We start from the raw sequence: 55,000 nt of genomic DNA, 5'->3' as shown, positions 1-55,000 counted from the left end.
AAAGATTAAAAAATTTACTGTCTTTGAGTGCTACTGTGGATAAGTGGGTATCGGCGGAAGTTATCTCTCGCAACCCATATCAATGGTACGATTCGTTACAGATTAAAACCGCTAAAAAAGTGTTGCAACCAAATTCCTTAGTGCTATCTGGGGAAGGAATTATCGGTAAAGTGACTTCTGCCAACCGACAGGCAGCTCGTGTTGAGTTATTAACATGTGGAAAAGAGGTCAATATACCTATTAAGATTGTGGATAAGAATAAGATTATCTATGGCAATTTGAAATATTTTCAGATTGAGGAGAAACGAATGCTGGCTAGTGAGTTTAATAGTAATGAGGCTATTGATCTAGGTGCTAAAGTTTATACGAGTGGTTTAGATGGGGAAACTCAAGCCAATCTTCCCGTTGGTAAAGTAATTGGATTTAAGAATTCATCAGATAAATTGAAACGGCAGCTATTGATTAAATTGTTTGCTGATTTTGATCATCTAGATAATGTTCTGGTTGTTGGGATTGAAAAGTAATGAAGAGATCACTATTTATCAGTTTTTTTATATTTTTAACTTTTTTTCTGGATACTCAATTATCTGAGATTATTACCCTTTATTTTAGTGGACCTTATGGTGTTACTTCGCATTTATTTTTGTTGGTCTTATTGCTTTTTATCTTGTCTTCGAGGTCTTTATTTTTACCGCTAATTTTAACTTTCTTTTTTGGTTTGCTATTTGATTTTTATTACTTTGATTTTTTGGGTCTTTATTTACTCGCTTTGCCAATAACTACTGTTTTTGTTTTTTGGTTAGGAAAGCAACTGTCAGGTAAGATGACTTTTGGGCAATTCATCCTACTTTTTTTGATTGCTATTTTTCTTGTGGATTTCCTGAGTTTTTTCTTGGCACAATTATTCCATTTAACCTATTTAGAACTTTCTTATGTGATGACCTTTCAAATGGTGCCAACTCTTATTTTTAATGTTTTTCTTGCCTTTTGCTTTCGCAAAAAAATAATAAATCAATTTTATTGATTATTACATATAACTGTAACAATCACGTAACATTAAAAGCTTGATTTTCTGGTAAAATATAAGGTGTCTTATCGAAAAGGAGTAGTTTTTTAATTATGAAAAAAGGAATTTTATCAGCAGTTCTTGTAAGTGGTGTGACCCTTGGAGCAGCTACGACAGTAGGAGCGGAAGATTTTAGTACGAAGATTGCAGCGCAAAATTCTATTATCTCAACTCTAACTGCAGAGCAACAAGCTGCACAAAACCAAGTTTCAGCATTACAGGCTCAAGTAAGTTCTTTGCAATCTCAACAAGACGAGTTGGCAGCAAAAAACGCTGAACTTGAGGCACAGTCTTCACAATTTGAACAAGAAATTCAAGCACTTGCAAATAAAATTATTGTTCGCAATGAAAAATTAAAAAATCAAGCGCGTAGCGCTCAAAAAGGTCATGTAACATCAAGTTATATTAACACTCTTTTGAATTCTAAATCAATTTCAGATGTTATCAACCGTTTGGTTGCTATTCGTGAAGTTGTTTCAGCTAATGAAAAAATGTTAGAACAACAAAAGGCAGACCAAGCAGCTATTCAAGAAAAACAAGATGCAAACCAAGCAGCTATTAATACAATTGCTGCCAATATGGCAACGATTAGAGAAAATCAAAATGCTTTACGTACGCAACAAGCAGATTTAGAAGTTGCTAAAGTTAACTTAGCAATTCAACTCGCTTCTGCTGAGGATGAAAAAGCAAGCTTACTTAACCGACAAGCAGCAGCACAACAAGCAGCGGCTGAAGCGTTGGCAGCACAACAAGCAGCACAAGCTAAAGCACAAGAGGAAGCAGCACAACAAGCAGCTTCTGTTGAAGCAGCGAAATCTGCTATTATTCCAGTAGCAGAAGTGCCTTCAGCTTCACAAACCAGCAGTGCTAGTGAACCAGCTCCTATGACTCCTGCTCCTTCAGCAGTTGTAGCGCCTACTGTAACTCCAGTAGCGCCTGTTGTGAGACCACAAGTTTCTTATGATTCTTCTAACACTTATCCAGTTGGACAATGTACTTGGGGAGTTAAATCGCTTGCACCTTGGGCTGGTAATAACTGGGGTAACGGTGGACAATGGGCTGCCAGTGCTCAAGCACAAGGCTTTACTGTAAGTAGTACACCAGTTCCTGGTGCAATTGCTGTTTGGAATGATGGTGGTTATGGTCACGTTGCTTATGTGTCACAAGTCCAAAGTGCATCTAATATCCGAGTTATGGAATCAAACTATGCAGGCAACATGTATATTAACGATTACCGAGGTTGGTTTAACCCAACTGGTGCCGTTTACATTTTGCCACGCTAATTCATTATGATAAATGATTAAGGTTGGAATTTTTATGTCCAGCCTTTTTATATGATTGTATTTTTTACTTAACTTTGGTGTTAAAAAGTTATTGTGTTTCTAGCTAAGTTGTGGAAAAAGTTTGAATTAAGAAATGAGCAATTTTGTCTACCTTAAGTCAATTTTTTAATTTTATTTGATAATTCGCCTGAAAAACGTTAAAATGGTATAGGATTAAAACTTTGGAGGAAAAAATGTCTTATTCTGATTTAAAATTGTTTGCCTTATCGTCAAACAAGGAATTAGCAGAAAAAGTTGCGTCTGCAATGGGGATTCAACTTGGGAAGTCTACTGTTCGCCAATTTTCAGATGGTGAAATTCAAGTAAACATTGAAGAATCGATTCGTGGTCATCACGTCTTTATTTTGCAATCAACTAGTTCACCGGTCAATGATAACTTGATGGAAATCCTGATTATGGTTGATGCCTTAAAACGTGCTAGTGCAGAAAAGATTTCAGTTGTAATGCCTTACTATGGTTATGCACGTCAAGACCGTAAAGCACGTTCTCGTGAACCGATTACTTCTAAATTAGTTGCTAATATGTTAGAAGTTGCTGGTGTTGATCGCTTATTAACGGTTGATTTGCATGCTGCTCAAATTCAAGGGTTCTTTGATATTCCTGTTGATCACTTAATGGGTGCTCCGTTAATTGCAGATTATTTTGATCGTCATGGTCTGGTGGGTGAAGATGTTGTTGTTGTTAGTCCTGACCATGGCGGTGTGACGCGTGCTCGTAAATTGGCACAATTCCTCCAAACACCAATTGCAATTATTGACAAACGCCGTAGTGTGGATAAGATGAATACTAGTGAGGTCATGAATATTATCGGTAATGTTGAAGGTAAGAAATGTATCTTGATTGATGATATGATCGATACAGCAGGGACTATTTGTCATGCGGCAGATGCTCTTGCTGAGGCTGGTGCAACAGCTGTTTATGCCTCATGTACGCACCCAGTGCTTTCTGGACCAGCGCTTGATAATATCCAACGATCAGCTATTGAAAAATTAATTGTTCTTGATACTATTTACCTTCCAGAAGAACGTTTAATTGACAAGATTGAACAAATTTCGATTGCAGATTTGGTTGCAGAAGCCATTATTCGTATTCATGAAAAACGTCCATTGTCCCCCTTATTTGAGATGGGGAATTAAGCTTAATGAAGCCTGAGATGATAGCTCTTAGGCTTTTTTTGTTTTTTAACTGACTGAGATTTTGTCAAGGAGCTCTGCTATTCTTTCAGTTGAAGTTTAATAAGGTCGAGGAATTCTGGATGAGTCATGCAATTTTTCGAGATTTTGGGTATAATAAGAGCTATATCGACTGCTCTTGTAGAGAGGGCTAAAGGCAAAAAAAGAGTTGGCGGGGAAAATGCAGTTAAACGAGTCTTTGGGGATTGTCCTTTTTAATAGGAATTATCGGGAAGATGATAAATTGGTCAAGATTTTTACGGAGACGGCTGGGAAACGCATGTTTTTCGTAAAACATATTAGTCGTTCTAAACTTGCTTCGGTGGTTCAGCCCTTGACTGTTGCTGACTTTATCTTTAAGTTAAATGAGTCAGGTCTTTCCTACATTAATGATTATAATCAGGTGGATACTTATCGGTACATTAATGAAGATCTCTTTCGACTATCTTATGCAAGCTATGTGGTGGCTTTGGCAGATGCTGCTATTTCGGACAATGAACCTGATCCTCATTTATTTGCTTTTTTGAAAAAGACCCTTGATTTGATGGAAGAGGGGTTAGATTATGAGATTTTAACCAATATTTTTGAAGTTCAAGTGTTAGAACGGTTTGGAATTAGCATTAATTTTCATGACTGTGCTTTTTGTCATCGTGTGGGTCTGCCATTTGATTTTTCACATCAGTATTCAGGAGTGCTTTGTCCAGAACATTATCATAAAGATGAACGTCGTAATCATCTAGATCCCAATGTGATTTATTTGTTAGATCGTTTTCAAACCATTCAGTTTGAGGAGTTAAGGACCATTTCTTTGAAGGATGATATGAAAAGAAAGCTTCGTCATTTTATTGATGAATTGTATCACGATTATGTAGGGCTTCAGTTGAAAAGCAAGATCTTTATTGACGATTTGAGTAAATGGGGTAACATTATGAAACAAAAGGATTAACGAAGGGATATTGACTTGGCCTTCGATGGGAATTATGCCTAGAATGTGCTATAATAATGACATTATTAATAGGCTATTAAGGTTAAGAGTTAGAACCAAAGGAGCAAAAATGAAGAAAATTGCAATAGATGCTATGGGCGGTGATAACGCTCCCAAAGCCATCGTTGAAGGTGTTAATCAGGCGATAGAAACTTTTTCAGATATTGAAATTCAACTTTACGGTGATCAATCCAAGATTGATGCTTATCTTGTTCAGTCGGACCGTGTTTCTGTTATTCATACAGACGAGAAAATTCATTCAGATGATGAGCCTGCAAAAGCTATTCGTCGGAAAAAACAGGCTTCAATGGTTTTAGCTGCTAAGGCTGTAAAAGAAGGTCAGGCAGAAGCTATTCTCTCAGCAGGGAACACTGGTGCGCTGTTAGCAGCAGGCTTATTTGTTGTGGGTCGTATCAAGGGTGTTGATCGCCCAGGATTGTTGTCAACGATTCCAACAACAAGTGGTAAAGGATTTGATATGCTAGATTTGGGTGCCAATGCTGAAAATACGGCAGCTCATTTGCATCAATATGCTATTTTAGGTTCTTTCTATGCTAAGAATGTACGTGGGATTGCTAAGCCTCGTGTTGGTCTATTAAACAATGGAACTGAGGCTACAAAAGGAGATTCACTTCGTAAGGAAACTTATGACCTTTTGGCTGCAGATGATAGTTTAACCTTTGTTGGTAATGTCGAGGCGCGTGATTTGATGTCAGGTGTTGCGGATGTTGTAGTGGCAGATGGTTTCACAGGAAACGCTGTGTTGAAATCCATGGAGGGGACTGCGATGAGTATTATGGGACAACTCAAGCAGGCTATTAAGTCAGGTGGTCTGAAAGCAAAAATAGGTGCCCTTCTCTTGAAAGATAGTCTTTATGAGATGAAGAATTCTTTAGATTATTCTAGCGCTGGTGGTGCTGTCTTATTTGGTTTGAGAGCACCTGTTGTGAAATCACATGGCTCTAGTGATGCCAAGGCTATTTTTTCAACAATTAAACAAGTGCGCACCATGCTAGAGACAAATGTTGTGGGACAATTGGTAGATGAATTTGCTAAGGAGGTTGAAAATAATGACTAGAGAAGCTATTTTAGAAAAATTAGTTGCACTAATCCAAAAGCAAAGAAGTCATTTAGACATAGCTATTACGGAAGAGACTAGTTTAAAAGATGATTTAGCCGTTGACTCTATTGAATTGGTTGAATTTGTGATTAATATCGAGGACGAATTTCATATTGCTATTCCAGATGAAGATGTTGATAATATGGTCTCTATGGGGGATATGCTAGATTATTTGGTTAAGCGTTTGGCTTAACAATCAGATTAAAAAGAGCGAAAGCTCTTTTTATTATGCCTGCAATTTCAACAAAAAACGAACTTTCAAAGCGTTATATCTTTGCAACGTAAATAAAAACTTGAACAATTAGTTTTATTATGTTATTCTTAAATAAAAATAGCGTGAAAGGCGAACAATATGAAGGCTAACCAACTTATTTATTCAGGTAAAGCAAAGGACCTTTATACCACAGAAGATGAGCATGTGATTTTGTCGGTTTACAAAGATCAAGCAACGATGCTCAATGGTGCTCGTAAGGAGATGATTGAAGGGAAGGGGCGGTTAAATAATGCCATCTCTTCTTTGATTTTTGAAAAACTAAATACTGTTGGTGTGGCCACACATTTTTTAAAGCGTTTGTCAGAAACCGAACAATTAATGAAAAAAGTTGATATTATTCCCTTAGAGGTTGTGTTGCGTAATGTGGCAGCCGGGTCATTTTCAAAACGGTTTGGCATTGAAGAGGGACTTGTTTTAGAGACACCTATTATTGAATTCTATTATAAAAAGGATGAGTTGGACGACCCATTCATTAATGATGAACACATTAGCTTTTTAAAGATTGCTAGTAAAGAGGATATTGCTTATATCAAGACAGAAACCCGTCGTATCAATGATTACCTCACTTCCTGGTTTAAACAAGTTGGCCTTCAATTGATAGATTTTAAATTGGAATTTGGGTTTGCCAAGAATGGCAAGATTATTTTAGCTGATGAATTTTCACCAGATAACTGTCGTCTTTGGGATGCTGATGGTCATCACATGGATAAGGATGTTTTTCGTAGAAATCTAGGTAGTTTGACAGCTGTTTATGAGACTGTCTTAGAAAAATTGCAAACATTAGATTAGGCTATTTAAGTCTAGTCATCAAAGACTGTTCCCCCTTTTTATTGTGATTAAAATAATTGGTTCGAGGTTTCAAGCTATGCCGACCTTGGTAATTTTGGAATGAGCAAGAATTAAAAATGGAGCAAGTAGTGGGGACTTGCATTTTTGCATATTAAGTCGGTTGTGTTTGCATTATGTTAAAAAAGGATTCAATACACTAGTTAAAGGAACTAAAATGGACAAACGTATTTTCGTTGAGAAAAAAGCCAATTTTGGCATTAAATCAGAGTCGCTTGTTAAAGAATTGACTCACAATCTTCAATTAACCAGTTTGACAAAACTTCGTATGATTCAAGTTTATGATGTTTTTGATTTGGCGGAGGACTTGTATGATCGAGCAGAGAAACATCTTTTTTCTGAACAGGTGACAGATTGTGTTTTGACTGAGGATGCTATCAATACAGAACTGGTTAATAATACTTTCTTTGCTATTGAAAGTTTACCTGGACAATTTGACCAACGAGCAGTATCTGCTCAGGAAGCTCTGCTATTGCTTGGAAGTAACAGTAAAGTGACCGTTCATACGGCTCAATTGTATTTGGTTAATAAGGATATTCTGGCAACAGAGTTGGAAGCAGTCAAAAATTATCTGCTCAATCCGGTTGATTCACGTTTTAAAGATATTACAAAAAGTATTGTTCGACATGACTTTTCTGAGTCAGATAAAACGATTCCAACTTTGGATTTTTTTGAGACCTATACGGTGGAAGAGTTGGCAGGCTATAAGGCTGAGCAGGGCTTGGCCATGGAAGTTGATGATATTGTCTTTATTCAGAAGTATTTTAAATCCATTGGCCGTGTACCAACGGAAACAGAATTGAGGGTTTTAGATACTTATTGGTCTGATCATTGTCGTCACACGACTTTTGAAACTGAGTTGAGAAACATTGATTTCTCAGCTTCTAAGTTTCAAAAGCAATTGCAAGCAAGCTATGACAAATACATTGCCATGCGAGATGAATTAGGGCGTTCTGACAAGCCGCAGACGCTTATGGATATGGCAACGATCTTTGGTCGTTACGAGCGTGCCAATGGCCGTCTGGACGATATGGAAGTGTCTGACGAGATCAATGCTTGTTCGGTTGAAATAGATGTGGACGTTGATGGTATGAAAGAGCCGTGGCTTCTCATGTTTAAAAACGAAACCCATAATCACCCAACGGAAATTGAGCCATTTGGTGGGGCGGCGACTTGTATTGGTGGCGCTATTCGTGACCCATTGTCAGGACGTTCCTATGTTTATCAGGCCATGCGTATTTCAGGTGCAGGTGATATTACAACACCAATCGCAGAGACGCGCGCTGGGAAATTGCCCCAACAAGTGATTTCAAAAATAGCAGCTCATGGTTATTCTTCATACGGGAACCAAATCGGACTTGCGACAATCTATGTCAAAGAATATTTCCACCCAGGTTTTGTGGCTAAGCGCATGGAACTAGGAGCTGTGGTCGGTGCTGTACCGAAGGAAAATGTGGTCCGTGAAAAACCTGTGGCTGGTGATGTGGTCATTCTCCTTGGTGGGAAAACGGGACGTGATGGTATCGGTGGGGCAACAGGTTCTTCAAAAGTCCAAACGGTGGCATCAGTGGAAACGGCTGGTGCAGAAGTTCAAAAAGGGAATGCCATTGAAGAGCGTAAGATTCAACGCCTTTTCCGAAATGGGAAGGTGACACGTCTTATCAAGAAATCAAATGACTTTGGTGCGGGTGGTGTCTGTGTAGCCATCGGTGAACTGGCTGATGGTCTAGAAATTGATTTGGACAAGGTGCCGCTCAAGTACCAAGGGCTTAATGGAACTGAAATTGCTATTTCAGAATCACAGGAGCGCATGGCAGTGGTTGTCCGTCTAGAAGATGCTGATGTTTTTATTGCAGAATGTGCTAAAGAAAATATTGCTGCTGTCGTTGTAGCAACGGTTACTGATAAACCAAGTCTTGTGATGACTTGGAATGGGCAAACGATTGTTGATCTTGAGCGGAGCTTTCTAGATACTAATGGTGTCCGTGTCGTTGTTGATGCTAAAGTCATTGACAAGGCCGTCAACTTGCCAGAAAAACGGACGACATCAATAGCAACACTTGAAACAGATACGCTTGCTGTGCTTTCAGACCTCAATCACGCTTCTCAGAAAGGTCTCCAAACTATTTTTGATTCTTCTGTCGGGCGTTCAACGATTAATCACCCTATTGGTGGACGTTATCAAATAACACCGACAGAAGCTTCTGTTCAAAAGTTACCTGTTCAACATGGTGTGACGACAACAGCCTCAGCCATTGCTCAAGGATACAATCCTTATATTGCAGAGTGGTCACCATATCACGGAGCAGCCTATGCTGTCATTGAAGCGACAGCTCGTTTGGTAGCGACTGGTGCAAACTGGTCTCAAGCTCGCTTTTCATACCAAGAATATTTTGAGCGTATGGACAAGCAGGCGGAGCGTTTTGGGCAACCTGTTTCAGCTCTGCTTGGTTCTATTGAAGCACAATTTCAACTGGGCTTGCCATCCATTGGTGGGAAAGACTCCATGTCTGGAACCTTTGAAGAATTAACAGTCCCGCCGACACTAGTTGCCTTCGGGGTGACGACTGCAGATTCACGACGGGTGCTTTCGCCTGAATTCAAAGTGGCTGGTCAATATATTTACTACATTCCTGGTCAAGCCATCTCTGAAGACATTGATTTTGACCTCATTAAGTCTAATTTTGAAACATTTGCAGCTATTCAAGACAGCTATACCATCACCTCCGCATCAGCAGTTAAATATGGTGGTGTTATTGAAAGCTTAGCGCTTGCTATTTTTGGAAATCGTATTGGTGCTACTGTGGAATTGGCAGAGCTTGACAGTAGCTTGACAGCTCAGCTAGGTGGTTTTATCTTTACATCTACTCAAGAGATTGCTGATGCGATTAAAATTGGGGAGACAACTGTTGACTTTACATTAACTGTTAATGGGCAAGTCCTTGGTGGAGAAGTTCTCCTTGCTGCTTTTGAAGATAGATTAGAAGATGTTTACCCAACAACATTTCATCAAAGTCAAGCACTTGAAGAAGTGCCTGTTGTGGTTTCAGATGTAGCGGTTAGGACAAAAGAAATCGTTGAAAAACCACTGGTTTACATCCCAGTATTCCCAGGAACTAATTCAGAATATGATTCAGCTAAAGCCTTTGAACAAGCAGGAGCTGATGTCAATTTAGTACCTTTTGTAACCTTAAATCAAGCAGCTATTGAACAGTCGGTTGATATTATGGTTGATAACATTAAGGAGGCAAATATCATTTTCTTTGCTGGTGGTTTTTCTGCCGCAGATGAGCCAGATGGTTCGGCTAAATTTATCGTCAATATCTTACTTAATGAAAAAGTTCGCTCTGCTATTGACAGCTTTATCGAAAAAGGTGGACTGCTTATTGGTATCTGTAATGGCTTCCAAGCGCTTGTCAAATCGGGTCTTCTCCCTTACGGCAATTTTGCCGAGGCAGGTGACACATCACCAACTCTCTTTTATAATGACGCTAATCAACACGTGGCTAAGATGGTGGAAACACGAATTGCCAATACCAATTCGCCTTGGCTTGCTGGTGTTCATGTCGGAGATGTGCATGCTATTGCGGTATCACATGGTGAGGGTAAATTTATTGTAACACCGGAAGAATTTGCAGTGCTCCGTGACAATGGCCAAATTTTTAGTCAGTATGTGGATGGGAATGGTCAGCCAAGTATGGATTCTAAATACAATCCTAATGGTTCGATGAATGCTATCGAAGGAATTACAAGTAGAAATGGCCAGATCATTGGGAAGATGGGACATTCCGAACGCTGGGAAGATGGTCTTTTTCAAAATATTCCAGGAAATAAAGACCAAAAACTTTTTGAGTCAGCGGTTCGTTATTTTACAGGAAAGTGAACCTTTTGATCTATTGCGTTAAGCTAGATTGAACCGTCGAAACCATAAGAGGGAAGATTATCCTAAGTTGAGTTAATCTTCATGAAATAACTGAGGCTTTGAATTTAATAATAACGAAAAGAACTCCGTAGGGAGGTTGCTGATTTCCCAATCCTCAAGGGGAACTGGCAAAAAAGAATTCTAGAATGTCTAAGATTCTTTAAAAATTAACAGAAAGTGTGACATTTAGTGACATACGAAATAAAATCTCTTAACGAAGAATGTGGTGTCTTTGGAATATGGGGGCACCCTCAAGCGGCTCAAGTAACCTATTTTGGACTTCACAGTCTTCAACACCGTGGCCAAGAAGGTGCGGGTATCATTTCTAATGATAAAGGACAGCTGCATCAACATCGTGATACGGGACTGCTATCAGATGTTTTTAAAAATCAGGCTGATTTAGAACAGTTAACTGGTCAGGCAGCCATTGGGCATGTCCGTTATGCCACAGCTGGTACTGCTTCTATTGATAATATTCAGCCTTTTCTCTATCAGTTTACAAATGCCCAATTTGGGCTTTGTCATAATGGTAATTTGACGAATGCGCTCTCCTTGAAAAAAGAATTAGAGCGAGAAGGTGCTATTTTTAATGCCTCATCAGATACTGAAATTTTGATGCATTTGATACGTCGAAGCCATCATCCAGCATTTCTTGGGAAGGTCAAAGAAGCCCTCAACACTGTTAAAGGGGGCTTTGCTTACCTCCTTATGACAGAGGATAAATTGATCGCTGCCCTTGATCCAAATGGTTTCAGGCCTTTATCTATTGGTCAAATGAAAAATGGTGCTTGGGTTGTTTCTTCAGAAACCTGTGCGTTTGAAGTGATTGGAGCCCAGTGGGTCCGTGATGTAAAGCCGGGAGAATTAATTATTATTGATGATTCTGGTATTACTTATGACCAGTACACAACAGCTACCCAATTAGCGATTTGTTCAATGGAATACGTCTATTTTGCTCGGCCTGATTCAACCATCTATGGTGTGAATGTTCATACGGCTCGTAAGCAGATGGGAAAAAGGCTGGCGCAGGAATTCCAACATAAGGCTGATATTGTTGTTGGTGTTCCCAACTCGTCCTTATCGGCAGCCATGGGATTTGCTGAAGAATCCGGTTTACCAAACGAAATGGGACTGGTCAAAAATCAATACACGCAGAGGACCTTTATTCAACCAACCCAAGAATTGCGAGAACAAGGTGTTCGCATGAAGTTATCAGCGGTGTCGGGCGTGGTCAAAGGAAAACGAGTGGTCATGGTGGATGATTCTATTGTGAGAGGAACCACATCGCGACGCATTGTTAACTTGCTTCGTGAAGCAGGCGCTACAGAGGTCCATGTGGCAATCGGTAGTCCTGAACTCAAATTCCCTTGCTTTTATGGTATTGATATTCAAACGCGCCGTGAGTTGATTTCAGCTAATCATACCGCGGCAGAAGTGTGCGATATTATTGGAGCAGACAGTCTCACATATCTCTCCTTAGATGGTATGATTGAAGCTATTGGACTTGATACAGACGCTCCAAAAGGAGGTCTTTGCGTGGCCTATTTTGATGGGGAGTATCCAACTCCTTTGTATGATTATAAAGATGAATATTTGCGCAGTTTGGAAGAACAAACCAGTTTTTACATTGAAAAAGTGAAGTAAGCTGTATGGACAAATTGCTGAAGCATTTGAAAACTAGAGCTGTCATCGCTCTTGTGTCTTACTTGTTACGGCAAGGCAAACGAGACAAGGATTTGTTACTGGCAACAATTTCAGATTTTAGCGCTTATCAGCATCACGATATGTGGAAATGACTCAAAGAAAAAGTGGAAAAGTAGCGCAGCTATTTCCAAGAAGAACATAAAACGGGAACTTTACAGATAGTTGACAATCTTGTCAACCAAGAGGAGACAAAATGGAAAAGAAAAACGCATACGCTAACGCGGGTGTGGACGTTGAAGCTGGCTATGAGGTTGTAGAACGTATCAAAAAACATGTAGTGCGTACGAAACGAGCTGGTGTCATGGGAGCACTGGGTGGTTTTGGAGGTATGTTTGACCTCAGTCAAACGGGTGCCAAAGAGCCAGTTTTGATTTCCGGTACAGACGGTGTGGGAACCAAGCTTATGTTGGCTATTAAATATGGAAAACACGATACGATTGGCCAGGACTGTGTGGCCATGTGTGTTAACGACATTATCGCTGCTGGAGCGGAACCACTTTATTTCCTAGACTATATTGCGACTGGTAAAAATGAACCTGCTAAGTTAGAGCAGGTTGTGGCAGGTGTAGCGGAAGGTTGTGTTCAAGCAGGTTGCGCCCTTATTGGTGGCGAAACTGCGGAGATGCCTGATATGTATGGCGAAGACGATTATGATTTAGCAGGTTTTGCGGTTGGAATTGCTGAAAAATCTCAAATCATTGACGGCTCAAGAGTAGCTGAAGGAGATATTCTTTTAGGACTTGCTTCAAGCGGTATTCATTCAAATGGTTATTCGCTGGTTCGCCGTGTTTTTGAGAATTACACTGGTGATGAAAGGCTGCCTGAACTTGAAGGCAAAATGCTTAAGGAGGTTCTGCTTGAACCCACACGTATCTATGTCAAAGCAGTTCTACCATTAATCAAGGGAGAATTGGTTAACGGTATCGCTCATATCACTGGTGGCGGCTTCACTGAGAATATTCCACGTATGTTTGCTGAGAATCTAGCTGCTGAAATTGATGAGAGCAAGGTTCCAGTTCGACCTATTTTTAAAGCTTTGGAAAAGTACGGCAACATCAAACACGAGGAAATGTTTGACATCTTCAATATGGGAATAGGCCTTGTTTTAGCAGTTAATCCCGAAAATGTGGATAGAGTAAAAGAACTACTTGATGAACCAGTCTATAAGATCGGCCGTGTCGTCACAAAAACTAGCGCTAGTGTGGTGATTTCGAATGGCTAACAAAATTGCCGTCTTTGCTTCTGGAAACGGCTCTAATTTTCAAGTGATTGCTGAGAATTTTCCAGTTGCATTTGTTTTTTCAGACCATCGTGATGCTTACGTGCTTGAACGTGCTCAGAATCTTGGTGTGAAGAGTTACGTTTTTGAACTCAACGAATTTGAGACTAAAGTTGCTTACGAAGAAAAAGTGGTGCAGCTTCTTGAGGAACATAAGATTGATTTGGTCTGTCTAGCGGGTTACATGAAAATTGTTGGACCAACCTTACTAGAGGCTTACGAAGGTCAAATCATCAACATTCATCCAACTTATCTACCTGACTTTCCGGGTGCCCATGGCATAGAAGATGCTTGGCAAGCAGGAGTCACCCAATCAGGTGTTACCATCCATTGGGTGGATAGTGGTGTTGATACTGGTGAGATTATCAAGCAGGTGCGTGTGCCGCGCTTGGCTAATGATACTTTTCAAAATTTTGAAAAAAGAATTCATGAGGCAGAATATGAGCTTTATCCAAAGGTTTTGGATAGGTTAGGTGTTGAAAGAAGATAGATAATCCTAGACAGTTAGTCAATCACTGATACATTGACACTGACTCCTAAAAAATTTTAGAATTTAAATGATGTTAAGGGCTACTTGACTGGTATCCAAGCAGGTAAAGTGTTGTTAACGTCTAAAAATTAACGCTTTTATTATTTTATTTTTAGTTATTATTACTAACTTGGCATACTTTATTTAAATTTGAGACTTAGTTAGGGTTTATTACGTTTTTTTCAGCAAACTCATGTGATTAGCTGGATTCCTTTTAATCAGCCAATGATTGTCAATGGCGATATTATTTTGTAGAAATGGGGTTTAATGTATTAGTTTTTATTCCTCTTGGTCTACACCTACCGTTACTGGTTTTGAAATAGATACATAGAAAAATAACAATAGTGGGTTTTTTACTGGGTTTACTGTAGGAAAGTTTCCAGCTTGTCTTAGCCATAGGAATGACTGATTTATTATGTAACACATTAGGTGTTTGTTGCGGATTATTATTTTATTGTCTAATGGTTAACTAGCTAAAAGATAGAATAATGGTATGGGTCAATAGCCTTGGGCTTATCGTTGTAGGTCTTCCTACACTTGGGCTGATAATAGTAGTGATTATTGGATTATTAACATAAATTGAGGAGAAAAATAATGAAACGTGCACTGATTAGTGTATCTGATAAAACGTGCATTGTTGAGTTTGCTCGAGTTTTGGTGCAGTTGGGCTGGGAACTCATTTCAACTGGTGGAACTAAGCTTGTGCTTGATGAAGCAGGGATCAAAACGATTGCTATTGATGATGTGACAAGATTCCCAGAAATGATGGACGGTCGTGTCAAGACGCTTCATCCAAACATTCACGGAGGGCTTTTGGCACGGCGTGATGTGGAAAGTCATTTACAGGCTGCGCGTGATAACCAGATCGAACTTATAGATCTTGTGGTGGTCAATCTTTACCCCTTTAGGGAAACCATTTTGCGACCAGATGTGACCTATGATTTGGCAGTGGAAAATATTGATATTGGTGGTCCATCCATGCTTCGTTCAGCAGCAAAGAATCATGCCAGTGTAACTGTTGTTGTGGATCCGACCGACTATGCGCTTGTTTTGGAAGAATTCGCGGCTACAGGTGAAACAACTTATGAAAGCCGTCAACGTTTAGCAGCCAAAGTTTTCCGTCATACAGCTGCCTATGATGCCTTGATTGCAGAATACTTTACAGCTCAAGTCAGAGAAAGTAAGCCAGAAAAACTTACTTTAACCTATGACCTCAAACAGGCCATGCGTTATGGTGAAAACCCACAGCAAGCTGCTGATTTTTACCAAAAAGCCATTCCCACAGAGTATTCGATTGCGTCAGCCAAGCAATTAAATGGCAAAGAGTTATCCTTTAATAATATTCGTGATGCTGATGCGGCTATCCGAATTATTCGTGATTTTAAAGATAAGCCGACGGTTGTAGCTCTCAAGCACATGAATCCATGTGGTATTGGTCAGGCAGAAACCATTGAAACAGCTTGGGATTACTGCTATGAGGCTGACCCAGTTTCTATCTTTGGTGGTATTGTCGTGCTTAATAGAGAAGTAGATGCTGCCACAGCCGAGAAGATGCACCCTATTTTCCTAGAAATTATCATCGCACCATCTTATACAGCAGAAGCGCTAGCCATTCTGACACATAAAAAGAAAAATTTGCGTCTTCTTGAGTTGCCATTTGATGCGCAAGATGCGAGTAAAGTGGAGGCGGAGTACACTGGTGTGGTTGGTGGGCTTCTGGTTCAAAATCAAGATGTTGTCAAGGAAAATCCAGCCAACTGGCAGGTAGTTACGGATCGTCAACCGACAGAACAGGAAGTCTCCGCTCTTGAATTTGCTTGGAAGGCCATTAAATACGTTAAGTCAAATGGCATCATTGTAACTAACGATCACATGACTTTAGGTGTGGGGCCAGGTCAAACCAATCGTGTGGCATCGGTGCGTATTGCCATTGATCAGGCTAAAGAGCATCTTGATGGTGCCGTTCTTGCATCGGATGCTTTCTTCCCTTTTGCAGATAATATTGAAGAAATTGCTGCCGCAGGAATTAAAGCGATTATCCAGCCAGGGGGTTCGGTCAGAGATCAAGAGTCCATTGACGCAGCCAATAAACATGGAATGGTAATGGTGTTTACAGGCATCAGACATTTTAGACATTAAAGCAAAAAGGTGTCGTTTACTAAGAACGACACCTTTTTATTATAGAGAATAAAAGAAGAGAAATTTGTATTGCTAAACTTTGTTAGCCTTGTCAGCACTTAACCATGTGCCACGAGAACCAATTTTGACATAGATGCCATTACTTGGTCGGTCAACCTTCAATACTTTATAGTGACCAGGGACAATAAAGGATTCGCCAATGCGGAAAATTTGGTCTCCCGATACCTTGCCGTTGTTATCTGTTTCATCAAGTGGTGTTGGATCTAGCCAGTTGAGGGAGGTTGCGTCACCACCAGCTAGTTCCTCATTGACCAATAAATTGTTGACAATGCGATCGACGCGGAAAACACCAGGGAAAGTCACTGTGTCCCCCACATTGATTGGTAATTTTGTCTCAGGAACTTGTGAAGTGGACTGTGACAATTTTTTTATAGGAATATAGCGTCTGTTACCCGCAAAACTGAGGTAGCTGAGCCATTCATACCCCTCAGCAGTCAAGATTTGATCGTAGTGGACTGATTGACCAGCACTATAATGGGCAAGATCTGGACTTGCTAATTGCGCCTGTGCTTTAATAGGAACTTGAGTGGTAAAATGATAGGTCCCGCTTTGATTAGTCGGAGTTTGAGTAGCTGGTTGCTGTTTTTCTTGAGAATGATTTGCGTCCGCTGGTAAATCTTTAAAATGGATATAGCCGCTTACTTGGTGTTTGGGAATTTGGCGTTTATGGTATTTTTCAGGACCTTGACCGGCATTGTAATTGTATTCTTCAATGATAACCTGATCACCGCGAACTTCCGCTACCCAGGCGACATGACCATAAATAGGGTTTGATTGGTAAGCATCTGTATCAAACCAAGCTACAGCCCCAACTTTAGGTGTTTTATTAACGGAGTAACCTTGTTTTTTCGCAATGTGACCCCAGGTGTAAGCATGGCCATAACCTCTAGGTAATTGAAAACCGTTGGCTGAACTTAATCGAAAAGCCACAAAAGAAGTACATTGACGGACATACATATTCCATGAATCAATTCCAGTTCCTTTTTTCCACTTGCTAGGATAATTATCCCCGATAACTGCTGCATGGACAATACCAGTCTGCTCTGGTTTTAAAGCAGTTGCTACAGCAGATACGGCACCGTTAACACTTAAAAGGATTGCTCCTGACACTAAAAACTGATGACATTTTTTCATTCATTACCTCCTGTAACTTATTATTCGAAAGAGGAGGACAAAAATGACATAGTTAACGCATGATTTTTAAGAAAAAATGTTTTTCTTGGGTCAGAAGTCGTTAGTTCGGGTTGGTAAATATAGGAGAAAAGTAATAACATTTGGAAAAGTTTTTTGATGAGAAGATAGTCATTTACTTTTTAAGTATTTGAAGTTTATTTTTTCGAATATTTTTAAGTTATTAGTCTTTATCTTTTGTCAACAAGTAAATTATCCGAACAAATGTGTTATAATAACTTTATATGATACGTAAAAAGGGGTATTTATTTTGAAACTTTTAGTTGTTGGTTCGGGTGGCCGTGAACATGCCATTGCCAAGAAGTTGTTAGCATCTTCACAGGTCGAAGAAGTTTATGTGGCTCCTGGTAATGCTGGAATGACACTTGATGGATTACAGTTGGTAAATATTGCGATTTCCGAACATTCCAAGTTGATTGAGTTTGCGAGGGCAAATGATATTGCGTGGACTTTTATCGGTCCAGATGATGCGCTAGCAGCTGGAATCGTTGATGACTTCAATCATGCTGGATTAAAAGCTTTTGGCCCGACTAAGTTAGCAGCAGAGCTGGAGTGGTCGAAAGACTTTGCTAAGGAAATCATGGTCACATACGGTGTTCCGACAGGAGCCTATGGCACATTTTCCGACTTTGAACAAGCTAAAGCTTATATTGAAGAGCAGGGCGCTCCTATCGTGGTTAAGGCAGACGGTCTAGCGCTCGGTAAAGGTGTTGTTGTGGCGGAAACGGTGGCGCAGGCGGTCGCAGCAGCAGAAGAAATGCTTGTGGACAATAAGTTTGGTGATTCAGGTGCGCGTGTGGTCGTTGAAGAGTTCCTAGACGGAGAGGAGTTTTCCCTCTTTGCCTTTGTTAATGGGGACAAATTCTACATCATGCCGACGGCACAGGACCACAAGCGAGCCTATGACGGCGACAAGGGACCGAATACAGGGGGGATGGGTGCCTATGCACCAGTACCTCATTTACCTCAAAGTGTGGTGAGCACTTCTGTCGAAACCATTATCAAACCAATCCTTGACGGTATGATCAAGGAAGGCCGTCCATATCTTGGTGTGCTTTATGCTGGTCTTATCCTGACGGTGGACGGGCCTAAGGTCATTGAGTTTAACTCGCGATTTGGTGACCCTGAGACGCAGATTATTCTTCCTCGCTTGACTTCTGACTTTGCGCAAAATATTACGGATATTCTGGAAGGCAAGGAGCCTGCAATCACATGGCAAGAAGACGGTGTGACTCTTGGAGTTGTCGTTGCCTCAAATGGCTATCCAATCGGTTACGAGAAAGGGGTGCAGCTGCCAGAGAAGACAACTGGTGGCATCATCACCTACTATGCTGGTGCTCATTTTTCTGAGAATGGCAAAGCACTGCTATCAAACGGTGGACGGGTTTACATGCTCGTTACCACAGCTGATAACGTCAAAGCTGCGCGGGGAAGAATTTACGAGCAACTGGCCGACCAGAACACCGAAGGCCTTTTCTACAGGACTGATATTGGAAGTAAAGCCCTTTAAAGGTATAGTAAACCACAAAAGCGACCGCAGGTCGCCTAAAGGGATAATCAACGTAATCGTGAAAAAGGGAGTGGGAAAGAACTCATAGCAATCAACAAAGAATTCGTTTTCCCATCCCCGCACAGTTGATTAGACTATCTTTGAAGATTGAACAGCGAACAAAGCTGTCAATCAGCCACTGCGTCTTGCAATGCTAGCTTAAATAAAATTAGGAGTTGGACTTTTTGCCCAGCTCCGTTGAAAAAATGGAGACCTTAGACTCCATTTTTAGCGATGAAACACCAAAGGCGGTTGCTTGTGTCCGCCGCCGTTTAAGAGGGTTATCAAAAAAGGAAACATTTTTATGGAAAAACCAATTATTTCGATTATCATGGGCTCCAGCTCCGACTGGACAACCATGCAAAAGGCTGCTCATATCCTAGACAACTTCGGCATTCCTTACGAGAAAAAAGTCGTCTCAGCTCATCGTACCCCCGACCTCATGTTCCAACATGCTGAGGCAGCCCGTGGTCGTGGTATCAAAATCATCATCGCAGGTGCTGGTGGGGCAGCCCACTTGCCAGGTATGGTCGCAGCTAAAACAACGCTACCTGTCATCGGTGTGCCCGTCAAATCGCGTGCCCTGTCTGGACTTGATTCTCTCTACTCCATCGTTCAGATGCCAGGTGGTGTGCCTGTGGCAACCATGGCTATTGGGGAAGCAGGAGCAACCAATGCGGCTCTGACTGCCCTACGTATTCTCTCCATAGAAGATGGCAAAATCGCTAAACAGCTCAGCCATTTTCAAAAAGAACAAGCAAAAATCGCGGAGGCTATGACGGATGAACTCAAATAAAACAATCGGGATTATTGGGGGTGGTCAGCTGGGGCAGATGATGGCGATTTCAGCCATTTACATGGGCCACAAGGCGGTGACGCTGGATCCGTCGGCGGATTGCCCGGCATCACGTGTCAGTGACGTCATTGTGGCGGCCTACGACGATGTCAAAGCGCTGCGCGAGTTAGCGGAACGCTGTGATATCCTGACTTACGAGTTTGAAAATGTGGATGCAGATGCCTTGGATGCAGTGGTCACGCAAAAACGGCTGCCGCAGGGAACGGACTTGCTCAGAATCTCTCAAAATCGAATCACAGAGAAAGATTTCCTAACTCAAAACGCAGGCGTTAAAGTGGCACCTTACAAGGTTGTCAAAAATGCTAGCGACTTAGAAGACTTGGATTTCTCTAAAAAATATGTCCTCAAAACTGCAACAGGTGGCTATGATGGGCATGGACAAGTGATTATCAAGTCTGAAAGCGACCTAGCTGTCGCTTGTGAATTAGTAGATTCTGACGACTGTGTCTTGGAAGAATTTGTGACCTTTGACTTGGAGTTGTCAGTCATCGTGTCAGGTAATGGCAAGGACTTTACCATTTTTCCAGTCCAAGAGAATATTCACCGCAACAATATCCTTTCGAAAACCATTGTTCCTGCCAGAATTTCAGATGAATTAGCTGAAAAAGCCAAAGGTGTTGCCCTTAAAATTGCTCAGCAGCTCAAATTATCAGGAACCCTTTGTGTAGAACTTTTCGCGACGGCAGACGATATCATCGTTAATGAAATTGCACCGCGTCCACACAACTCAGGGCACTATTCTATCGAAGCCTGTGATTTTTCTCAGTTTGACACCCATATTTTAGGCATTTTGGGACAGTCCCTCCCACCGATCACACTTCATGCGCCAGCCGTCATGCTTAATGTCCTCGGGCAACACATGGAAACTGCACAAGCCTATGTCCAAGAAAACCCTAGCGCCCACCTCCACCTTTATGGTAAACTAGAAGCAAAGCACAACCGCAAGATGGGGCATGTGACCCTGTTTGGGAATGCGGAGAATGTTGAGGAGTTTTAAAATGTATCAAAAGTAGGCATTTAAAATAAAGGATAGCAATATAATATCGAATTATGAGTCTTTCGTTTGAAATCTGACGATAAATCGCGAAAAGCTAGATACTAAAGATAAGACTGTATCAATAGGAGATGAAAAACTTCCAAGTTGAAATACATTATTGTGGAGAGCACACAAAATTTCCTATAGGAATCGTAAAAAGTTGAATCAGAATCAGTTGAAGGATTGGAGTTATTTGATAAAACGATAAAGGAAATAGTTGGAAATGACAATAGATTTGGAAAGTTCACATGTATATATGATGGGATAAGCACATCTTATTCAACACCAATCTATTCTGAACTTCATGCGGACCACTAGGTTGGTTACTGGAAAATTATCTTTAAAGGAGAGGTAAAAAAATATCCTGAGTATAAAAGATTAGGAAATACTTGACCTCCACAAAATAGTAGATACATATCTAAAAAGGTTTTAGATGAAGCGAAACTGTTATCAGAGATTTTTTAATTAAGGAGTAAAAATGTTACAACGTTATTCACGCCCTGAGATGGCGACTATTTGGAGTGAGGAGAACAAGTATCGTGCTTGGTTAGAGGTTGAAATTCTGGCTGATGAGGCCTGGGCTGAGTTGGGGGAAATTCCTAAGGAAGATGTGGCGAAAATTCGCGAAAAGGCAGATTTTGACATTGACCGCATTCTTGAGATTGAGCAAGAGACGCGTCACGATGTGGTGGCTTTCACGCGTGCGGTGTCTGAGACTCTGGGAGAGGAGCGCAAGTGGGTCCACTATGGCTTGACCTCCACTGATGTGGTGGATACAGCTTATGGCTACCTCTACAAACAGGCCAACGACATTATCCGTCGCGACCTTGAGCATTTCACCAATATCGTGGCCGATAAGGCGCGTGAACATAAGATGACCATCATGATGGGGCGTACTCATGGGGTCCATGCGGAGCCAACGACTTTTGGTCTCAAATTGGCGACTTGGTATTCTGAGATGAAGCGCAATCAGGAGCGTTTTGAACATGCTGCCGCAGGTGTGGAAGTAGGGAAAATTTCAGGGGCTGTTGGTAACTTTGCCAATATCCCACCATTTGTGGAAGAATATGTCTGTGACAAATTAGGCATTCGTTCGCAAGAAATTTCAACTCAGGTCCTTCCACGTGACCTCCACGCAGAATATTTTGCGGTGCTGGCTGGCATCGCCACCTCTATCGAACGTATGGCAACGGAAATCCGTGGTCTGCAAAAATCCGAACAACGCGAAGTTGAAGAATTCTTTGCCAAAGGTCAGAAGGGCAGCTCTGCTATGCCACATAAACGCAACCCAATCGGATCTGAAAACATGACCGGTCTTGCGCGTGTCGTTCGTGGTCATATGGTGACGGCTTATGAAAACGTGGCTCTCTGGCATGAACGAGACATTTCTCACTCATCAGCAGAGCGCATTATCACGCCTGATACAACCATTCTCATCAACTACATGCTCAACCGTTTTGGCAGCATTGTGAAGCATTTGACCGTTTTCCCAGACAATATGCTGCGCAACATGAATTCAACCTTTGGGCTCATTTACAGCCAACGGGTTATGCTTAAACTCATTGAAAAGGGTATGACACGTGAAGAAGCCTACGATTTGGTACAACCTAAAACAGCTTATTCTTGGGATAATCAAGTGGACTTCAAACCTTTGCTTGAAGCTGATTTGGAAGTGACATCACGATTAACACAATCAGAAATTGATGAGTTGTTCAATCCTGTTTATTACACAAAACGTGTGGACGATATTTTTAAACGACTCGGGCTTTAATTACTAAAAAGGAGGCTTTGACCTTCTTTTTTTATTATACAAAAACCGAATGTTTATAATAATCTTCTTCATGAAGTTAATAAAATATTAAATAATGTGATATAATGAAGAAAATAGCTTTTAGAAGAGAGAGAACATGTTAGAGCATTTTGGTGAAAAAGTGAAAGGGCTAAGACAAGAGAAAAAGATTAGCAGAGAAGACTTATGTGGGGATGAGTCTGAATTATCTGTTCGTCAACTAGCGAGGATTGAGTTGAGCCAGTCTATACCAAGTTTAGCCAAGGTTATTTTTATTGCAAAAGCCTTAGATGTTAGCGTAGGTTATTTGACTGATGGGGCCAACCTTGAGTTACCCAAACGTTACAAAGAGTTAAAATATTTAATTCTGCGGACGCCAACTTATATGGATGATGGCAAATTACAAGTTCGAGAAGAACAGTTTGATGAGATATTTGAGGATTACTATGACCAGCTGCCTGAGGAGGAGCAGGTGGCTATTGATATTATTCAAGCAAAATTTGAAGTTTACCAAACTGGGAATATTAATTTTGGATCTAGTATTTTAAAAGAATTTTTACCACAACTTAAAAGGAAAGTTATTTATAATTTAAATGAGTTGCTTTTGATAGATTTGTATTTAGTTACTTTGGTGGTTTCCCATTTTGCAGATGATTTATTTGACAGAGAGCTTTATAATAAGATTACAGAAAGAATTTTAAAACAAAACCATCATTTAATGTTGGAAGATTTATTTCTGCTGAATAATATTTTATTGTCTTGTGCAGATACCTCTATTCGTTTAGAAATGTTTGGGAGGCTAAAAGAGACGTTACAACTCAGTCATTTCATTATGTCAACTATTCAAGATTTTCAAAGAATGCCAATTTATTGTATGTATGAGTGGAAGTTATCTATCTTTTATTTAAAAGATGTTGAACGTGCTCGAAATTATTATGAACAATCTATTTTATTTACTCAAATGACTAGTGATTATTACCTGGTTGAGAGACTTCACAAAGAATGGCATAAAGATATTCAACATATATAGATAGTCTTTTTAGGACATAAATGTCATGTTGCTTTGAAGAAACTATGATTATACTATCTCTTGTAAATAATATTTTTAGGAGATAGATGATGTTTAAAAAATTCAAACCATTTTTGTTAATAGCTGCGGTAATTGCTTTTAAAGTAGCTCGTGTGATGAATGAATTTGATTGGTGGAATCTAGGTTAACCCCCAACTCCACTTTGTGTTATAATAGTCTTATGGCTAGAATTTTAGATAATGATATAATGGGGGACGAGGAGCTTGTTGAGCGAACTCTTCGTCCACAGTACTTGCGTGAGTACATCGGGCAAGATAAAGTTAAAGAACAGTTAACCATTTTTATTAAAGCAGCTAAGCTGCGTGATGAGTCTTTGGATCATGTCTTGCTGTTTGGTCCTCCAGGGTTAGGGAAAACGACTATGGCATTTGTGATTGCTAATGAATTAGGGGTTAATGTGAAGCAAACCTCAGGTCCAGCGATTGAAAAGGCTGGAGACTTGGTGGCCATTTTGAATGATTTGGAACCGGGGGATGTCTTATTTATTGATGAAATTCATCGCATGCCGATGGCTGTTGAGGAAGTGCTGTATAGCGCTATGGAAGATTTTTATATTGACATTATGATTGGTGCTGGAGATACCAGTCGAAGTGTTCATTTGGATTTACCGCCCTTTACGTTGATTGGTGCGACAACGCGAGCTGGGATGTTATCAAATCCTTTGCGAGCTCGTTTTGGTATTACTGGACACATGGAGTATTATCAGGAAGCTGATTTGACTGAAATTGTGGAACGGACAGCGGATATTTTTGAAATGGAAATTATCCACGAGGCGGCCCAAGAGCTAGCTTGTCGCAGTCGAGGAACCCCACGTATTGCCAATCGATTATTAAAACGAGTGCGTGACTATGCTCAAATTGTTGGAGATGGAGTGATTACAACGCAAATCACGGATAAGGCTTTAACCATGTTGGATGTTGACCGAGAAGGGCTTGATTATGTGGACCAAAAGATTTTACGAACCATGATTGAAATGTATCAGGGTGGTCCGGTTGGTTTAGGCACTTTATCAGTTAATATTGCAGAAGAACGTGATACGGTTGAAGACATGTATGAACCCTATTTAATTCAAAAAGGGTTTCTAATGCGTACGCGCACTGGTCGTGTAGTAACTGAAAAAGCCTATCATCATCTTGGCTACCCTTACCAAAGCCATTAAATATTATGACGTCAAAAATAATTATCTGAACTTATTTTTAGGGTTCAGATAATTATTTTTTGTGAACTGACAGAAAATTATTAAATTGAATTCTCCGATATTAGTTAGAAATTTGATATAATAGTCCAAAGGAGTTTTTCATGAAAAAAGTATGTTTTGTCTGTCTTGGGAATATTTGTCGAAGTCCTATGGCTGAATTTGTAATGACAACTTTGGCATCATCAGATGCTATTTTAGTGGAGAGCCGTGCAACCTCTAGCTGGGAACATGGCAATCCGATTCATTCTGGCACGCAATCCATTTTGGCAACTTATCAGATTGACTATGATGTGACTAAGCGTTCTCAACAAATCAGTTTGGCTGATTTTGAGACCTTTGACTATATTATTGGTATGGATAATCAAAATGTCCAAGACCTTCAAAAAATGTCACATCATCAATGGGATTCTAAAATTCATCTGTTTAGAGATGGCGGTGTGCCTGATCCTTGGTACACAGGTGATTTTGAGGAAACCTATCAACTGGTTATAGAAGGTTGTCAAGACTGGTTGCGGCAGCTAACAGCAGATCATCAATCACATTAGAAAACGAGTAATAAGAATGATAAATATACAACATCTAATCAAAAAATGGAATATCACACGGGCCAAACTGGAGATTGCTTCAGTCATTGCTATCTTGGTTTGTGCTCTTTCTGTTTTTGGAGTAAGGCTGTCACGTCAAACAAGCCTGACTTATGAGCGAGGTCAGATGCGTTATACCGGTGACGTCGTCAATCATAAGATGAATGGCAAAGGCAAACTAGTCTATCCCAATGGGGATATTTATGTTGGTGATTTCAAGAATGGTGTTTTTGAAGGAGAGGGCACTTTTACAGCTAAGACAGGTTGGTCTTACAAAGGCCAGTTCCACAAGGGACAGGCAGATGGTAAAGGTGTGTTAAAAGCAAAGAATGCGAAGGTTTATAAAGGAACCTTCAAACAGGGGATATTTCAAAAATGAGAATAAAATGGTTTTCGTTTGTTAGGGTAACGGGGCTTTTACTGGTTTTACTCTATCACTTTTTTAAAAATACATTTCCAGGAGGCTTTATTGGGGTTGATATTTTCTTCACCTTTTCAGGCTACTTGATAACAGCTCTCTTGATTGATGAATACACCAAAAAGGAAACCATTGATATTATTGGTTTTCTGAGAAGACGTTTTTACCGGATTGTTCCTCCGCTTGTTCTGATGGTTCTCTTGACGATTCCTTTTACCTTTTTGGTTAAGAGTGATTTTATCGCCAATTTAGGTAGTCAGATTGCTGCTGTTTTAGGCTTTACAACTAATATTTACGAAATTCTGACCGGAAGTAGTTATGAAAGTCAGTTTATCCCTCATCTCTTTGTTCACACTTGGAGTTTGGCGATTGAAGTACATTTTTATTTGCTCTGGGGATTGCTTGTTTGGTTGTTAGCTAAGCGTAAGGATAGTCACAAGAAGCTTAGAGGCCTTCTCTTTTTAATGTCTTCTGGCATTTTTGCGGTTAGTTTCCTAAGCATGTTTATTAGAGCTTTTGTGACGTCGAATGTGTCTTTGATTTATTTTTCAAGTCTCTCTCACAGCTTTCCTTTCTTTTTAGGTGCCATGTTTGCGACCATGACTGGAATCAAGGAAACCACAGTTCGTTTTCAAAAAAATGTTCGATTATGGCCACGTGAGCGTGTGATTGCTGTGATGGTTGGTGTTTTTGCGCTTTTATTTTTATTGACCATTACATTGAATTTTAACCACACCGTCACTTATTTATTTGGCTTTGTTTTGGCTAGCTTGTTTGCCTCCGTCATGATTTACGCTGCGCGTGTTCTTCATGAGCAAACGCCAGATTGGCAAGAACCGAAAGTTGTGACCTACTTGGCTGACATTAGCTATGGCATTTATCTTTTCCATTGGCCCTTCTACATTATCTTTACTCAATTAATGTCGAATGTCTTGGCGGTGATTCTAACGACCTTCTTCTCAGTCTTATTTGCCACCGTGTCTTACTACATTGTAGAGCCTTTGATTCAAGGGAAAAAACCGAATTTACTTGGTTTAGAAATTGATTTTTCTCCCTATTATAAATGGATTTCGGGAATTGCAGTCGCCTTATCCTTATTAGCCCTTGGTACTTGTGTGGCTGCTCCTAAAGTTGGCAAGTTTGAACAACAATTGTTGGTCAGCTCTTTGCAGCAGGCACAAAGTAATATTGATCGCACGCATACTTTAGCTGCTGGGGATGCCAATGCCTTGAGTAATGTAGGGATTATTGGGGATTCTGTTGCCCTACGGTCAAGTGCAGCATTTTCTAAACTCATGCCTCAGGCTCAGCTCGATGCTGCAGTTAGTCGTAATTTTTCGGAAGCCTTTGAACTATTTACCAATCAAATTAATTCCAAATCCCTATCGAATACGGTTGTTTTAGCAGTGGGGGTCAATTCGCTAGATAACTATGCCCAAGATGTTCAATCCTTTATTGAGGCGTTGCCAAAAGGACACCGTTTGGTTCTAGTGTCTCCTTACAATAGCAAGAATGCTGCTCAGGTGGCAGAAGCCAGAGACTATGCTCTTAAATTGCCAAAGAAATACAAGTATGTTACTATTGCAGACTGGTACAAAGTTGCTGTTGAACATCCCGATATTTGGTATGGCAGTGACGGTGTGCATTACAGTGAAGATAGTCAAGGGGCAGAACTATATGTCTCTACGATTCAAACAGCTATTGAACGAGCCGCTAAAAAGGCTGCCAAATAAAGCTGTCGTTATCAACATCAACAAAAGTCAGAACAGCCTTGTTCTGGCTTTTTCTATAGAAAAAAGGAACAAAGAGAAAGCGTTTTCAGAAATAATTTTACGAATCTTGATCATATTTCTGAAAAAAGAGTTGTCCCCAAAGCTTGCTATCAAAGGGTTTCAGAAATAATTTGAAAAAAACTTCACAAAAATATTGTGAAATGATTTACAAATTTTCAAAAAGTGTTATAATAAATTTGTAAACAAAATGTGAAACTTTTAACAAGGTAAAGGAGTCTCAAATGACTGAAAAACATAATACTGTTGAAACAACCCCTGTTGCTGCAACAATTGATGCTCTTGTTCAAAAAGGTTTAGCTGCTCTTGAAGAGATGCGTAAGCTTGATCAAGAACAAGTTGACTATATTGTAGCGAAAGCCTCTGTTGCTGCTTTGGATGCTCACGGTGAGCTTGCTAAACATGCTTATGAAGAAACAGGTCGGGGCGTGTTTGAAGATAAGGCCACTAAAAATTTATTTGCTTGTGAGCACGTTGTTAACAACATGCGTCATCAAAAAACAGTAGGTATTATTGAAGAAGACGATGTGACCGGTTTGACATTAATTGCTGAGCCAGTCGGTGTTATCTGTGGGATTACGCCAACAACAAACCCAACATCAACAGCTATTTTTAAATCTTTAATCTCGTTAAAAACACGTAACCCAATTATCTTTGCTTTTCACCCATCTGCTCAAGAGTCATCTGCACATGCTGCTCGTATTGTGAGAGACGCAGCTATTGCAGCTGGAGCACCTGAAAACTGTGTGCAGTGGGTTGAAACACCATCTCTTGAAGCAACAAATGCTTTGATGAACCATGATGGCATTGCAACTATTCTTGCTACTGGTGGCAATGCTATGGTTAAGGCAGCTTATTCATGTGGGAAACCTGCTCTTGGAGTAGGTGCTGGTAATGTTCCCGCCTATGTGGAAAAATCTGCTAATATCCGCCAAGCAGCTCACGACATTGTTATGTCTAAATCGTTTGATAATGGAATGGTATGTGCCTCTGAACAAGCCGTTATCATTGACAAAGAGATTTACGATGACTTTGTAGCAGAGTTCAAATCTTACCACACTTATTTTGTTAATAAAAAAGAAAAAGCCCTTCTTGAAGAATTCTGTTTTGGTGCTAAAGCAAACAGTAAAAATTGTGCTGGCGCTAAATTGAATCCAAACATCGTTGGGAAACCAGCCGCTTGGATTGCAGAACAAGCTGGATTTACTGTTCCAGAAGGAACCAATATTCTTGCTGCGGAATGTAAAGAAGTTTCAGAAAATGAACCATTAACACGTGAAAAATTATCTCCAGTCATTGCTGTTTTGAAATCTGAGTCACGTGAAGACGGTGTTGAAAAAGCGCGTCAGATGGTTGAATTTAATGGTCTTGGTCACTCAGCTGCTATTCATACGGCAGATGCAGACTTAGCAAAAGAATTTGGTACTAGAATTCGTGCCATCCGTGTGATTTGGAATTCACCTTCTACATTTGGTGGTATCGGTGATGTTTACAATGCTTTCTTGCCATCATTGACCTTAGGATGTGGTTCTTATGGCCGCAACTCAGTTGGTGATAACGTTAGTGCTGTTAATCTCTTGAACATCAAAAAAGTAGGAAGACGTAGAAATAATATGCAATGGTTTAAAGTTCCTTCAAAAACATACTTCGAACGTGATTCAATTCAATACCTTCAAAAATGCCGTGACGTTGAACGCGTGATGATTGTTACTGACCACGCCATGGTTGAACTTGGTTTCTTGGATCGTATCATTGAACAATTGGATCTTCGTCGTAATAAAGTGGTTTATCAAATCTTTGCAGATGTTGAACCAGATCCAGATATTACAACAGTTATGAAGGGTACGGAATTAATGCGCACCTTCAAACCAGATACTATTATTGCTCTTGGTGGTGGATCTCCAATGGATGCTGCCAAAGTAATGTGGTTATTCTACGAGCAACCAGAAGTTGATTTCCATGACCTTGTCCAAAAATTCATGGATATTCGTAAACGTGCTTTCAAATTCCCAGAACTTGGCAAGAAAACAAAATTCATTGCCATTCCAACTACATCTGGTACAGGTTCAGAGGTAACACCATTTGCTGTTATTTCAGACAAGGCAAACAACCGCAAATACCCAATTGCTGACTACTCATTAACACCAACTGTGGCGATTGTTGACCCAGCATTGGTATTGACAGTTCCAGGCTTTATTGCTGCTGATACTGGTATGGACGTTTTGACCCACGCAACAGAAGCTTATGTGTCTCAAATGGCTAATGACTTTACAGACGGATTGGCGCTTCAAGCCATCAAGATTGTCTTTGAAACCCTTGAAAAATCTGTTAAAGAAGCTGACTTTGAGTCACGTGAAAAAATGCATAATGCCTCAACAATGGCAGGTATGGCATTCGCCAATGCCTTTCTAGGTATTTCGCACTCAATGGCACATAAAATTGGTGCACAGTTCCATACTGTCCATGGTCGTACCAATGCGATCTTACTTCCATACGTTATCCGTTACAACGGTACACGTCCAGCTAAGACTGCAACATGGCCTAAATACAATTACTACCGTGCAGATGAAAAATACCAAGATATTGCGAAATTGTTAGGTCTTCCAGCTTCTACACCAGAAGAGGCAGTTGAGTCTTATGCAAAAGCTGTGTATGACTTAGGTTGTCGTGTTGGTATTAAGATGAACTTTAAAGACCAAGGTATCGACGAAAAAGAATGGAAAGAACATTCTCGTGAATTGGCTTATCTTGCCTATGAAGACCAATGTTCGCCTGCTAACCCACGCTTGCCAATGGTTGACCATATGCAAGAAATCATTGAAGATGCCTACTATGGCTATGCAGAGCGCCCAGGACGCCGTAAATAATCTCTAATAGTGATGTGATGCAACGATCTCTTATGACTAGAACCATAAGAGGTCGTTTTTTGCTTCACGTGATTTGGTAGTTACTGCTTTAGTTCCGTTGAAAAAATGTTAAAGAGGAAAGAACAAAGGCAGGCTGAAAATTAACTGGTTAAGTTTATTTTCAGAAAATTTCCAAAAATGAGTTGACAATAATTGTGAAAAGATATACAATTTTAGTTGTAAACGGTTACACAAGTAACGATTAATCATAAAAAATGGAGGACTTATATGAAAGCCGTAGTTGTTAATCAAGCTAGTACAGGTGTTGAAGTTGTTGATCATGAATTACCAACAATTGGACATGGTGAAGCACTGGTTAAGGTCGAATATTGTGGAGTCTGCCACACAGACTTGCATGTTGCTCATGGTGATTTTGGACAAGTGCCAGGACGCATTTTAGGTCACGAAGGCATTGGTATTGTCGAAGAAATTGGTGAAGGGGTAACATCACTAAAAGTTGGTGACCGTGTTTCTATCGCTTGGTTCTTTGAAGGTTGTGGTCATTGTGAATATTGTACAACAGGACGCGAAACACTCTGTCGCTCTGTGAAAAATGCAGGTTACAGTGTTGATGGAGGAATGAGTGAATATGCAGTGGTAACAGCTGATTACGCTGTTAAAGTCCCAGAAGGTTTGGACCCTGCTCAAGCTTCTTCCATTACTTGTGCGGGTGTAACAACTTATAAAGCTATTAAAGAAGCAGGTGCTGCTCCAGGCCAATGGATTGTGATTTTCGGTGCTGGTGGTCTTGGGAACCTTGCTGTTCAATACGCTAAAAAAGTTTTCAATGCACATGTTGTAGCGGTGGATATCAATAATGATAAGCTTGACTTAGCGAAAGAAGTTGGCGCAGATATTGTGGTTAACGGTAAAGAAATTGAAGACGTTCCAGGCTATATTCAAGAAAAAACTGGTGGCGCTCACGGTGTTGTGGTAACAGCCGTTTCTAAAGTTGCCTTTAACCAAGCGATTGATAGTGTCCGTGCAGGTGGAACAGTGGTAGCTGTAGGTCTTCCATCAGAATATATGGAACTCTCTATCGTAAAAACAGTTTTAGACGGTATCAAAGTTGTCGGCTCACTTGTAGGAACACGTAAAGATTTAGAAGAAGCTTTTGCCTTTGGTGCAGAAGGACTTGTTGTCCCAGTGGTTGAAAAAGTTCCGGTTGACACTGCTCCAGAAGTCTTTGATGAAATGGAACGTGGTTTGATTCAAGGTCGTAAAGTTTTGGATTTCACTCGCTAAGGAGTTGAAGTAACACTAGATAACTTTGACATTAGCGAGTACCGTAGAGTCGCCTTTAAACCTATCTTTAGTAGCATTCTCAAGGAGGATTTCTCTCTTGGGAATGCCTTTTTATTTCTTAGAAGTTTAAAAAATTGAGAATATATTATATAATGGAAAAATAAAATTCGGTAGAGTAGAAAGAGGCCAATGATGTATCAATCAACGAGAAATCAAGACAATAAAATAACAGCAAGTCAGGCTATTTTCAAGGTCTAGCTGTAGATGGTGGTCTGTTTACACCAGTCACTATATCTACAGTCTCTCTGGCATTTGATAGCCTAAAAATCAAAGTCATTAGGATATTGTCAAACTTATCTTGACAGTCTTTTTCGATGATTTTGATGATTTTACCGAAGACGAGTTGCATAGGTGTATTCACTTAGCTTATGATGATACATTTGACACACCTTTTATTGCACCCGTAGTTTCCCTCACAGATGGTCATTACTTGGAATTGTTTCATGGGGAACTATTGCCTCTAAAGATATGACCTTGTCTATTCTTCCCTACCTTTTGACAACGGCTGCTAAAAAGCAGGATATGGATCGTAAACTTGTGATTTTAACAGCTGCTTCGGGAGCTACAGTCAAGGCTGCTATGTCAGGTTTTGCTGATGTTCCTGGAACAGAAATCATTGCTTTTTCCCTACATAGCGGTGTTAGCAAAATTCAAGAATTGCAAATGACCACATAAGTTGGAGAAAATATTCACGTTGTTGCCATTGAGGGCAATTTTGATGATACTCAGATAGATGATAAATACATGTTTAATGACTCAGTCTTGGCGAAGAAGCTAGCAAAACAGGAGATGCAACTCTTGTCAGCAAATTCCATGACTATCGGACGCCTCATACCGCAGTAGCCTCAGCGGTTTACCAAAACTATTGTCATGAGATAGGAGATGTGACACTGATTGCCTCAACAGCTAGCCCTTATAAATTTCCTAGAGTAGTGGTTGAAGCCATTACAGATCAAATGGTGCTTGATGATTTTGAGACCGTTGAGAAACTCAACCCGCTATCTCAAGTGATGCAGCCAAAAGTAGTTGTTGGTTTGCAAGAACCAGCTATTCGCCATAGCTTACTTGTGAAAACTAAAGAAATGCAAACTGCCGTTGAAGACTATCTTGATTTATAAAATGGAGCTCATCGAGGTTCCTTTAGTTTGGAAATAATAAATGACTTATAATAGAAGAAAATTGCTTTCTTTAGCCCTGCCTTCTATGGCAGAAAATATTTTGCAGATGCTCATGGGGATGGTCGATAACTATCTTGTGGCCCAGATTGGACTTGCGGCAGTCTCAGGTGTCTCTATAGCCAATAATATTATTGCGATTTATCAGGCTCTTTATATTGCTCTAGGAGCTGCTGTATCTAGCTTGATTGCTCGAAGTATAGGAGAAAATAATCAGAGCAAACAATTAAACGATATGACAGATGCCTTACGAGTAACACTACTCCTTTCGGTCGGCTTGGGGTTATTATCAGTTGTTGGACATCATCAGGTATTAGAATGGCTAGGAGCTGAAGCCTCTGTAACGCTGGTTGGAGGGCAATATTTAGCTATTGTCGGCGGTATGATTGTCAGTCTAGGATTTTTAACTAGCTTAGGAGCTATTGTTCGAGCTCAAGGACGTCCTAAAATTCCCATGCAAGTGAGCCTGTTAACGAATGTGCTTAATGCTGTTTTATCTGCCTTGTCTATCTACGTTTGGGGATTTGGTCTCCTTGGAGTCGCCTGGACAACAGTGCTATCTCGCTTCATCGGAGTATTGCTACTATGTCGATTTATTCCTATTAATGAGATAATAAAACGCCTATGGAAACCATTGGATAAAGCTATTTTTAACTTATCTTTACCTGCTGCCGGTGAACGTTTGATGATGAGAGCAGGAGATGTCCTTATCACAATTATTATTGTGCACTTTGGGACAGCCGCTTTAGCAGGAAATGCTATTGGAGAGACACTGACTCAGTTTAATTATATGCCAGGGCTTGCCATGTCAACAGCTACGGTCATTCTAGTGGCTGGGCAACTGGGGAGTGGTAAGGTGACTGAGATAAGGCATATTATTAGAGAAGCTTTTATCTTATCCACCTTTATGATGCTGGTTATGGGAGCTCTGACCTATATGCTAGGCCCTAGTCTCTTGCCGCTATTTACTCAAAATGCTGATGCTAAGAGGTCCGCCATGATTGTGCTTCTTTTTTCTCTACTAGGAGCTCCTGCCACAGCGGGAACCCTAGTCTATACAGCTGCTTGGCAAGGTCTTGGAAAAGCCAAGCTTCCTTTTTACGCAACAACTTTAGGAATGTGGTTGGTTCGCATTATTTTTGGTTATGTGCTTGGTGTCCTTTGGAGGAATGGTTTGGCCGGGGTCTGGCTGGCGACTATTTTAGATAATACTACGAGATGGGTTATCTTATCACAACAGTTTAACAAATACCACAAAGTTATCTTTCACTAGAGAAGCCAAATTTCAAGTGTAAGTTAGCCAGTCTGTAAAAACTCTTTAGGAGATTTGTAATCAAGTAGTTTCTTTGGATAGTTATTAATCCCATTTTCAATAAATGCGACTTGTTGTTGAGTCGCATTTTTACTTCCCTTTGGTAACCAACGCCGAATGAGTCTGTTATGATTTTCATTAGTTCCTCTCTCCCAAGAGGAATACGGGTGGGCATAGTAGATATAATCAGGGTCAAAAATCTCTGCTAAACAACTGAACTCAGTACCGTTATCAGCTGTGATTGAGCGAATCGGATAATCTTTTAGAATCCCTTCCAAAGCCTTGTTTACCGAATTAGCCGACTTATCTGGAATGAGTCGGATGATTTGGTAGCGGCTTTTTCTGTCTGTCAGCGTCAGTAGACACTCGTTTTTTGCCCGAGTTTGAATAACCGTATCAATTTCAAAATCACCGCTATTCTCACGCTTATTAATGCTCGTTGGTCGTTCTTCAATAGACTTTGCAGCCGGCTTAAAATTGGGACTGGCATGTTTTTTTGAAGCTACATTCTTTCGAGGATAAAGCCTGTCAGCCTTGGTCAAGCCTAGTTGTCCATGATGAATCCAGTAGTAAATGGTGGAGATGGGAACATTGACACCTTTTGTTTTGACCAGCATTTCAGGAGAGTATTTTTGTTTGATGTAGTGAACAATCTTTTCTTTGAGTTCCTTCGTTAGGGAGACCTGCTTAACAGAACGTTTACGATTGTTTTGATAGGCTTTTTGGGCAAAGTCAGCAGAGTAAACTTGTTCATATTTCCCCTGACGTACTTGTTGTCTAACTTGCCCACGTTTGACTTCGTTGTGAATGGTTTGAGGAGCTTTAGCCAATCTTCTCGCTATTTCACGATTTGACTGTCCTTCTAGAAGCCAGCGGTCAATCATTCGACGCTCAGCTAGTGTCAACTGTTTACTTTTTGGTGTATAATAGTCTTGCCTCTCAGAGCCTTTCTAATTGTTGTTGTGGTGATGACAATTATACCTCTCTGAGATGTTTTTTGATACCCTTAGGTGGCTAACTTCAGTTTAGAACTTTCCGAGGTAACTTTTTTTTGAAAAAATATCAAAAAAGCTTGAAATGCTTGGTTGATTCTGTTATTATATTGTGGTGCTGTAAAAATACAGCTTTAGCTATGATACAAGAGGTTGTGATACGCTCGGTTGCATTGCCACGCAACTCGTGTTGGTTTTCTTGAGGAGCTAGCCTATTATCTTAAATAGACGAAAAAGGAGAAAAAGATGGCAAACAAAAAAATTCGTATCCGTTTGAAAGCGTACGAACACCGTACACTTGACACAGCGGCAGAAAAAATCGTTGAAACTGCAACTCGCACTGGTGCGACTGTAGCTGGACCAGTTCCACTTCCAACAGAACGTAGTCTTTACACAATTATTCGTGCGACTCACAAATACAAAGATTCTCGCGAACAATTTGAAATGCGTACACACAAACGTCTTATCGACATCGTGAACCCAACTCAAAAGACTGTTGACGCTCTTATGAAATTGGATCTTCCAAGTGGTGTTAACGTAGAAATCAAACTTTAATCTGATTTCTGAGCACAAAAAACGCTCGTAAAAAACTTTTTGAAATATTATTAAGAAAAGGAAATATTTTCTCATGACAAAAGGAATCTTAGGGAAAAAAGTGGGAATGACTCAAATCTTCACTGAATCTGGTGAATTTATCCCTGTTACTGTCATTGAAGCAACTCCAAACGTTGTGCTTCAAGTTAAAACTGTTGAAACAGATGGTTACGAAGCAGTTCAAGTTGGTTTTGATGACAAACGCGAAGTATTGAGCAACAAACCTGCCAAAGGCCATGTAGCAAAAGCTAACACAGCTCCTAAGCGCTTCATTCGTGAATTCAAAAACATTGAAGGCTTAGAAGTAGGATCAGAAATTACTGTTGATACATTCGCAGCCGGTGATGTTGTTGATGTAACTGGTACTTCAAAAGGTAAAGGTTTCCAAGGTGTTATCAAACGCCATGGTCAATCACGTGGTCCTATGGCTCACGGTTCTCGTTACCACCGTCGTCCAGGTTCAATGGGACCTGTTGCGCCAAACCGTGTTTTCAAAAACAAACACTTGGCAGGACGTATGGGTGGTAACCGTGTGACAATTCAAAACCTTGAAATTGTACAAGTTATCCCAGAAAAGAACGTTATCCTTATTAAAGGTAACGTACCAGGTGCTAAGAAATCTCTTATCACTATCAAATCAGCAGTTAAAGCTGCTAAATAATAAGAAAGGAGAAAACAGTTAAAATGGCAAACGTAAAACTATTTGACCAAACTGGTAAAGAAGTTAGCTCAGTTGAATTGAACGACGCTATCTTCGGTATCGAACCAAACGAATCAGTTGTTTTTGATGTTGTAATTAGCCAACGCGCTAGCCTTCGCCAAGGTACTCATGCGGTTAAAAACCGTTCAGCAGTATCAGGTGGTGGACGTAAACCATGGCGTCAAAAAGGAACTGGACGTGCTCGTCAAGGTTCTATCCGCTCACCACAATGGCGTGGTGGTGGTGTTGTCTTTGGACCAACTCCACGTTCATACGGATACAAACTTCCACAAAAAGTTCGTCGCCTTGCTTTGAAATCAGTTTACTCAGCAAAAGTTGCTGAAGATAAATTTGTAGCTGTAGAAGGCCTTTCATTTGCAGCACCAAAAACTGCTGAATTTGCAAAAGTGCTTTCAGCTCTTAGCATTGATACAAAAGTACTTGTTCTTGTTGAAGAAGGAAACGAATTTGCAGCACTTTCTGCACGTAATCTTCCAAACGTAACTGTTGCAACTGCAGCGACTGCAAGTGTTCTTGATATCGTGAACGCAGACAAACTTCTTGTTACTAAAGAAGCAATCTCTACAATTGAGGAGGTTCTTGCATAATGAATTTGTACGACGTAATCAAAAAACCAGTTATCACTGAGAAGTCAATGATTGCTCTTGAAGCAGGCAAATACACTTTCGAAGTTGATACTCGTGCACACAAACTTTTGATCAAACAAGCTGTTGAAGCTGCCTTTGACGGAGTTAAAGTTGCAAGTGTAAACACTGTTAACGTTAAACCAAAAGCAAAACGCGTTGGTCGTTACACAGGTTTCACTTCAAAAACTAAAAAAGCTATCATCACTCTTACAGCTGATTCTAAAGCAATCGAGTTGTTCGCAGCTGAAGCTGAATAATCTAAGGAGGAAATAACGTGGGTATTAAAGTTTATAAACCAACGACAAATGGCCGTCGTAACATGACTTCTTTGGATTTCGCGGAAATCACAACAAGCACACCTGAGAAATCATTGCTTGTTTCTCTTAAGAGCAAAGCTGGTCGTAACAACAATGGTCGCATCACAGTTCGTCACCAAGGTGGTGGACACAAACGTCATTACCGTTTGATCGACTTTAAACGTAACAAAGACGGTGTTGAAGCAGTTGTTAAAACAATCGAATACGATCCAAACCGTACTGCAAACATCGCACTTGTACATTACACTGACGGTGTTAAAGCTTACATCATTGCACCTAAAGGTCTTGAAGTAGGGCAACGTATTGTTTCTGGTCCAGATGCCGACATCAAAGTTGGTAACGCACTTCCATTAGCAAACATTCCTGTCGGTACAGTTGTTCACAACATTGAGTTGAAACCTGGTAAAGGTGGAGAACTTGTTCGTGCAGCTGGAGCTTCTGCTCAAGTACTTGGTCAAGAAGGTAAATATGTTCTTGTTCGTCTTCAATCAGGCGAAGTTCGTATGATTCTTGGCACATGCCGTGCAACTATCGGTACTGTAGGTAACGAACAACAATCACTTGTTAACATTGGTAAAGCAGGACGTAGCCGTTGGAAAGGTATCCGCCCAACAGTTCGTGGTTCTGTAATGAACCCTAACGATCACCCACACGGTGGTGGTGAAGGTAAAGCACCAGTTGGACGTAAAGCGCCATCAACTCCATGGGGTAAACCAGCGCTTGGTCTTAAAACTCGTAATAAGAAAGCTAAATCAGACAAACTTATCGTTCGTCGTCGTAACGAAAAATAATCTCAGCAAGCTGCTTAAAGCCTGCTAGGACACCGTTACAATAGCATTGCTATTTATTCCGCCAACTCGGTAGAGTTTGGGGTATCATCCCTGATCTCAAGCCGCTGTGGTACATTATTTAAAGGAGAAAACTACAAAATGGGACGTAGTCTTAAAAAAGGACCTTTCGTCGATGAGCATTTGATGAAAAAAGTTGAAGCTCAAGCAAACGACGAAAAGAAAAAAGTAATCAAAACTTGGTCACGTCGTTCAACGATTTTCCCAAGTTTCATCGGATATACAATCGCAGTTTATGATGGACGTAAACACGTACCAGTTTACATCCAAGAAGACATGGTAGGTCACAAGCTTGGTGAATTTGCACCAACCCGTACTTACAAAGGTCACGCAGCTGACGACAAGAAAACACGTCGTTAATAGGAGGAGGACACAATGGCAGAAATTACTTCAGCTAAAGCAATGGCTCGTACAGTGCGTGTTTCACCTCGTAAAACACGTTTAGTACTTGATCTTATCCGTGGTAAGAAAGTTGCTGATGCAATCGCAATCTTAAAATTCACTCCAAACAAAGCAGCTCGTGTTATTGAGAAAACTCTTAACTCAGCTATTGCAAACGCAGAAAACAACTTTGGTTTGGAAAAAGCTAACTTGGTCGTATCTGAAACATTCGCTAACGAAGGGCCAACAATGAAACGTTTCCGTCCACGTGCGAAAGGTTCAGCTTCACCAATCAACAAGCGTACAACTCACGTAACAGTAGTTGTATCAGAAAAATAAGGAGGTAAAATCGTGGGTCAAAAAGTACATCCAATTGGTATGCGTGTCGGTATCATCCGTGACTGGGATGCGAAATGGTATGCTGAAAAAGAATACGCGGATTACCTTCATGAAGATCTTGCAATCCGTAAATTCATTAACAAAGAATTGGCAGAAGCTTCAGTTTCAACTATCGAAATTGAACGTGCTGTGAATAAAGTTATTGTTTCGCTTCACACTGCAAAACCAGGTATGGTTATCGGTAAAGGTGGCGCAAACGTTGACGCACTTCGTGCTCAACTTAATAAATTAACTGGAAAACAAGTGCACATCAACATCATCGAAATCAAACAACCAGATCTTGATGCTCACCTTGTTGGTGAAAACATTGCTCGTCAACTTGAGCAACGTGTTGCTTTCCGTCGTGCTCAAAAACAAGCTATCCAACGTACAATGCGTGCTGGAGCTAAAGGGATTAAAACTCAAGTATCTGGCCGTTTGAACGGTGCTGATATCGCTCGTGCAGAAGGTTACTCAGAAGGAACTGTTCCACTTCACACCCTTCGTGCTGATATCGATTACGCTTGGGAAGAAGCAGACACTACATATGGTAAACTTGGTGTTAAAGTTTGGATCTATCGTGGTGAAGTTCTTCCAGCTCGCAAAAACACTAAAGGAGGCAAATAACAAATGTTAGTACCTAAACGTGTTAAACACCGTCGTGAGTTCCGTGGGAAAATGCGTGGTGAAGCAAAAGGTGGAAAAACTGTAGATTTTGGTGAATATGGTCTTCAAGCTGCAACTAGCTCATGGATCACTAACCGTCAAATCGAAGCTGCTCGTATCGCGATGACTCGTTACATGAAACGTGGCGGTAAAGTTTGGATTAAAATCTTCCCTCACAAATCTTACACAGCGAAAGCTATCGGAGTTCGTATGGGTTCTGGTAAAGGGGCACCTGAAGGTTGGGTAGCACCGGTTAAACGTGGTAAAGTAATGTTTGAAGTTGCAGGCGTCTCTGAAGAAATCGCTCGCGAAGCACTTCGTCTTGCTAGCCACAAATTACCAGTAAAATGTAAATTCGTAAAACGTGAAGCAGAATAAGGAGAAGACATGAAACTTGAAGAAATCAAAAAGTTTGTTGCTGAGCTTCGTGGCTTGTCTCAAGAAGAGCTTGCTAAAAAAGAAAACGAACTCAAGAAAGAACTTTTCGACCTTCGTTTTCAAGCTGCAGCAGGTCAACTTGATCAAACTGCTCGTTTGAACGAAGTTAAAAAACAAATTGCACGTGTTAAAACTGTGCAATCTGAAATGAAATAATAGATTGGGAAAGGAGAAATTCTAATAATGGAACGTAATCAACGTAAAACCCTTGTTGGACGTGTAGTATCTGACAAGATGGACAAAACAATCACTGTCGTAGTTGAAACAAAACGTAACCACCCAGTCTATGGTAAACGTATCAACTATTCTAAAAAATACAAAGCACATGATGAAAAGAACCTTGCTAAAGAAGGCGATATTGTTCGTATCATGGAAACTCGTCCCTTATCAGCTACAAAACATTTCCGTCTTGTAGAAGTTGTGGAAGAAGCTGTTATTATCTAATCAAACTAAAAGGAGAAAATTGAAATGATTCAACAAGAAACTCGCTTGAAAGTTGCTGATAATAGCGGTGCTCGTGAGATCTTGACTATCAAAGTTCTTGGTGGTTCAGGACGTAAATTCGCTAACATCGGTGACGTAATCGTTGCTTCTGTAAAACAAGCTACTCCTGGTGGAGCAGTTAAAAAAGGTGACGTGGTTAAAGCTGTTATCGTTCGTACAAAAACTGGTGCTCGCCGTCCAGACGGTTCATACATCAAATTTGACGACAACGCTGCTGTAGTCATCCGTGACGACAAAACTCCTCGTGGAACTCGTATCTTCGGCCCTGTTGCACGTGAATTGCGTGAAGGTGGTTACATGAAGATCGTTTCACTTGCACCAGAAGTACTTTAATTTTAAAAATTAAACAAACTAAGTCCCCTAGGTTTACCTAGGGTGCCCATCAGGGCGTAAGAAATTAATAGGAGAAACCCAGAATGTTTGTAAAAAAAGGCGACAAAGTTCGCGTAATTGCTGGTAAGGATAAAGGCACTGAGGCTGTTGTTCTTAAAGCACTTCCAAAAGTTAACAAAGTTGTAGTCGAAGGTGTTGGAATGATCAAAAAACACCAAAAACCAAATACTGAAAACCCTCAAGGTGCTATCGTTGAAAAAGAAGCTCCAATCCATGTATCTAACGTTCAAGTTTTAGATAAAAATGGTGTGGCTGGACGTGTTGGTTATAAAGTTGTTGACGGCAAAAAAGTACGTTACAACAAAAAATCAGGCGAAGTGCTTGATTAATCACGAAGGAAAGGAGAAGCATAATGGCAAATCGTTTAAAAGAAAAATATACTAACGAAGTAATTCCTGCGTTGACAGAGAAATTCAATTACACATCAGTTATGGCTGTGCCAAAAGTTGAGAAAATCGTTCTTAACATGGGTGTTGGTGATGCTGTATCAAACGCAAAAAACCTTGAGAAAGCTGCTGCTGAATTAGCACTTATCTCAGGTCAAAAACCACTGATTACTAAAGCTAAGAAATCAATCGCTGGCTTCCGTCTTCGTGAAGGTGTTGCGATTGGTGCGAAGGTTACTCTTCGTGGCGAACGTATGTACGAATTCCTAGACAAATTAGTTAGCGTTTCACTTCCTCGTGTTCGTGACTTCCACGGTGTTCCAACAAAATCATTTGACGGACGTGGTAACTACACTCTTGGTGTGAAAGAACAACTTATCTTCCCGGAAATCAACTTCGATGACGTTGATAAAGTGCGTGGTCTTGATATCGTAATCGTCACTACTGCAAATACTGACGAAGAATCACGTGAATTGCTTAAAGGCCTTGGAATGCCTTTTGCAAAATAATAGGGGGTAAATAAATTGGCTAAAAAATCTATGATTGCTAAGAACAAACGTCCTGCAAAACACTCTACACAAGCTTATACTCGCTGTGAAAAATGTGGACGTCCACATTCCGTTTACCGCAAGTTTAAACTTTGCCGTGTTTGTTTCCGTGAATTGGCTTACAAAGGTCAAATTCCAGGTGTTGTTAAAGCTTCTTGGTAAAAAATGATATAAAGAGCGTAGCAGACAGAGTGAAAATAGAAAATCAGACAAAGATTGCTTGCCTTCTAGGAAGATTTATCTTTTTCACACAGGTCGTAGCTCATGTTCAACTAAACTCATCATCTCAGTTGGACAACTCGCCCGGTCGGGCACGATTAACTAGCAAGTGATTGATTCAAACTACTAGTAAGAGGAGAAATATAAAATGGTTATGACTGACCCAATTGCAGACTTTTTAACACGTATCCGTAACGCTAACCAAGTGAAACATGAAGTGTTAGAAGTACCTGCTTCAAACATCAAAAAAGGGATTGCAGAAATCCTTAAACGTGAAGGTTTTGTAAAAAACGTTGAAGTTATCGAAGATGACAAACAAGGCATCATCCGTGTATTCCTTAAATATGGACAAAACGGTGAGCGCGTTATTACTAACTTGAAACGTGTCTCAAAACCAGGTCTTCGTGCTTATGCAAAACGTGAAGATATCCCTAAAGTTCTTAACGGACTTGGAATTGCCATTATTTCTACATCAGAAGGTCTTTTGACTGATAAAGAAGCACGTCAAAAGAACGTTGGTGGAGAAGTTATCGCATACGTTTGGTAAAATTATGATACAAAAGCCGTAGCGAACGATCTAAAATTAGGAAACTATTGTAGTTTGCTTGCAAACGAAATAGTTTATCTATTTTAGATGTTAGTTCGTCGGCTGTGTTCAAAATTTAAGATGCTAAGAGCGTCGTGGACAAAGTGAAAATAGAAAATCTGGCGTAGAGTGTTTACACTCAAGGAAGATTTATCTTTTTCACGCAGGCCACAGTTAGTGTTCTATTTTGAAATATAAATTGAAGTATATCATTCTATCAAACCCCCGTGAAAACTAGTCGCTTAGCGGCTTGACAATTTAACAGGAGAAAAATAATGTCACGTATTGGTAATAAAGTTATTATTTTGCCAGCAGGTGTCGAAATCATTAACAACGACAATGTTGTTACTGTAAAAGGCCCTAAAGGCGAACTCACTCGTGAGTTTAACAAAAATATTGAAATCAAAGTTGAAGGAACTGAGGTAACTCTTGCACGTCCTAACGACTCAAAAGAAATGAAAACAATCCATGGTACAACTCGTGCAAACTTGAACAACATGGTTGTAGGTGTTTCTGAAGGTTTCAAAAAAGATCTTGAAATGAAGGGTGTCGGTTACCGTGCTCAACTTCAAGGGACTAAACTTGTCCTTTCAGTAGGTAAGTCTCACCAAGACGAAGTTGAAGCTCCAGAAGGAATTACGTTCACTGTTGCTAACCCAACTTTAATCTCAGTTGAAGGAATCAACAAAGAAGTTGTTGGTCAAACAGCTGCTTACATCCGTAGCTTACGTTCACCAGAACCTTACAAAGGTAAAGGTATTCGTTACGTTGGTGAATATGTACGCCTTAAAGAAGGTAAAACTGGTAAATAATGGTCTTAGTTGGGCATGGCAAGCAGTAGAGCTTGCTATGTTTAACAAGTTCAATTACCAACTTGTCAACCAGACAAATGAATTAAAATTAAGAGGTGAAAATTGTGATTTCGAAACCAGATAAAAACAAAATCCGCCAAAAACGCCATCGTCGCGTCCGCGGTAAACTCTCTGGAACTGCAGAACGCCCACGTTTGAACGTATTTCGTTCTAATACAGGCATCTACGCTCAAGTTATTGATGACGTAGCGGGTGTAACGCTCGCAAGTGCATCAACTCTTGATAAAGACGTTTCTAAAGGAACAAAAACAGAACAGGCCGTTGTAGTCGGCAAACTTGTTGCTGAACGTGCAGTGGCTAAAGGTATTTCTGAAGTGGTGTTTGACCGCGGTGGATATCTCTATCACGGACGTGTTAAAGCCTTGGCTGATGCAGCTCGTGAAAACGGATTGAAATTCTAATAGGGAGGACACAAAATAATGGCATTTAAAGATAATGCAGTTGAACTTGAAGAACGCGTTGTTGCGATTAACCGTGTTACAAAAGTTGTTAAAGGTGGACGTCGTCTTCGCTTTGCAGCTCTTGTAGTTGTTGGTGATGGAAATGGTCGTGTTGGATTTGGTACTGGTAAAGCCCAAGAAGTTCCAGAAGCTATCCGCAAAGCAGTCGAAGCTGCTAAGAAAAACATGATCGAAGTACCAATGGTTGGTACAACAATTCCTCACGAAGTTTATACTAACTTTGGTGGAGCTAAAGTATTGTTGAAACCAGCTGTAGAAGGTTCTGGAGTTGCTGCTGGTGGTGCAGTTCGTGCCGTCATCGAATTAGCAGGTATTGCAGATATTACTTCAAAATCTCTTGGTTCAAATACTCCAATCAACATTGTTCGTGCAACTGTTGAAGGATTGAAACAACTTAAACGTGCAGAAGAAGTTGCCGCACTTCGTGGCATCTCAGTTTCTGACTTAGCATAAGAAAGGGGATCATCATGGCTCAAATTAAAATTACTTTGACTAAGTCTCCAATCGGACGTAAGCCAGAACAACGTAAAACTGTTGTTGCTCTTGGACTTGGTAAATTAAACTCTTCAGTAATTAAAGAAGATAACGCTGCTATCCGTGGTATGGTAACAGCTATCTCTCACTTAGTTACAGTTGAAGACGTTAAATAAGTTATAACTGTGAAATCTTTGATTTCATAAATGAACACAAGCACAAAACCGACTCTTGTGAATTGCTTTTTAGGCAATAAACAGTGGTCGGTTAGTGCGTATCTGCATTAAGTTATTGATAGTAACTTAATCATCATTAATGTATAGGCGAGTTTCTATGGGGAGTCCTTTCCCCTCATAGAGGCGCTAGCATTTTACAAAAAAGGAGAAAAAATGAAACTTCATGAATTAAAAGCCGCTGAAGGCTCACGTAAAACACGTAACCGCGTTGGTCGTGGGACATCATCAGGTAACGGTAAAACATCTGGTCGCGGTCAAAAAGGTCAAAAAGCTCGTAGCGGTGGCGGTGTACGTCTAGGTTTTGAAGGTGGACAAACACCATTGTTCCGTCGTATTCCAAAACGTGGGTTTACAAACATCAATGCTAAAGAATATGCACTTGTTAACCTTGATCAATTGAACGTTTTTGAAGATGGTACAGAAGTAACTCCAGTTGTTCTTAAAGAGGCTGGAATTGTTCGTGCTGAAAAATCAGGTGTTAAAGTTCTTGGTAACGGCGAATTGACTAAAAAATTGACTGTAAAAGCAGCTAAATTCTCGAAATCTGCTGAAGCAGCCATTACTGCTAAAGGTGGTTCAATCGAAGTCATCTAATGAGGGGATACTCATTATGTTCTTAAAAATACTAAAAGACGCTTTGAAGATAAAGACAGTAAGAAATAAAATTTTCTTTACCATCTTTATCATCCTTGTATTCCGAATTGGAACACATATCACTGTACCTGGTGTAAACGCAAAAAGCTTAGAGCAACTGAGTGAGCTACCTTTCTTAAATATGTTGAACTTAGTTAGTGGGAATGCTATGAGGAATTTTTCAGTATTCTCTATGGGAGTTAGTCCGTACATTACGGCTTCCATTGTTGTTCAACTGTTACAAATGGATATTTTGCCTAAATTTGTTGAGTGGGGTAAACAAGGTGAAGTGGGTCGCCGGAAATTAAATCAAGCGACACGCTATATTTCTCTTGTTTTAGCCTTTGCTCAGTCGATTGGTATCACAGCAGGATTTAACACCTTATCAAGTGTTGCTCTTGTAAAAACACCAGATGTTAAAACTTATTTGCTTATTGGAGCATTGCTTACAACCGGTAGTGTGATTGTGACTTGGCTTGGAGAACAAATTACAGATAAAGGATTTGGAAATGGGGTATCAATGATTATCTTTGCCGGTATTATTTCCTCTATTCCTAACGCCATTGCAACTATCCGCGAAGATTATTTTGTAAATGTTAAGGCAAGTGATTTACAGTCCTCTTATCTCATTGTTGGCATTTTAATCTTAGCTGTTCTTGCTATCGTGTTCTTTACAACTTACGTTCAACAAGCGGAATACAAAATTCCAATCCAATATACAAAATTGATGCAAGGTGCGCCTACAAGTTCATACCTTCCATTAAAAGTAAATCCAGCCGGCGTTATTCCCGTTATCTTTGCCAGCTCGATTACAACTATTCCAAGTACGATTATTCCTTTTGTTCAAAATGGTAGAGATATACCATGGCTAACTCGCTTACAGGAGCTTTTTAATTACCAATCTCCAGTTGGCATGATGGTTTATGCCTTGTTGATTATCTTGTTCTCGTTCTTCTATACCTTTGTACAAGTAAATCCTGAGAAGACAGCAGAAAATCTTCAGAAGAATTCCTCATACATCCCAAGTGTTCGACCTGGACGTGAGACAGAACAATTTATGTCATCATTGCTTAAAAAGTTAGCCACAGTAGGAGCTATTTTCTTAGCATTTATCTCTCTAGCTCCTATTGCAGCGCAACAAGTTCTCAACCTTTCCTCTAGTATTGCTCTAGGTGGGACAAGCTTGCTCATTTTGATTTCAACTGGTATCGAAGGCATGAAACAACTTGAAGGTTACCTACTCAAGAGAAAATATGTCGGATTTATGAATACAGCAGAATAGAATACAGGTTGACATTGTCAACCTTCTATTTTGTTTTTAAATGACAATAAGACTTCGTCGCAAAACATTTCTTATTGCCATTTGAAAACAAAAACCAAGGAAACTTATTTCCTGTCATCATTTATTTTAAAAGAGGAGAAAAAGATGAATCTTTTAATCATGGGCTTACCAGGAGCTGGTAAAGGAACCCAAGCTGCAAAGATTGTTGAAGCCTTTGGACTTATCCATATCTCAACAGGTGATATGTTCCGTGCAGCTATGGCTAACCAAACTGAAATGGGTGTTCTCGCTAAGTCTTATATTGACAAAGGTGATCTGGTACCTGATGAAGTAACAAATGGAATCGTTAAAGAACGTCTGTCACAAGATGATATTAACGAAAAGGGCTTCTTATTAGATGGTTATCCACGCACCATTGAACAGGCACATGCTTTGGATGCTACGTTAAAAGCACTAGGACTTACTTTGGATGGGGTCATTAATATTGATGTGGATCCTACTGCTCTTGTTGAAAGACTTAGTGGTCGTATCATTAACAAGAAAACAGGCGAAACATTCCATAAAGTCTTTAACCCACCAGCAAGTGATTATAACGAAGAAGATTTTTATCAACGGGAAGATGACAAACCTGAAACAGTTAAACGTCGTTTAGATGTTAATATTGCACAAGGTCAACCAATTCTTAACCATTATCGTCAAGCAGATATTGTTTATGATATTGATGGAAATAAAGACATTTCAAAAGTTTTTGCTGATATTGAAAAAGTCATCACAAACCTAAAATAAAATATCATAAATAGCTTGCGAAACTAGAAGTCAAGTGATATAATAGGCTAGTCTGACTTATAATTGTTACCTCTGTACTCAGAGGACATCAAATCGAAATTTAGGGGGTACTTTTGCGTGGCAAAAGAAGACGTGATTGAAATTGAAGGCAAAGTAGTAGAAACAATGCCAAATGCAATGTTTACTGTTGAATTGGAAAATGGACATCAAATTCTAGCAACTGTATCAGGAAAAATCCGTAAAAATTACATTCGTATTTTAGTGGGTGATCGTGTTACTGTGGAGATGAGTCCATACGACTTGACACGTGGACGTATCACATACCTCTTTAAATAATCGAAATAATTGGAGGGATTAAAACATGAAGGTAAGACCATCGGTTAAACCAATTTGCGAATACTGTAAAGTTATTCGTCGTAACGGTCGTGTTATGGTGATTTGTCCAACAAATCCAAAACACAAACAACGTCAAGGATAAAATAGAAAGGAGAAAAAATGGCTCGTATTGCTGGAGTTGATATTCCAAATGATAAACGCGTAGTAATTTCACTTACTTATGTGTACGGAATTGGTCTTGCAACATCTAAAAAAATCTTAGCAGCTGCTGGTATTTCAGAAGATATCCGTGTTAAAGATTTGACATCAGATCAAGAAGACGCTATCCGTCGTGAAGTAGATGCAATTAAAGTTGAAGGTGACCTTCGTCGTGAAGTTAACTTGAACATCAAACGTTTGATGGAAATCGGTTCATACCGTGGAATCCGTCACCGTCGTGGACTTCCTGTCCGTGGACAAAACACTAAAAACAATGCTCGCACTCGTAAAGGTAAAGCTGTTGCGATTGCAGGTAAGAAAAAATAAAATAGGAGGTAAAAAAATTGGCTAAACCAACACGTAAACGCCGTGTGAAAAAGAACATCGAATCTGGTGTTGCACATATTCACGCTACATTTAATAACACTATTGTTATGATTACAGATGTGCATGGCAATGCTCTTGCATGGTCATCAGCTGGTGCTCTTGGTTTCAAAGGTTCTCGTAAATCTACTCCGTTTGCTGCTCAAATGGCTGCAGAAGCTGCTGCAAAATCTGCACAAGAACACGGACTAAAAACTGTTGAAGTTACTGTAAAAGGTCCTGGTTCAGGTCGTGAATCAGCTATCCGTGCCCTGGCTGCTGCCGGTCTTGAAGTAACTGCAATTCGTGATGTGACTCCTGTACCGCATAATGGTGCTCGTCCTCCAAAACGTCGTCGTGTATAATCATATAACAAATAGTACACAAGTTTCGTTTCGAGGGGTGAAAAGATGATTGAGTTTGAAAAACCAATAATAACAAAAATTGATGAAAATAAAGATTACGGTAGATTTGTAATCGAACCACTTGAACGTGGTTACGGAACAACTCTAGGTAATTCTCTTCGTCGTGTACTCTTGTCTTCACTTCCAGGTGCAGCAGTAACATCAATTAAAATTGATGGAGTACTACACGAATTTGATACAATCCCAGGTGTACGTGAAGATGTCATGCAAATCATCCTTAATGTTAAGGGACTTGCTGTGAAATCATATGTCGAAGACGAAAAGATTATCGAGCTTGAGGTAGAAGGGCCAGCAGAAGTTACAGCTGGTGATATTCTTACAGATAGTGATATCGAACTTGTTAACCCGGATCATTATCTTTTTACAATTGCTGAAGGACATTCCTTGAGAGCTACAATGACCGTTGCTAAAAAGCGTGGTTATGTGCCAGCAGAAGGCAACAAAAAAGATGATGCACCTGTGGGTACATTGGCCGTAGATTCAATCTATACGCCAGTTAAAAAAGTTAATTATCAAGTAGAACCTGCCCGTGTGGGTAGCAATGACGGATTCGATAAATTAACTATTGAAATCATGACAAACGGAACAATTATTCCTGAAGATGCTTTAGGTCTATCTGCTCGAGTTTTAATCGAACACTTGAACTTGTTTACTGATTTGACGGATGTTGCTAAAGCAACTGAAGTAATGAAAGAAACTGAAACAGTGAGCGATGAAAAGGTACTTGACCGAACCATTGAGGAACTTGATTTGTCCGTACGCTCATATAACTGTTTGAAACGCGCAGGTATTAATACTGTCTTCGATTTAACAGAAAAATCTGAGCCTGAAATGATGAAAGTCCGTAACCTTGGACGTAAGAGCCTTGAAGAAGTTAAGGTTAAACTTGCTGATTTAGGTCTAGGACTAAAAAACGATAAATAATATAGGAGGACAAAATGGCTTACCGTAAACTAGGACGCACTAGCTCACAACGTAAAGCAATGCTTCGTGATTTGACGACAGATCTTTTGATTAACGAATCAATTGTAACGACAGAAGCACGTGCAAAAGAAATCCGTAAAACAGTTGAAAAAATGATTACTCTTGGTAAACGTGGTGATCTTCATGCTCGTCGCCAAGCAGCTGCATACGTTCGTAACGAAATTGCATCAGAAAACTATGATGAAACTACTGATAAATACACATCAACAACAGCTCTTCAAAAACTTTTCTCAGAAATTGCACCTCGTTATGCAGAACGCAACGGTGGATACACTCGTATTCTTAAAACAGAACCACGCCGTGGAGATGCTGCTCCAATGGCAATTATCGAATTAGTTTAATTTTTATCAATTTTGTTGAGTGTTATGATGATGGAATAACTTTTTAGGATATTCTTAGTCTAGCTCTGGTCTACCGCTAGGATTTTTCCTAGCGGGAACACTCATCATATTGTTAATGTGTAACGCTTGTTTACGAAACGTCTCTATAGATTAGAAACGTTTCGTAAGCAGGCGTTTTGTCATTTTATAAACGCATATCGTTGCTTTTAGGTTTTAATATCAGATGGAATGTATAGAGGAGGCATCACGGGTGTTATAAGGCTATTTAGGAGCTGTAAAGGCGACTAGAGTAGGTAAAAGCTTACTCGAGAATCGTAAGCACCCAATAAGTAGTGATAAACTCCTTTCCGTAAATTTCCGGCAGTAAATTTTTAAAAGCGATTGGATAGTAAAGTTGACGATAAAAATATTTATTCTTCTTATTGTTATTTAAATTGAGGTAAGAGTTGCTAAAAATCCTCTTTTTTGATTTAAACTCCTTGAATTTCAAGTCGTTACCAACAGAACTGTAAAAAAGGGCTAAATTCTCAGAGTAAGTTCTAGGTTACTATGAAATGGCATTTAGTATGAGAAACCCGCATAAAATCGCAGAATTTAGTCTCAGACTAAGTTCTGTTTTTGTTAAAAAGTTGTTATCATAGGAGTTTAGAGTTCAAAAATGAGAAAAAAAAGAGTACACTAAAGCTACTGGCTCTGAGATGTCTCAAAGTAAGTTCTAGGTAACTGGAAATTCGGATGGGACAAGTTCCTTTCTAATTTTTGAGATTTATTGGTTTAGTATTAAGAGTTTACTTGTCCAACAACCTTGGCGACTGTAGGACGTCTTCAGGGTCGATTTTAGTGATACCAAGTAAAGTAGCGATATCTTTCCCATAAGTGAATGTAAAGAGCTCATAAGCAGATTTTCCGTATAGAGCATGTCGTCTGACCCCATTCATATGAGAACAGACGAGGTTGATATCGTCCTGAGTTAAGTTGTCAAAACTTGTTCCTTTAGGGAGAATGTCTCTTAGAAGGGTGTGATTCTTTTCAATACGAGCCTTCTGGTCAGAGCGGTTAGGGTCACAGAAAACGAGTTTTAGCTCACCTCTGATGTCCATTTCACTATCATCCACTCTAGCGAACTCTCCGCCATTGTCGGTTAGAATGACAAGGGAAAATTCGTAGAAGTCTCTATCGGCGTTAAAGAAGTCGTTCTTGATAGTGTAGAGATGCTTAGCGACTTGGGCAGCGGTCTTATTATCAAGAAGTCTGGCAAAGATGAAGTTACAGAAAACGACGTTGAAGGTGAGAAGTCCCTTACCGCCAATTCGTCCAATAACAGTGTCCATTTCAATCCAGGAAGTTAGGCCTTCCTTGGTGAGATACTTCTGGAAAACCTGATAAGATCTTCCGACTTTGTCGCTCTTAGGAATCGGAGGTAGCTGGCTCGTTCTAGGTTTTCTAAACTTAACAACTCGAGGGAAGTCGATAGGTCTAGCAGAGAGATAGCCCTTTTCTAAGTATCGGTAGCTACTGGCTCTAGAAGCAGTTAAGTTATTCGATGAAATGATGTGATTAAGGTGTTGTCCTTTTTTGATAGCAGAGGAGACGATATTATCCATCAGGTAAAATTCTTCCTTGTTAAGAGCGACCCCAGTTCTAGCTTCAGAAAGCTGAGTTTCATAATTGAGCTGAGCTTTTTTAGCGTAATAGAATTGCTTTTTGAAGCCACAGTCCATTCTCTTTTTTTGGCAGTTGTTGCATACGTAAGGCGCTTTTTTAAGGAGTGGGCAAGCATCACAATTGGATTGTACGGCAGTTTCTTTGAAAAAGAGATTCCGACGCCCTTCTTTGGAGATGGTAGAAGGGGCTTTACCGAGTTTAGCTGCAATGGCAGAGAAAGGTTTACGTTGTTCAATTCCCATTTGAATGTCTGTACGGTCTGAGAGAGTTAAATGTTTGTGTTTCATGATAGATACCATACTTGTCCCAAAGTAAGTTCTACCTTATTTTTCTGTCTCAGTCTAATTTCTAGTTTTCAACGACACCTAGAAGTTACTTTGAGATTTAACCACTGTAAAAAAGGTGTAATAGAAAGTAAAAAAAGTATTGACAGGTAGGTATGAAATATCGTATACTAATAAAGCTGTCAGCGATGAATCTGCAAGGGAGTCAGTTGAAAAAACTTTAAAAAAAGGGTTGACAAACGGTCAGGAAGTTGATAGAATAAAATAGTTGTCTCGAAAGAGATGCAAGACCTTTGAGAACTGAATAAGACGAACCAAACGTGAGGGTGATATGGAGACATATTACCCGTCAAAGAAACGAGAAATAAATCTGTCAGCGACAGAAAGACGAGACAGAACAAACAGAAATTAAAGAGAGTTTGATCCTGGCTCAGGACGAACGCTGGCGGCGTGCCTAATACATGCAAGTAGAACGCTGAGGACAGGTGCTTGCACTAGTCTAAGGAGTTGCGAACGGGTGAGTAACGCGTAGGTAACCTACCTGATAGCGGGGGATAACTATTGGAAACGATAGCTAATACCGCATAAAAGTGCTTAACACATGTTAAGAACTTAAAAGGGGCAACTGCTCCACTATGAGATGGACCTGCGTTGTATTAGCTAGTTGGTGAGGTAAAGGCTCACCAAGGCGACGATACATAGCCGACCTGAGAGGGTGATCGGCCACACTGGGACTGAGACACGGCCCAGACTCCTACGGGAGGCAGCAGTAGGGAATCTTCGGCAATGGGGGGAACCCTGACCGAGCAACGCCGCGTGAGTGAAGAAGGTTTTCGGATCGTAAAGCTCTGTTGTTAGAGAAGAACGGTAATGGGAGTGGAAAACCCATTATGTGACGGTAACTAACCAGAAAGGGACGGCTAACTACGTGCCAGCAGCCGCGGTAATACGTAGGTCCCGAGCGTTGTCCGGATTTATTGGGCGTAAAGCGAGCGCAGGCGGTTCTTTAAGTCTGAAGTTAAAGGCATTGGCTCAACCAATGTATGCTTTGGAAACTGGAGAACTTGAGTGCAGAAGGGGAGAGTGGAATTCCATGTGTAGCGGTGAAATGCGTAGATATATGGAGGAACACCGGTGGCGAAAGCGGCTCTCTGGTCTGTAACTGACGCTGAGGCTCGAAAGCGTGGGGAGCAAACAGGATTAGATACCCTGGTAGTCCACGCCGTAAACGATGAGTGCTAGGTGTTAGGCCCTTTCCGGGGCTTAGTGCCGGAGCTAACGCATTAAGCACTCCGCCTGGGGAGTACGACCGCAAGGTTGAAACTCAAAGGAATTGACGGGGGCCCGCACAAGCGGTGGAGCATGTGGTTTAATTCGAAGCAACGCGAAGAACCTTACCAGGTCTTGACATCCCGATGCCCGCTCTAGAGATAGAGTTTTACTTCGGTACATCGGTGACAGGTGGTGCATGGTTGTCGTCAGCTCGTGTCGTGAGATGTTGGGTTAAGTCCCGCAACGAGCGCAACCCCTATTGTTAGTTGCCATCATTAAGTTGGGCACTCTAGCGAGACTGCCGGTAATAAACCGGAGGAAGGTGGGGATGACGTCAAATCATCATGCCCCTTATGACCTGGGCTACACACGTGCTACAATGGTTGGTACAACGAGTCGCAAGCCGGTGACGGCAAGCTAATCTCTGAAAGCCAATCTCAGTTCGGATTGTAGGCTGCAACTCGCCTACATGAAGTCGGAATCGCTAGTAATCGCGGATCAGCACGCCGCGGTGAATACGTTCCCGGGCCTTGTACACACCGCCCGTCACACCACGAGAGTTTGTAACACCCGAAGTCGGTGAGGTAACCTATTAGGAGCCAGCCGCCTAAGGTGGGATAGATGATTGGGGTGAAGTCGTAACAAGGTAGCCGTATCGGAAGGTGCGGCTGGATCACCTCCTTTCTAAGGAAAAGGAACACGTTAGGGACGTCTTATTTAGTTTTGAGAGGTCTTGTGGGGCCTTAGCTCAGCTGGGAGAGCGCCTGCTTTGCACGCAGGAGGTCAGCGGTTCGATCCCGCTAGGCTCCATTAGGATAGAGATATCCTAAAAACTGTCCATTGAAAATTGAATATCTATATCAAATTCCACGATCAAGAAATTGATTGTAAGAATAGTAACAAGAAATAAACCGAAAACGCTGTAAGTATTAAAGAGTTTTTTCTAGTTAAGATATACTAGTAAAAGATAAGGTTAAGTTAATAAGGGCGCACGGTGGATGCCTTGGCACTAGAAGCCGAAGAAGGACGTGACAAACGACGAAATGCTTTGGGGAGCTGTAAGTAAGCGCTGATCCAGAGATGTCCGAATGGGGGAACCCACTAACTAATGGTTAGTATCCATAACTGTTAAGGTTATGAGAAGGAAGACGCA

59 protein-coding genes, 1 tRNA gene, 2 rRNA genes and 1 pseudogene (2 of these 63 cut by a window edge) are annotated in these 55,000 nt (G+C 40.4%); 60 read left to right on the top strand and 3 right to left on the bottom strand.

Annotated elements, in window-relative coordinates:
* From mreC to purH, 14 genes are all read left to right on the top strand, one after another.
* Positions 1-524 carry the 3' portion of a rod shape-determining protein MreC gene (gene mreC, locus EL097_RS02790; RefSeq protein WP_003045871.1) on the top strand. It extends 295 nt beyond the left edge of the window, so the window shows 524 of its 819 coding nt (coding positions 296-819); the start codon falls outside the window, past its left edge; its stop codon occupies positions 522-524.
* Entirely contained in the window at positions 524-1,024 is a 501-nt protein-coding gene (gene mreD, locus EL097_RS02785; protein ID WP_003045872.1) for a rod shape-determining protein MreD, read from the top strand. The genes mreC and mreD overlap by 1 nt, the downstream gene beginning before the upstream one ends.
* A gap of 95 nt (positions 1,025-1,119) precedes the next feature.
* Complete coding sequence (gene pcsB / locus EL097_RS02780) at positions 1,120-2,349, top strand: peptidoglycan hydrolase PcsB (protein ID WP_003045873.1); 1,230 nt, start codon at positions 1,120-1,122, stop codon at positions 2,347-2,349.
* A gap of 233 nt (positions 2,350-2,582) precedes the next feature.
* Positions 2,583-3,545: a ribose-phosphate diphosphokinase gene (locus tag EL097_RS02775; protein ID WP_003045875.1), complete on the top strand. Its 963-nt coding sequence runs from the start codon at positions 2,583-2,585 to the stop codon at positions 3,543-3,545.
* 217 nt (positions 3,546-3,762) lie between these two features.
* On the top strand, positions 3,763-4,527 hold the full coding sequence (gene recO, locus EL097_RS02770) for a DNA repair protein RecO (RefSeq protein ID WP_003045876.1): 765 nt from the start codon (positions 3,763-3,765) through the stop codon (positions 4,525-4,527).
* A 109-nt stretch (positions 4,528-4,636) separates the two neighbouring features.
* Entirely contained in the window at positions 4,637-5,644 is a 1,008-nt protein-coding gene (gene plsX / locus EL097_RS02765; protein ID WP_003045878.1) for a phosphate acyltransferase PlsX, read from the top strand.
* On the top strand, positions 5,637-5,879 hold the full coding sequence (locus tag EL097_RS02760; protein WP_003045880.1) for a phosphopantetheine-binding protein: 243 nt from the start codon (positions 5,637-5,639) through the stop codon (positions 5,877-5,879). Before plsX ends, EL097_RS02760 begins: the two co-directional genes overlap by 8 nt.
* A 159-nt stretch (positions 5,880-6,038) precedes the next feature.
* Positions 6,039-6,749, top strand: coding sequence for a phosphoribosylaminoimidazolesuccinocarboxamide synthase (purC, locus tag EL097_RS02755; RefSeq protein ID WP_003045984.1), 711 nt, complete (start codon positions 6,039-6,041; stop codon positions 6,747-6,749).
* Positions 6,750-6,963: 214 nt separating this feature from the next.
* Positions 6,964-10,689 carry a phosphoribosylformylglycinamidine synthase gene (locus tag EL097_RS02750; protein ID WP_003045986.1) on the top strand — a complete coding sequence of 1,242 codons (3,726 nt, stop codon included), beginning with the start codon at positions 6,964-6,966 and terminating at the stop codon, positions 10,687-10,689.
* Between the two features lie 228 nt (positions 10,690-10,917).
* On the top strand, positions 10,918-12,372 hold the full coding sequence (gene purF, locus EL097_RS02745) for an amidophosphoribosyltransferase (protein WP_003045988.1): 1,455 nt from the start codon (positions 10,918-10,920) through the stop codon (positions 12,370-12,372).
* Positions 12,373-12,377: 5 nt separating this feature from the next.
* On the top strand, positions 12,378-12,524 hold the full coding sequence (locus tag EL097_RS10550; RefSeq protein ID WP_003045990.1) for a hypothetical protein: 147 nt from the start codon (positions 12,378-12,380) through the stop codon (positions 12,522-12,524).
* Positions 12,525-12,625: 101 nt separating this feature from the next.
* Positions 12,626-13,654, top strand: a complete 1,029-nt coding sequence (purM, locus tag EL097_RS02740; protein WP_003045992.1) for a phosphoribosylformylglycinamidine cyclo-ligase — start codon at positions 12,626-12,628, stop codon at positions 13,652-13,654.
* Complete coding sequence (purN, locus tag EL097_RS02735; RefSeq protein WP_003045995.1) at positions 13,647-14,201, top strand: phosphoribosylglycinamide formyltransferase; 555 nt, start codon at positions 13,647-13,649, stop codon at positions 14,199-14,201. The genes purM and purN overlap by 8 nt, the downstream gene beginning before the upstream one ends.
* A 630-nt stretch (positions 14,202-14,831) precedes the next feature.
* Positions 14,832-16,379 carry a bifunctional phosphoribosylaminoimidazolecarboxamide formyltransferase/IMP cyclohydrolase gene (gene purH / locus EL097_RS02725; protein ID WP_039994915.1) on the top strand — a complete coding sequence of 516 codons (1,548 nt, stop codon included), beginning with the start codon at positions 14,832-14,834 and terminating at the stop codon, positions 16,377-16,379.
* Between the two features lie 72 nt (positions 16,380-16,451).
* Here the strand turns inward: purH and EL097_RS02720 are convergent, their stop codons facing one another.
* Positions 16,452-17,573 (bottom strand): SH3 domain-containing protein, encoded by a 1,122-nt coding sequence (locus tag EL097_RS02720; protein WP_003045998.1) that lies wholly within the window; start codon positions 17,571-17,573, stop codon positions 16,452-16,454.
* Positions 17,574-17,880: 307 nt separating this feature from the next.
* Here EL097_RS02720 and purD point away from each other — a divergent pair, with 307 nt between their 5' ends.
* From purD to EL097_RS02655, 14 genes and pseudogenes are all read left to right on the top strand, one after another.
* Positions 17,881-19,140 carry a phosphoribosylamine--glycine ligase gene (gene purD, locus EL097_RS02715; RefSeq protein ID WP_003046000.1) on the top strand — a complete coding sequence of 420 codons (1,260 nt, stop codon included), beginning with the start codon at positions 17,881-17,883 and terminating at the stop codon, positions 19,138-19,140.
* A gap of 343 nt (positions 19,141-19,483) precedes the next feature.
* Entirely contained in the window at positions 19,484-19,975 is a 492-nt protein-coding gene (gene purE, locus EL097_RS02710) for a 5-(carboxyamino)imidazole ribonucleotide mutase (protein WP_003046002.1), read from the top strand.
* Positions 19,962-21,032, top strand: coding sequence for a 5-(carboxyamino)imidazole ribonucleotide synthase (purK, locus tag EL097_RS02705; protein WP_003046003.1), 1,071 nt, complete (start codon positions 19,962-19,964; stop codon positions 21,030-21,032). The genes purE and purK overlap by 14 nt, the downstream gene beginning before the upstream one ends.
* A gap of 517 nt (positions 21,033-21,549) precedes the next feature.
* Positions 21,550-22,842 (top strand): adenylosuccinate lyase, encoded by a 1,293-nt coding sequence (purB, locus tag EL097_RS02700; protein WP_003046005.1) that lies wholly within the window; start codon positions 21,550-21,552, stop codon positions 22,840-22,842.
* Between the two features lie 136 nt (positions 22,843-22,978).
* Positions 22,979-23,890 carry a helix-turn-helix domain-containing protein gene (locus EL097_RS02695; RefSeq protein WP_003046007.1) on the top strand — a complete coding sequence of 304 codons (912 nt, stop codon included), beginning with the start codon at positions 22,979-22,981 and terminating at the stop codon, positions 23,888-23,890.
* Between the two features lie 86 nt (positions 23,891-23,976).
* Complete coding sequence (locus EL097_RS10825; protein WP_201281440.1) at positions 23,977-24,078, top strand: quorum-sensing system DWW-type pheromone; 102 nt, start codon at positions 23,977-23,979, stop codon at positions 24,076-24,078.
* A gap of 32 nt (positions 24,079-24,110) precedes the next feature.
* On the top strand, positions 24,111-25,109 hold the full coding sequence (ruvB, locus tag EL097_RS02690; protein ID WP_003046011.1) for a Holliday junction branch migration DNA helicase RuvB: 999 nt from the start codon (positions 24,111-24,113) through the stop codon (positions 25,107-25,109).
* A 140-nt stretch (positions 25,110-25,249) separates the two neighbouring features.
* Positions 25,250-25,693 (top strand): low molecular weight protein-tyrosine-phosphatase, encoded by a 444-nt coding sequence (locus EL097_RS02685; RefSeq protein ID WP_129544930.1) that lies wholly within the window; start codon positions 25,250-25,252, stop codon positions 25,691-25,693.
* 16 nt (positions 25,694-25,709) lie between these two features.
* On the top strand, positions 25,710-26,111 hold the full coding sequence (locus EL097_RS02680; protein WP_003046016.1) for an MORN repeat-containing protein: 402 nt from the start codon (positions 25,710-25,712) through the stop codon (positions 26,109-26,111).
* Positions 26,108-27,883: an acyltransferase family protein gene (locus tag EL097_RS02675; RefSeq protein WP_003046018.1), complete on the top strand. Its 1,776-nt coding sequence runs from the start codon at positions 26,108-26,110 to the stop codon at positions 27,881-27,883. The genes EL097_RS02680 and EL097_RS02675 overlap by 4 nt, the downstream gene beginning before the upstream one ends.
* Before the next feature lie 281 nt (positions 27,884-28,164).
* Entirely contained in the window at positions 28,165-30,807 is a 2,643-nt protein-coding gene (gene adhE, locus EL097_RS02670) for a bifunctional acetaldehyde-CoA/alcohol dehydrogenase (RefSeq protein ID WP_003046020.1), read from the top strand.
* A 267-nt stretch (positions 30,808-31,074) separates the two neighbouring features.
* Complete coding sequence (gene adhP, locus EL097_RS02665) at positions 31,075-32,091, top strand: alcohol dehydrogenase AdhP (protein ID WP_003046023.1); 1,017 nt, start codon at positions 31,075-31,077, stop codon at positions 32,089-32,091.
* A 189-nt stretch (positions 32,092-32,280) separates the two neighbouring features.
* A pseudogene (locus tag EL097_RS02660) lies at positions 32,281-33,269 on the top strand (hypothetical protein).
* Positions 33,270-33,309: 40 nt separating this feature from the next.
* Complete coding sequence (locus EL097_RS02655) at positions 33,310-34,599, top strand: MATE family efflux transporter (RefSeq protein ID WP_003046036.1); 1,290 nt, start codon at positions 33,310-33,312, stop codon at positions 34,597-34,599.
* Positions 34,600-34,622: 23 nt separating this feature from the next.
* Here EL097_RS02655 and EL097_RS02650 read toward each other — a convergent pair whose 3' ends face one another.
* Positions 34,623-35,522 carry an IS30 family transposase gene (locus EL097_RS02650; protein WP_051026429.1) on the bottom strand — a complete coding sequence of 300 codons (900 nt, stop codon included), beginning with the start codon at positions 35,520-35,522 and terminating at the stop codon, positions 34,623-34,625.
* Positions 35,523-35,876: 354 nt separating this feature from the next.
* On the opposite strand from EL097_RS02650, the gene rpsJ reads away from it, so the two are divergent.
* The 29 genes from rpsJ (at position 35,877) to rplQ (ending at position 50,626) form a co-directional block, all read left to right on the top strand.
* Positions 35,877-36,185: a 30S ribosomal protein S10 gene (rpsJ, locus tag EL097_RS02645; RefSeq protein WP_003046044.1), complete on the top strand. Its 309-nt coding sequence runs from the start codon at positions 35,877-35,879 to the stop codon at positions 36,183-36,185.
* 73 nt (positions 36,186-36,258) lie between these two features.
* On the top strand, positions 36,259-36,885 hold the full coding sequence (rplC, locus tag EL097_RS02640; protein ID WP_003046046.1) for a 50S ribosomal protein L3: 627 nt from the start codon (positions 36,259-36,261) through the stop codon (positions 36,883-36,885).
* Between the two features lie 23 nt (positions 36,886-36,908).
* The gene (gene rplD / locus EL097_RS02635) at positions 36,909-37,532 is read left to right on the top strand and encodes a 50S ribosomal protein L4 (RefSeq protein WP_002986657.1); all 624 of its coding nucleotides are present in this window, start codon (positions 36,909-36,911) and stop codon (positions 37,530-37,532) included.
* The gene (locus EL097_RS02630) at positions 37,532-37,828 is read left to right on the top strand and encodes a 50S ribosomal protein L23 (protein WP_002986656.1); all 297 of its coding nucleotides are present in this window, start codon (positions 37,532-37,534) and stop codon (positions 37,826-37,828) included. The genes rplD and EL097_RS02630 overlap by 1 nt, the downstream gene beginning before the upstream one ends.
* A gap of 17 nt (positions 37,829-37,845) precedes the next feature.
* Complete coding sequence (gene rplB, locus EL097_RS02625) at positions 37,846-38,679, top strand: 50S ribosomal protein L2 (protein ID WP_002986654.1); 834 nt, start codon at positions 37,846-37,848, stop codon at positions 38,677-38,679.
* Positions 38,680-38,817: 138 nt separating this feature from the next.
* Entirely contained in the window at positions 38,818-39,096 is a 279-nt protein-coding gene (gene rpsS, locus EL097_RS02620) for a 30S ribosomal protein S19 (protein ID WP_000533765.1), read from the top strand.
* A 15-nt stretch (positions 39,097-39,111) separates the two neighbouring features.
* Positions 39,112-39,456 (top strand): 50S ribosomal protein L22, encoded by a 345-nt coding sequence (gene rplV / locus EL097_RS02615; protein WP_002986651.1) that lies wholly within the window; start codon positions 39,112-39,114, stop codon positions 39,454-39,456.
* 12 nt (positions 39,457-39,468) lie between these two features.
* Positions 39,469-40,122 (top strand): 30S ribosomal protein S3, encoded by a 654-nt coding sequence (gene rpsC, locus EL097_RS02610; protein WP_003046050.1) that lies wholly within the window; start codon positions 39,469-39,471, stop codon positions 40,120-40,122.
* 3 nt (positions 40,123-40,125) lie between these two features.
* Positions 40,126-40,539, top strand: coding sequence for a 50S ribosomal protein L16 (rplP, locus tag EL097_RS02605; protein ID WP_003046052.1), 414 nt, complete (start codon positions 40,126-40,128; stop codon positions 40,537-40,539).
* Positions 40,540-40,548: 9 nt separating this feature from the next.
* Positions 40,549-40,755 (top strand): 50S ribosomal protein L29, encoded by a 207-nt coding sequence (gene rpmC, locus EL097_RS02600; RefSeq protein WP_003046054.1) that lies wholly within the window; start codon positions 40,549-40,551, stop codon positions 40,753-40,755.
* Between the two features lie 27 nt (positions 40,756-40,782).
* Positions 40,783-41,043 carry a 30S ribosomal protein S17 gene (gene rpsQ, locus EL097_RS02595; protein ID WP_003046055.1) on the top strand — a complete coding sequence of 87 codons (261 nt, stop codon included), beginning with the start codon at positions 40,783-40,785 and terminating at the stop codon, positions 41,041-41,043.
* A 24-nt stretch (positions 41,044-41,067) separates the two neighbouring features.
* Positions 41,068-41,436 (top strand): 50S ribosomal protein L14, encoded by a 369-nt coding sequence (gene rplN, locus EL097_RS02590; RefSeq protein WP_003046057.1) that lies wholly within the window; start codon positions 41,068-41,070, stop codon positions 41,434-41,436.
* Positions 41,437-41,519: 83 nt separating this feature from the next.
* Complete coding sequence (gene rplX / locus EL097_RS02585; RefSeq protein WP_003046059.1) at positions 41,520-41,825, top strand: 50S ribosomal protein L24; 306 nt, start codon at positions 41,520-41,522, stop codon at positions 41,823-41,825.
* Between the two features lie 23 nt (positions 41,826-41,848).
* Entirely contained in the window at positions 41,849-42,391 is a 543-nt protein-coding gene (rplE, locus tag EL097_RS02580) for a 50S ribosomal protein L5 (RefSeq protein WP_003046060.1), read from the top strand.
* A 15-nt stretch (positions 42,392-42,406) separates the two neighbouring features.
* Positions 42,407-42,592, top strand: coding sequence for a type Z 30S ribosomal protein S14 (locus tag EL097_RS02575; protein WP_002987746.1), 186 nt, complete (start codon positions 42,407-42,409; stop codon positions 42,590-42,592).
* Positions 42,593-42,797: 205 nt separating this feature from the next.
* Positions 42,798-43,196 carry a 30S ribosomal protein S8 gene (rpsH, locus tag EL097_RS02570; protein WP_003046063.1) on the top strand — a complete coding sequence of 133 codons (399 nt, stop codon included), beginning with the start codon at positions 42,798-42,800 and terminating at the stop codon, positions 43,194-43,196.
* A 314-nt stretch (positions 43,197-43,510) separates the two neighbouring features.
* Positions 43,511-44,047, top strand: coding sequence for a 50S ribosomal protein L6 (gene rplF, locus EL097_RS02565; protein ID WP_003046064.1), 537 nt, complete (start codon positions 43,511-43,513; stop codon positions 44,045-44,047).
* Between the two features lie 104 nt (positions 44,048-44,151).
* On the top strand, positions 44,152-44,508 hold the full coding sequence (gene rplR, locus EL097_RS02560; RefSeq protein ID WP_003046068.1) for a 50S ribosomal protein L18: 357 nt from the start codon (positions 44,152-44,154) through the stop codon (positions 44,506-44,508).
* 18 nt (positions 44,509-44,526) lie between these two features.
* A complete protein-coding gene (rpsE, locus tag EL097_RS02555) occupies positions 44,527-45,021 on the top strand; it encodes a 30S ribosomal protein S5 (RefSeq protein ID WP_003046070.1) in 495 nt (164 codons plus the stop codon).
* Between the two features lie 14 nt (positions 45,022-45,035).
* The gene (rpmD, locus tag EL097_RS02550) at positions 45,036-45,218 is read left to right on the top strand and encodes a 50S ribosomal protein L30 (protein WP_003046072.1); all 183 of its coding nucleotides are present in this window, start codon (positions 45,036-45,038) and stop codon (positions 45,216-45,218) included.
* A 213-nt stretch (positions 45,219-45,431) separates the two neighbouring features.
* A complete protein-coding gene (gene rplO / locus EL097_RS02545) occupies positions 45,432-45,872 on the top strand; it encodes a 50S ribosomal protein L15 (RefSeq protein ID WP_003046074.1) in 441 nt (146 codons plus the stop codon).
* 16 nt (positions 45,873-45,888) lie between these two features.
* Positions 45,889-47,193 (top strand): preprotein translocase subunit SecY, encoded by a 1,305-nt coding sequence (gene secY, locus EL097_RS02540; protein WP_003046076.1) that lies wholly within the window; start codon positions 45,889-45,891, stop codon positions 47,191-47,193.
* Positions 47,194-47,337: 144 nt separating this feature from the next.
* Complete coding sequence (locus tag EL097_RS02535) at positions 47,338-47,979, top strand: adenylate kinase (RefSeq protein WP_003046078.1); 642 nt, start codon at positions 47,338-47,340, stop codon at positions 47,977-47,979.
* 117 nt (positions 47,980-48,096) lie between these two features.
* Positions 48,097-48,315, top strand: coding sequence for a translation initiation factor IF-1 (gene infA / locus EL097_RS02530; RefSeq protein ID WP_129544929.1), 219 nt, complete (start codon positions 48,097-48,099; stop codon positions 48,313-48,315).
* A gap of 25 nt (positions 48,316-48,340) precedes the next feature.
* On the top strand, positions 48,341-48,457 hold the full coding sequence (gene rpmJ / locus EL097_RS02525) for a 50S ribosomal protein L36 (protein ID WP_000868345.1): 117 nt from the start codon (positions 48,341-48,343) through the stop codon (positions 48,455-48,457).
* A 17-nt stretch (positions 48,458-48,474) separates the two neighbouring features.
* Positions 48,475-48,840: a 30S ribosomal protein S13 gene (rpsM, locus tag EL097_RS02520; RefSeq protein ID WP_003046081.1), complete on the top strand. Its 366-nt coding sequence runs from the start codon at positions 48,475-48,477 to the stop codon at positions 48,838-48,840.
* A 17-nt stretch (positions 48,841-48,857) separates the two neighbouring features.
* A complete protein-coding gene (rpsK, locus tag EL097_RS02515) occupies positions 48,858-49,241 on the top strand; it encodes a 30S ribosomal protein S11 (RefSeq protein WP_001118387.1) in 384 nt (127 codons plus the stop codon).
* Between the two features lie 45 nt (positions 49,242-49,286).
* The gene (locus EL097_RS02510; protein ID WP_003046083.1) at positions 49,287-50,225 is read left to right on the top strand and encodes a DNA-directed RNA polymerase subunit alpha; all 939 of its coding nucleotides are present in this window, start codon (positions 49,287-49,289) and stop codon (positions 50,223-50,225) included.
* A gap of 14 nt (positions 50,226-50,239) precedes the next feature.
* The gene (rplQ, locus tag EL097_RS02505) at positions 50,240-50,626 is read left to right on the top strand and encodes a 50S ribosomal protein L17 (RefSeq protein ID WP_003046085.1); all 387 of its coding nucleotides are present in this window, start codon (positions 50,240-50,242) and stop codon (positions 50,624-50,626) included.
* A 788-nt stretch (positions 50,627-51,414) separates the two neighbouring features.
* Here rplQ and EL097_RS02500 read toward each other — a convergent pair.
* The gene (locus tag EL097_RS02500) at positions 51,415-52,578 is read right to left on the bottom strand and encodes a helix-turn-helix domain-containing protein (protein ID WP_003046087.1); all 1,164 of its coding nucleotides are present in this window, start codon (positions 52,576-52,578) and stop codon (positions 51,415-51,417) included.
* A gap of 404 nt (positions 52,579-52,982) precedes the next feature.
* On the opposite strand from EL097_RS02500, the gene EL097_RS02495 reads away from it, so the two are divergent.
* From EL097_RS02495 to EL097_RS02485, 3 genes are all read left to right on the top strand, one after another.
* Positions 52,983-54,531: ribosomal RNA gene (locus tag EL097_RS02495) — 16S ribosomal RNA — on the top strand.
* Positions 54,532-54,584: 53 nt separating this feature from the next.
* Positions 54,585-54,657 (top strand) — tRNA-Ala (locus EL097_RS02490).
* 161 nt (positions 54,658-54,818) lie between these two features.
* Positions 54,819-55,000 (top strand): 23S ribosomal RNA (locus EL097_RS02485); it runs 2,721 nt beyond the window's last position.
* Together the 16S and 23S rRNA genes with 1 tRNA gene alongside form the textbook arrangement of a ribosomal RNA operon.

The sequence above is a fragment of the Streptococcus canis genome (assembly GCF_900636575.1).
Classification (GTDB): Bacteria; Bacillota; Bacilli; order Lactobacillales; family Streptococcaceae; genus Streptococcus; species Streptococcus canis.
The sequence above is the reverse complement of the archived record's forward strand: the minus strand, read 5'-3'. Positions and strand labels throughout refer to the sequence as shown.

Bases quoted from the DNA above. Each gene is read 5' to 3' on its own strand.
- mreD (WP_003045872.1), top strand. From the start codon at position 524: ATGAAGAGATCACTATTTATCAGTTTTTTTATATTTTTAACTTTTTTT.
- pcsB (WP_003045873.1), top strand. From the start codon at position 1,120: ATGAAAAAAGGAATTTTATCAGCAGTTCTTGTAAGTGGTGTGACCCTT.
- EL097_RS02775 (WP_003045875.1), top strand. From the start codon at position 2,583: ATGTCTTATTCTGATTTAAAATTGTTTGCCTTATCGTCAAACAAGGAA.
- recO (WP_003045876.1), top strand. From the start codon at position 3,763: ATGCAGTTAAACGAGTCTTTGGGGATTGTCCTTTTTAATAGGAATTAT.
- plsX (WP_003045878.1), top strand. From the start codon at position 4,637: ATGAAGAAAATTGCAATAGATGCTATGGGCGGTGATAACGCTCCCAAA.
- EL097_RS02760 (WP_003045880.1), top strand. From the start codon at position 5,637: ATGACTAGAGAAGCTATTTTAGAAAAATTAGTTGCACTAATCCAAAAG.
- purC (WP_003045984.1), top strand. From the start codon at position 6,039: ATGAAGGCTAACCAACTTATTTATTCAGGTAAAGCAAAGGACCTTTAT.
- EL097_RS02750 (WP_003045986.1), top strand. From the start codon at position 6,964: ATGGACAAACGTATTTTCGTTGAGAAAAAAGCCAATTTTGGCATTAAA.
- EL097_RS10550 (WP_003045990.1), top strand. From the start codon at position 12,378: ATGGACAAATTGCTGAAGCATTTGAAAACTAGAGCTGTCATCGCTCTT.
- purM (WP_003045992.1), top strand. From the start codon at position 12,626: ATGGAAAAGAAAAACGCATACGCTAACGCGGGTGTGGACGTTGAAGCT.
- purN (WP_003045995.1), top strand. From the start codon at position 13,647: ATGGCTAACAAAATTGCCGTCTTTGCTTCTGGAAACGGCTCTAATTTT.
- EL097_RS02720 (WP_003045998.1), bottom strand. From the start codon at position 17,573: ATGAAAAAATGTCATCAGTTTTTAGTGTCAGGAGCAATCCTTTTAAGT.
- purE (WP_003046002.1), top strand. From the start codon at position 19,484: ATGGAAAAACCAATTATTTCGATTATCATGGGCTCCAGCTCCGACTGG.
- purK (WP_003046003.1), top strand. From the start codon at position 19,962: ATGAACTCAAATAAAACAATCGGGATTATTGGGGGTGGTCAGCTGGGG.
- purB (WP_003046005.1), top strand. From the start codon at position 21,550: ATGTTACAACGTTATTCACGCCCTGAGATGGCGACTATTTGGAGTGAG.
- EL097_RS02695 (WP_003046007.1), top strand. From the start codon at position 22,979: ATGTTAGAGCATTTTGGTGAAAAAGTGAAAGGGCTAAGACAAGAGAAA.
- EL097_RS10825 (WP_201281440.1), top strand. From the start codon at position 23,977: ATGATGTTTAAAAAATTCAAACCATTTTTGTTAATAGCTGCGGTAATT.
- ruvB (WP_003046011.1), top strand. From the start codon at position 24,111: ATGGCTAGAATTTTAGATAATGATATAATGGGGGACGAGGAGCTTGTT.
- EL097_RS02685 (WP_129544930.1), top strand. From the start codon at position 25,250: ATGAAAAAAGTATGTTTTGTCTGTCTTGGGAATATTTGTCGAAGTCCT.
- EL097_RS02680 (WP_003046016.1), top strand. From the start codon at position 25,710: ATGATAAATATACAACATCTAATCAAAAAATGGAATATCACACGGGCC.
- EL097_RS02675 (WP_003046018.1), top strand. From the start codon at position 26,108: ATGAGAATAAAATGGTTTTCGTTTGTTAGGGTAACGGGGCTTTTACTG.
- adhE (WP_003046020.1), top strand. From the start codon at position 28,165: ATGACTGAAAAACATAATACTGTTGAAACAACCCCTGTTGCTGCAACA.
- adhP (WP_003046023.1), top strand. From the start codon at position 31,075: ATGAAAGCCGTAGTTGTTAATCAAGCTAGTACAGGTGTTGAAGTTGTT.
- EL097_RS02655 (WP_003046036.1), top strand. From the start codon at position 33,310: ATGACTTATAATAGAAGAAAATTGCTTTCTTTAGCCCTGCCTTCTATG.
- EL097_RS02650 (WP_051026429.1), bottom strand. From the start codon at position 35,522: ATGATTGACCGCTGGCTTCTAGAAGGACAGTCAAATCGTGAAATAGCG.
- rpsJ (WP_003046044.1), top strand. From the start codon at position 35,877: ATGGCAAACAAAAAAATTCGTATCCGTTTGAAAGCGTACGAACACCGT.
- rplC (WP_003046046.1), top strand. From the start codon at position 36,259: ATGACAAAAGGAATCTTAGGGAAAAAAGTGGGAATGACTCAAATCTTC.
- rplD (WP_002986657.1), top strand. From the start codon at position 36,909: ATGGCAAACGTAAAACTATTTGACCAAACTGGTAAAGAAGTTAGCTCA.
- EL097_RS02630 (WP_002986656.1), top strand. From the start codon at position 37,532: ATGAATTTGTACGACGTAATCAAAAAACCAGTTATCACTGAGAAGTCA.
- rpsS (WP_000533765.1), top strand. From the start codon at position 38,818: ATGGGACGTAGTCTTAAAAAAGGACCTTTCGTCGATGAGCATTTGATG.
- rplV (WP_002986651.1), top strand. From the start codon at position 39,112: ATGGCAGAAATTACTTCAGCTAAAGCAATGGCTCGTACAGTGCGTGTT.
- rplP (WP_003046052.1), top strand. From the start codon at position 40,126: ATGTTAGTACCTAAACGTGTTAAACACCGTCGTGAGTTCCGTGGGAAA.
- rpmC (WP_003046054.1), top strand. From the start codon at position 40,549: ATGAAACTTGAAGAAATCAAAAAGTTTGTTGCTGAGCTTCGTGGCTTG.
- rpsQ (WP_003046055.1), top strand. From the start codon at position 40,783: ATGGAACGTAATCAACGTAAAACCCTTGTTGGACGTGTAGTATCTGAC.
- rplN (WP_003046057.1), top strand. From the start codon at position 41,068: ATGATTCAACAAGAAACTCGCTTGAAAGTTGCTGATAATAGCGGTGCT.
- rplX (WP_003046059.1), top strand. From the start codon at position 41,520: ATGTTTGTAAAAAAAGGCGACAAAGTTCGCGTAATTGCTGGTAAGGAT.
- rplE (WP_003046060.1), top strand. From the start codon at position 41,849: ATGGCAAATCGTTTAAAAGAAAAATATACTAACGAAGTAATTCCTGCG.
- rpsH (WP_003046063.1), top strand. From the start codon at position 42,798: ATGGTTATGACTGACCCAATTGCAGACTTTTTAACACGTATCCGTAAC.
- rplF (WP_003046064.1), top strand. From the start codon at position 43,511: ATGTCACGTATTGGTAATAAAGTTATTATTTTGCCAGCAGGTGTCGAA.
- rpsE (WP_003046070.1), top strand. From the start codon at position 44,527: ATGGCATTTAAAGATAATGCAGTTGAACTTGAAGAACGCGTTGTTGCG.
- rpmD (WP_003046072.1), top strand. From the start codon at position 45,036: ATGGCTCAAATTAAAATTACTTTGACTAAGTCTCCAATCGGACGTAAG.
- rplO (WP_003046074.1), top strand. From the start codon at position 45,432: ATGAAACTTCATGAATTAAAAGCCGCTGAAGGCTCACGTAAAACACGT.
- secY (WP_003046076.1), top strand. From the start codon at position 45,889: ATGTTCTTAAAAATACTAAAAGACGCTTTGAAGATAAAGACAGTAAGA.
- EL097_RS02535 (WP_003046078.1), top strand. From the start codon at position 47,338: ATGAATCTTTTAATCATGGGCTTACCAGGAGCTGGTAAAGGAACCCAA.
- rpmJ (WP_000868345.1), top strand. From the start codon at position 48,341: ATGAAGGTAAGACCATCGGTTAAACCAATTTGCGAATACTGTAAAGTT.
- rpsM (WP_003046081.1), top strand. From the start codon at position 48,475: ATGGCTCGTATTGCTGGAGTTGATATTCCAAATGATAAACGCGTAGTA.
- EL097_RS02510 (WP_003046083.1), top strand. From the start codon at position 49,287: ATGATTGAGTTTGAAAAACCAATAATAACAAAAATTGATGAAAATAAA.
- rplQ (WP_003046085.1), top strand. From the start codon at position 50,240: ATGGCTTACCGTAAACTAGGACGCACTAGCTCACAACGTAAAGCAATG.
- EL097_RS02500 (WP_003046087.1), bottom strand. From the start codon at position 52,578: ATGAAACACAAACATTTAACTCTCTCAGACCGTACAGACATTCAAATG.